Source organism: Krasilnikovia sp. MM14-A1259, from assembly GCF_047159535.1.
In the GTDB taxonomy this organism is placed as follows: domain Bacteria; phylum Actinomycetota; class Actinomycetes; order Mycobacteriales; family Micromonosporaceae; genus Actinoplanes.
In genome coordinates this window covers 5,703,652-5,760,507 of sequence record NZ_BAAGAJ010000002.1, presented here as the reverse complement: position 1 = coordinate 5,760,507, position 56,856 = coordinate 5,703,652, and the positions used below count along the sequence as shown (strand labels likewise).

General features: G+C 72.6%; 52 protein-coding genes and 1 riboswitch (2 of these 53 cut by a window edge). Of the genes, 30 read left to right on the top strand and 22 right to left on the bottom strand.

Translation table 11 applies throughout. The annotated features are described in order from the left end of the window. Positions 1 to 877: the 3' portion of an ABC transporter permease gene (locus ACMCNK_RS26070; RefSeq protein WP_412738993.1), read on the top strand. Its footprint begins 65 nt before the window's first position; 877 of the gene's 942 nt are visible here — the last part of the coding sequence; its start codon lies off the left edge, out of view; the stop codon is at positions 875 to 877. On the opposite strand, the gene ACMCNK_RS26065 is transcribed toward ACMCNK_RS26070, so the two are convergent. Together ACMCNK_RS26065 and ACMCNK_RS26060 are read right to left on the bottom strand one after the other, a co-directional pair. Beyond that, positions 864 to 1,313, bottom strand: a complete 450-nt coding sequence (locus ACMCNK_RS26065) for a rhodanese-like domain-containing protein (protein ID WP_412738992.1) — start codon at positions 1,311 to 1,313, stop codon at positions 864 to 866. The genes ACMCNK_RS26070 and ACMCNK_RS26065 overlap by 14 nt on opposite strands. Further along, positions 1,310 to 1,783 (bottom strand): cysteine dioxygenase, encoded by a 474-nt coding sequence (locus tag ACMCNK_RS26060; RefSeq protein ID WP_412738991.1) that lies wholly within the window; start codon positions 1,781 to 1,783, stop codon positions 1,310 to 1,312. The genes ACMCNK_RS26065 and ACMCNK_RS26060 overlap by 4 nt, the downstream gene beginning before the upstream one ends. A gap of 229 nt (positions 1,784 to 2,012) precedes the next feature. On the opposite strand from ACMCNK_RS26060, the gene ACMCNK_RS26055 reads away from it, so the two are divergent. Beyond that, positions 2,013 to 2,543, top strand: coding sequence for a hypothetical protein (locus ACMCNK_RS26055; protein ID WP_412738990.1), 531 nt, complete (start codon positions 2,013 to 2,015; stop codon positions 2,541 to 2,543). 32 nt (positions 2,544 to 2,575) lie between these two features. Continuing rightward, positions 2,576 to 2,905 carry an STAS domain-containing protein gene (locus ACMCNK_RS26050; RefSeq protein WP_412738989.1) on the top strand — a complete coding sequence of 110 codons (330 nt, stop codon included), beginning with the start codon at positions 2,576 to 2,578 and terminating at the stop codon, positions 2,903 to 2,905. A gap of 9 nt (positions 2,906 to 2,914) precedes the next feature. Here ACMCNK_RS26050 and ACMCNK_RS26045 read toward each other — a convergent pair whose 3' ends face one another. Continuing rightward, a complete protein-coding gene (locus ACMCNK_RS26045; protein ID WP_412738988.1) occupies positions 2,915 to 3,874 on the bottom strand; it encodes a GlxA family transcriptional regulator in 960 nt (319 codons plus the stop codon). 139 nt (positions 3,875 to 4,013) lie between these two features. On the opposite strand from ACMCNK_RS26045, the gene ACMCNK_RS26040 reads away from it, so the two are divergent. Further along, positions 4,014 to 4,145, top strand: coding sequence for a hypothetical protein (locus ACMCNK_RS26040; protein WP_412738987.1), 132 nt, complete (start codon positions 4,014 to 4,016; stop codon positions 4,143 to 4,145). 39 nt (positions 4,146 to 4,184) lie between these two features. Here the strand turns inward: ACMCNK_RS26040 and ACMCNK_RS26035 are convergent, their stop codons facing one another. Further along, positions 4,185 to 5,477 carry a BTAD domain-containing putative transcriptional regulator gene (locus ACMCNK_RS26035; RefSeq protein WP_412738986.1) on the bottom strand — a complete coding sequence of 431 codons (1,293 nt, stop codon included), beginning with the start codon at positions 5,475 to 5,477 and terminating at the stop codon, positions 4,185 to 4,187. A gap of 177 nt (positions 5,478 to 5,654) precedes the next feature. Here ACMCNK_RS26035 and ACMCNK_RS26030 point away from each other — a divergent pair, with 177 nt between their 5' ends. Beyond that, on the top strand, positions 5,655 to 6,389 hold the full coding sequence (locus ACMCNK_RS26030) for an alanyl-tRNA editing protein (protein WP_412738985.1): 735 nt from the start codon (positions 5,655 to 5,657) through the stop codon (positions 6,387 to 6,389). Positions 6,390 to 6,452: 63 nt separating this feature from the next. Beyond that, entirely contained in the window at positions 6,453 to 7,730 is a 1,278-nt protein-coding gene (nhaA, locus tag ACMCNK_RS26025; protein WP_412738984.1) for a Na+/H+ antiporter NhaA, read from the top strand. A 4-nt stretch (positions 7,731 to 7,734) separates the two neighbouring features. Here nhaA and def read toward each other — a convergent pair whose 3' ends face one another. Next, positions 7,735 to 8,280 (bottom strand): peptide deformylase, encoded by a 546-nt coding sequence (def, locus tag ACMCNK_RS26020; protein WP_412738983.1) that lies wholly within the window; start codon positions 8,278 to 8,280, stop codon positions 7,735 to 7,737. A gap of 10 nt (positions 8,281 to 8,290) precedes the next feature. Beyond that, on the bottom strand, positions 8,291 to 9,457 hold the full coding sequence (locus ACMCNK_RS26015; protein WP_412738982.1) for a M48 family metallopeptidase: 1,167 nt from the start codon (positions 9,455 to 9,457) through the stop codon (positions 8,291 to 8,293). Between the two features lie 268 nt (positions 9,458 to 9,725). Between ACMCNK_RS26015 and ACMCNK_RS26010 the strand changes: the two genes are divergently transcribed. The 5 genes from ACMCNK_RS26010 (at position 9,726) to ACMCNK_RS25990 (ending at position 15,674) form a co-directional block, all read left to right on the top strand. Continuing rightward, entirely contained in the window at positions 9,726 to 10,970 is a 1,245-nt protein-coding gene (locus ACMCNK_RS26010; RefSeq protein WP_412738981.1) for an EAL and HDOD domain-containing protein, read from the top strand. A 147-nt stretch (positions 10,971 to 11,117) separates the two neighbouring features. Further along, complete coding sequence (locus tag ACMCNK_RS26005) at positions 11,118 to 12,128, top strand: efflux RND transporter periplasmic adaptor subunit (protein WP_412738980.1); 1,011 nt, start codon at positions 11,118 to 11,120, stop codon at positions 12,126 to 12,128. Continuing rightward, positions 12,125 to 12,817, top strand: a complete 693-nt coding sequence (locus ACMCNK_RS26000) for an ABC transporter ATP-binding protein (protein ID WP_412738979.1) — start codon at positions 12,125 to 12,127, stop codon at positions 12,815 to 12,817. Before ACMCNK_RS26005 ends, ACMCNK_RS26000 begins: the two co-directional genes overlap by 4 nt. After that, positions 12,814 to 14,094 (top strand): ABC transporter permease, encoded by a 1,281-nt coding sequence (locus ACMCNK_RS25995; protein ID WP_412738978.1) that lies wholly within the window; start codon positions 12,814 to 12,816, stop codon positions 14,092 to 14,094. Before ACMCNK_RS26000 ends, ACMCNK_RS25995 begins: the two co-directional genes overlap by 4 nt. A 434-nt stretch (positions 14,095 to 14,528) precedes the next feature. Beyond that, entirely contained in the window at positions 14,529 to 15,674 is a 1,146-nt protein-coding gene (locus tag ACMCNK_RS25990; RefSeq protein WP_412738977.1) for an acyltransferase family protein, read from the top strand. A 235-nt stretch (positions 15,675 to 15,909) separates the two neighbouring features. On the opposite strand, the gene ACMCNK_RS25985 is transcribed toward ACMCNK_RS25990, so the two are convergent. Further along, on the bottom strand, positions 15,910 to 17,331 hold the full coding sequence (locus ACMCNK_RS25985; protein WP_412738976.1) for a glycine hydroxymethyltransferase: 1,422 nt from the start codon (positions 17,329 to 17,331) through the stop codon (positions 15,910 to 15,912). Positions 17,332 to 17,350: 19 nt separating this feature from the next. Next, positions 17,351 to 17,440: riboswitch (ZMP/ZTP riboswitch) on the bottom strand. Positions 17,441 to 17,933: 493 nt separating this feature from the next. Here ACMCNK_RS25985 and ACMCNK_RS25980 point away from each other — a divergent pair. From ACMCNK_RS25980 to ACMCNK_RS25960, 5 genes are all read left to right on the top strand, one after another. Continuing rightward, positions 17,934 to 18,647 carry an RNA polymerase sigma factor SigF gene (locus ACMCNK_RS25980; RefSeq protein WP_412740997.1) on the top strand — a complete coding sequence of 238 codons (714 nt, stop codon included), beginning with the start codon at positions 17,934 to 17,936 and terminating at the stop codon, positions 18,645 to 18,647. A 109-nt stretch (positions 18,648 to 18,756) separates the two neighbouring features. Beyond that, positions 18,757 to 21,615: a GH92 family glycosyl hydrolase gene (locus ACMCNK_RS25975; RefSeq protein ID WP_412738975.1), complete on the top strand. Its 2,859-nt coding sequence runs from the start codon at positions 18,757 to 18,759 to the stop codon at positions 21,613 to 21,615. Positions 21,616 to 21,689: 74 nt separating this feature from the next. Then, positions 21,690 to 22,358: a DedA family protein gene (locus tag ACMCNK_RS25970; protein ID WP_412738974.1), complete on the top strand. Its 669-nt coding sequence runs from the start codon at positions 21,690 to 21,692 to the stop codon at positions 22,356 to 22,358. 62 nt (positions 22,359 to 22,420) lie between these two features. Then, positions 22,421 to 23,083 carry a hypothetical protein gene (locus ACMCNK_RS25965; protein ID WP_412738973.1) on the top strand — a complete coding sequence of 221 codons (663 nt, stop codon included), beginning with the start codon at positions 22,421 to 22,423 and terminating at the stop codon, positions 23,081 to 23,083. A 90-nt stretch (positions 23,084 to 23,173) separates the two neighbouring features. Continuing rightward, positions 23,174 to 24,037 (top strand): SDR family NAD(P)-dependent oxidoreductase, encoded by an 864-nt coding sequence (locus ACMCNK_RS25960; protein WP_412738972.1) that lies wholly within the window; start codon positions 23,174 to 23,176, stop codon positions 24,035 to 24,037. A 30-nt stretch (positions 24,038 to 24,067) separates the two neighbouring features. Here ACMCNK_RS25960 and ACMCNK_RS25955 read toward each other — a convergent pair whose 3' ends face one another. From ACMCNK_RS25955 to ACMCNK_RS25915, 9 genes are all read right to left on the bottom strand, one after another. Beyond that, on the bottom strand, positions 24,068 to 25,366 hold the full coding sequence (locus ACMCNK_RS25955) for a hypothetical protein (protein ID WP_412738971.1): 1,299 nt from the start codon (positions 25,364 to 25,366) through the stop codon (positions 24,068 to 24,070). A gap of 6 nt (positions 25,367 to 25,372) precedes the next feature. Beyond that, positions 25,373 to 27,556, bottom strand: a complete 2,184-nt coding sequence (locus tag ACMCNK_RS25950) for an alkaline phosphatase family protein (protein ID WP_412738970.1) — start codon at positions 27,554 to 27,556, stop codon at positions 25,373 to 25,375. A 97-nt stretch (positions 27,557 to 27,653) separates the two neighbouring features. Further along, positions 27,654 to 28,409 carry a LamG-like jellyroll fold domain-containing protein gene (locus ACMCNK_RS25945; protein WP_412738969.1) on the bottom strand — a complete coding sequence of 252 codons (756 nt, stop codon included), beginning with the start codon at positions 28,407 to 28,409 and terminating at the stop codon, positions 27,654 to 27,656. A 123-nt stretch (positions 28,410 to 28,532) separates the two neighbouring features. Further along, on the bottom strand, positions 28,533 to 29,861 hold the full coding sequence (locus ACMCNK_RS25940; protein ID WP_412738968.1) for an NAD(P)/FAD-dependent oxidoreductase: 1,329 nt from the start codon (positions 29,859 to 29,861) through the stop codon (positions 28,533 to 28,535). Between the two features lie 112 nt (positions 29,862 to 29,973). Continuing rightward, positions 29,974 to 30,678, bottom strand: a complete 705-nt coding sequence (locus tag ACMCNK_RS25935) for a hypothetical protein (protein WP_412738967.1) — start codon at positions 30,676 to 30,678, stop codon at positions 29,974 to 29,976. A gap of 98 nt (positions 30,679 to 30,776) precedes the next feature. After that, positions 30,777 to 31,751 carry a cyclase family protein gene (locus ACMCNK_RS25930; protein WP_412738966.1) on the bottom strand — a complete coding sequence of 325 codons (975 nt, stop codon included), beginning with the start codon at positions 31,749 to 31,751 and terminating at the stop codon, positions 30,777 to 30,779. Positions 31,752 to 31,765: 14 nt separating this feature from the next. After that, entirely contained in the window at positions 31,766 to 32,353 is a 588-nt protein-coding gene (locus ACMCNK_RS25925; protein ID WP_412738965.1) for a TMEM165/GDT1 family protein, read from the bottom strand. A gap of 275 nt (positions 32,354 to 32,628) precedes the next feature. Then, the gene (locus tag ACMCNK_RS25920; protein ID WP_412738964.1) at positions 32,629 to 34,224 is read right to left on the bottom strand and encodes an alpha/beta hydrolase; all 1,596 of its coding nucleotides are present in this window, start codon (positions 34,222 to 34,224) and stop codon (positions 32,629 to 32,631) included. 118 nt (positions 34,225 to 34,342) lie between these two features. Beyond that, entirely contained in the window at positions 34,343 to 36,688 is a 2,346-nt protein-coding gene (locus tag ACMCNK_RS25915) for a putative bifunctional diguanylate cyclase/phosphodiesterase (protein WP_412738963.1), read from the bottom strand. Positions 36,689 to 36,876: 188 nt separating this feature from the next. Here ACMCNK_RS25915 and ACMCNK_RS25910 point away from each other — a divergent pair, with 188 nt between their 5' ends. The 10 genes from ACMCNK_RS25910 (at position 36,877) to ACMCNK_RS25865 (ending at position 46,676) form a co-directional block, all read left to right on the top strand. Then, positions 36,877 to 37,959 (top strand): glycosyltransferase family 2 protein, encoded by a 1,083-nt coding sequence (locus ACMCNK_RS25910; RefSeq protein WP_412738962.1) that lies wholly within the window; start codon positions 36,877 to 36,879, stop codon positions 37,957 to 37,959. A gap of 37 nt (positions 37,960 to 37,996) precedes the next feature. Continuing rightward, the gene (locus ACMCNK_RS25905) at positions 37,997 to 38,470 is read left to right on the top strand and encodes a GNAT family N-acetyltransferase (RefSeq protein WP_412738961.1); all 474 of its coding nucleotides are present in this window, start codon (positions 37,997 to 37,999) and stop codon (positions 38,468 to 38,470) included. Beyond that, a complete protein-coding gene (gene pseI, locus ACMCNK_RS25900; RefSeq protein ID WP_412738960.1) occupies positions 38,470 to 39,510 on the top strand; it encodes a pseudaminic acid synthase in 1,041 nt (346 codons plus the stop codon). Before ACMCNK_RS25905 ends, pseI begins: the two co-directional genes overlap by 1 nt. A gap of 25 nt (positions 39,511 to 39,535) precedes the next feature. Then, positions 39,536 to 41,119, top strand: coding sequence for a hypothetical protein (locus tag ACMCNK_RS25895; RefSeq protein ID WP_412738959.1), 1,584 nt, complete (start codon positions 39,536 to 39,538; stop codon positions 41,117 to 41,119). Beyond that, on the top strand, positions 41,116 to 42,249 hold the full coding sequence (locus ACMCNK_RS25890; protein WP_412738958.1) for a hypothetical protein: 1,134 nt from the start codon (positions 41,116 to 41,118) through the stop codon (positions 42,247 to 42,249). The genes ACMCNK_RS25895 and ACMCNK_RS25890 overlap by 4 nt, the downstream gene beginning before the upstream one ends. After that, complete coding sequence (locus ACMCNK_RS25885; protein ID WP_412738957.1) at positions 42,246 to 43,256, top strand: hypothetical protein; 1,011 nt, start codon at positions 42,246 to 42,248, stop codon at positions 43,254 to 43,256. Before ACMCNK_RS25890 ends, ACMCNK_RS25885 begins: the two co-directional genes overlap by 4 nt. A 303-nt stretch (positions 43,257 to 43,559) precedes the next feature. After that, positions 43,560 to 44,042 carry a fluoride efflux transporter FluC gene (locus tag ACMCNK_RS25880; RefSeq protein ID WP_412740996.1) on the top strand — a complete coding sequence of 161 codons (483 nt, stop codon included), beginning with the start codon at positions 43,560 to 43,562 and terminating at the stop codon, positions 44,040 to 44,042. Beyond that, complete coding sequence (crcB, locus tag ACMCNK_RS25875) at positions 44,039 to 44,398, top strand: fluoride efflux transporter CrcB (protein ID WP_412738956.1); 360 nt, start codon at positions 44,039 to 44,041, stop codon at positions 44,396 to 44,398. Before ACMCNK_RS25880 ends, crcB begins: the two co-directional genes overlap by 4 nt. 52 nt (positions 44,399 to 44,450) lie before the next feature. Next, the gene (locus ACMCNK_RS25870) at positions 44,451 to 45,569 is read left to right on the top strand and encodes a serine hydrolase domain-containing protein (RefSeq protein ID WP_412738955.1); all 1,119 of its coding nucleotides are present in this window, start codon (positions 44,451 to 44,453) and stop codon (positions 45,567 to 45,569) included. A 54-nt stretch (positions 45,570 to 45,623) separates the two neighbouring features. After that, complete coding sequence (locus tag ACMCNK_RS25865; RefSeq protein WP_412738954.1) at positions 45,624 to 46,676, top strand: MBL fold metallo-hydrolase; 1,053 nt, start codon at positions 45,624 to 45,626, stop codon at positions 46,674 to 46,676. Between the two features lie 67 nt (positions 46,677 to 46,743). Here the strand turns inward: ACMCNK_RS25865 and ACMCNK_RS25860 are convergent, their stop codons facing one another. The 6 genes from ACMCNK_RS25860 to ACMCNK_RS25835 are packed head-to-tail and all read right to left on the bottom strand — an operon-like array spanning position 46,744 to position 53,714. Then, complete coding sequence (locus ACMCNK_RS25860; protein WP_412738953.1) at positions 46,744 to 49,131, bottom strand: hypothetical protein; 2,388 nt, start codon at positions 49,129 to 49,131, stop codon at positions 46,744 to 46,746. Between the two features lie 5 nt (positions 49,132 to 49,136). Further along, complete coding sequence (locus ACMCNK_RS25855) at positions 49,137 to 50,321, bottom strand: acyl-CoA reductase (RefSeq protein ID WP_412738952.1); 1,185 nt, start codon at positions 50,319 to 50,321, stop codon at positions 49,137 to 49,139. 55 nt (positions 50,322 to 50,376) lie between these two features. Further along, a complete protein-coding gene (locus ACMCNK_RS25850; protein WP_412738951.1) occupies positions 50,377 to 51,417 on the bottom strand; it encodes an acyl-protein synthetase in 1,041 nt (346 codons plus the stop codon). Then, positions 51,414 to 52,745: an AMP-binding protein gene (locus ACMCNK_RS25845; RefSeq protein WP_412738950.1), complete on the bottom strand. Its 1,332-nt coding sequence runs from the start codon at positions 52,743 to 52,745 to the stop codon at positions 51,414 to 51,416. The genes ACMCNK_RS25850 and ACMCNK_RS25845 overlap by 4 nt, the downstream gene beginning before the upstream one ends. Continuing rightward, entirely contained in the window at positions 52,742 to 53,479 is a 738-nt protein-coding gene (locus tag ACMCNK_RS25840; RefSeq protein ID WP_412738949.1) for an SDR family NAD(P)-dependent oxidoreductase, read from the bottom strand. Before ACMCNK_RS25840 ends, ACMCNK_RS25845 begins: the two co-directional genes overlap by 4 nt. Beyond that, positions 53,472 to 53,714, bottom strand: a complete 243-nt coding sequence (locus tag ACMCNK_RS25835; protein ID WP_412740995.1) for an acyl carrier protein — start codon at positions 53,712 to 53,714, stop codon at positions 53,472 to 53,474. Before ACMCNK_RS25835 ends, ACMCNK_RS25840 begins: the two co-directional genes overlap by 8 nt. A 198-nt stretch (positions 53,715 to 53,912) precedes the next feature. Here ACMCNK_RS25835 and pseB point away from each other — a divergent pair, with 198 nt between their 5' ends. The 4 genes in view from pseB to ACMCNK_RS25815 are tightly spaced (at most 5 nt apart) and all read left to right on the top strand, a layout consistent with a single transcriptional unit that may run on beyond the window. Continuing rightward, the gene (gene pseB, locus ACMCNK_RS25830; protein ID WP_412740994.1) at positions 53,913 to 54,887 is read left to right on the top strand and encodes a UDP-N-acetylglucosamine 4,6-dehydratase (inverting); all 975 of its coding nucleotides are present in this window, start codon (positions 53,913 to 53,915) and stop codon (positions 54,885 to 54,887) included. Beyond that, positions 54,887 to 56,011, top strand: coding sequence for a DegT/DnrJ/EryC1/StrS family aminotransferase (locus ACMCNK_RS25825; RefSeq protein ID WP_412738948.1), 1,125 nt, complete (start codon positions 54,887 to 54,889; stop codon positions 56,009 to 56,011). Before pseB ends, ACMCNK_RS25825 begins: the two co-directional genes overlap by 1 nt. 5 nt (positions 56,012 to 56,016) lie before the next feature. Then, positions 56,017 to 56,847: a hypothetical protein gene (locus ACMCNK_RS25820; protein ID WP_412740993.1), complete on the top strand. Its 831-nt coding sequence runs from the start codon at positions 56,017 to 56,019 to the stop codon at positions 56,845 to 56,847. 2 nt (positions 56,848 to 56,849) lie between these two features. Then, positions 56,850 to 56,856, top strand: partial view of a hypothetical protein gene (locus ACMCNK_RS25815; protein WP_412738947.1) — the start only. The gene runs 1,661 nt beyond the window's last position; only the first 7 of its 1,668 coding nucleotides appear in the window; it begins with the start codon at positions 56,850 to 56,852; its stop codon lies beyond the right edge, outside the window.

The following is a 56,856-nucleotide window of genomic DNA, read 5'->3' as shown; positions in this document are numbered from 1 at the left end:
CGGTAAACGGGCCGACCGCGACGCCGCCGACCGGGTCACCGGGCTCGACGCGCTCGAACTGGGCGGGCGCCCGGTCGAGGAACGCACCCTGGGCCGCCTCGGGGGGAACGTGTGGCGCGCCGCCTGGCCCAAGCTGCTCGCGGTCGGGATCGTCATCGCGCTGTGGCAGGCCGCGTACTGGGCCGAGCTGAAGCCGCCGTACGCGCTGCCCGCGCCCGGCGAGGTTTTCAGCGAGCTGGGTTCGCTGGTCGGCACGGCCGACTTCTGGGAGTCCGTCCGGCTCACCATGGTCCGGGCGATCACCGGGTTCTCGCTGGCCGTACTGATCGGCACGCTGGTGGGTGCCGCGGTGGCCCGCTTCACGCCGCTGCGCGCGGCGATCGGGTCGTTGATCACCGGACTGCAGACCATGCCGTCGATCATGTGGTTCCCGCTGGCCATCCTGCTGTTCCAGATCAGCGAGAGCGCGATCATGTTCGTCGTGGTGATCGGCGCAGCGCCTTCGGTGGCCAACGGCCTGATCAGCGGCATCGACTACGTGCCCCGGACGTGGCTGCGGGTGGGCCAGGTCCTCGGCATGCGCGGCTTCGCCAAGTACCGGCATCTGATCCTGCCCGCCTCGCTGCCGTCGTTCATCTCCGGGCTCAAGCAGGGCTGGGCGTTCTCCTGGCGCAGTCTGATGGCGGGCGAGCTGCTGGTCATCGTGCCCGGCGCGCTCTCCATCGGCGTTCGGATGCAGGGCGCCCGCGACCTGGTGGACGCGCCGCTGGTGATCGCCTACATCATCGTCGTGCTGGTCCTCGGCATTCTCATCGACATCCTGTTCAACGCCGCCGACAACGCGCTGCGCCGCCGCTGGGGGCTCACCGCGTCCTGACGTCCTTCCCGCGCCGCCCGTCTCCACTCTCGGGGGCGGGCGGAGTCGTGGGCAGCGCGGCCGCCCGCCAGGCGGCGAACCCGCCCGCCAGATCCGTGGCCCGGTGCAGGCCGAGTGTCTGCAACGCCGCCGCGGCCAGGGAGGACGTGTAGCCCTCCTGGCAGACCACGATCACCTGCAGGTCGTAGCGGTCGGCGACGGGCAGCCGGGCGTCGCTGCGCGGGTCGAACCGCCACTCCAGCACGTTGCGCTCGACCACCAGCGCGCCCGGGATCTCGCCGTGCTCGGCCCGCTGCGCGGCGGGCCGGATGTCCACCAGGACGGCGCCGTCCTGCTGCGCCGCGTGCGCGGCGGGCGGGGACAGCCGGTCCAGGCGGGCGCGGGCCTGGGCCAACAGTTCATCGATCCCGTACGAGCCGGGTGGCGCGCCGCTCACCACTCGACCCCGGCGTGCTCGACCTCGGCGATCTCCAGCCCCATGGCACTGAGACGGTACCGGGTCATGGTGGTCAGCGCGGGGCCGTACACGTGCACGCTGACAGCGGGACGGCGGGACCGGTTGACGATCCGGTGCACGTACCGGGGTCCGAAGCTGTGCCCGAGGCCCGCGTCGAGGTGTCGTACGTTCATCCGGTATCCCCCGTCCGCGACCGGCGTGACCACGTCCTCCACCAGCGAGCCGCTGACCACGTGCAGGGCGCCCGCGGAGCCGCCGTGGTCGTGCAGGTCCGTGCCCTGGCCGGGCAGCCAGGTGAGCAGCCACACCTCATGGTCGGGGTACTCACCGAGGCGCGCGTACCACCGGTCGGTCGCGCTGAACCGGGGTGCGACCGGCCAGGCGAGCGGGTCGGCGGCGTAGCGGCGGGCGATGGCCAGGTGATCGGTGACGACCGCGGCCTGTGTCATGACGACCTCCAATGCTCCCAATGCCTATCTGTTTAATAGGCATTGTGCAGCACCATACCGGGCAACTCGCCGCCATGCATCTATATCCCATAGGTTCAATGTGATTTAATGTCAGCCCTCCCCGGTTCGTGCCAAGGCCGCTGCGCGCCCGGCGCTCCGGCTGCCGCCGCGGGCACAGTGTGCTGCGACCAAACGGCTGCACGACCAGGACACCGAGGAGAGGCACAACATGCGGGGACAGAAGCTGTGGGGACTTGCCGGCGTGGCGGCGGTCCTGGCGGTGGGCACAGGCTGCACGGCCCAGAAGACCACCACCACCCCGCCGGCACCGGCCGCCACCGGCAGCACCGCCACCGGCAGCACTCCCGCCGCCACTCCCTCCGCCTCGAAGTCGGCCACCGGGCAGCCGTCGAAATCAGGCGCGCCGAAGGGTTCCACCACGCCGAGCCCCGCACACACCGGCACGTCCGCGGCGGGCTTCGGCTGCCCGGTGACCGGCGCGACGCTGGTGAAGGCGCTCTACGCCGACCCCAGCGACATCAAGGACCGCCTCGCGAAGACCGCGACACTGAGCGGCGTCGAGTGCTACGAGGGCTACGCGCTCGGCCGCACCAACCCGAAGGACGCCGACCACGCGATGGTCGTCTTCCGATACGACGCCGCACGGCACACCTGGCACCCCGTCTCCGGCGGCACCGCCGGATACTGCGACAACGTCGTGCCCTCCGCCGTACGCAAGCACCTGACCCACTGCAACTGAGCGAAACCATCCACGGGAGAGGCGGCGACCCCATGCCGTTCGACTGCACGCTGCAACTGGCCGGTGACACCGTGATCGTGACCCCGGAAGGGGACATCGACCTGGCGACCTCCCGGGCCGTACGCGAGATCCTGCGCGAGGTCGTGGCGTCGCGGATGGACGGCCGGGTCGTGGTCGACCTGGAGAAGGTGACGTTCGTGGACTCCGGCGGCATCGGCGTGTTCGTCGCCGCCAAGCGGGCCGCGGCCGCCCGGGGCGTGGGCTTCGGCCTGCGTAACCCGGGCCCCGTGGTCCGCATGCTCCTGGAGGTCACGAAACTCGCCGACCACCTGGTCGAGGAGCCGCACCCCACGGCCGGCTGAGCCCGCCGCTCAGGCGGCGCGATGCTGGAACGTGGCGCGATACGCCTGCGGGGTGGTGTCCAGCCGCCGCGTGAAGTGGTGCCGCAGCGTGGCCGCGCTGCCGAAGCCCGCCCTCACGGCGATCGCGTCGACGCCCAGGTCGGAGTCCTCCAGCAGGCGGCGGGCGAGCAGGACCCGCTGGCCGGTCAGCCAGTCGTGCGGCGTCACGCCGGTCTCGGCCCGGAACCGCCGGGCGAACGTCCGCGGCGCCATGTGCGCCTGCGCGGCCATCGTGTCGACCGTGTGCTCCTGGTCGAGCTCCGCCAGCACGCGGGTCAGCACGGGCTGCAGCGTGTCGCAATGCCCCAGCTCCGGCACGGGGGTCTCGATGAACTGCGCCTGCCCACCGTCGCGGTGCGGCGGGACCACCATGCGGCGGGCCAGCATCGTGGCCACCGCCGAGCCGTGCTCCTCCCGCACCAGATGCAGGCCGAGGTCGATGCTCGCCGCGGTGCCGGCGGCGGTCAGCACCCGGCCGTCGGCGACGTAGAGGACATCCGGGTCGACCCGCGCGTGCGGGAACGTGGCAGCCAGCGCGTCGGAGTGCCGCCAGTGCGTGGTGCAGCGGCGGCCGTCCAGCAGACCCGCCGCGCCCAGCGCGAACGCCCCGGTGCACAGGCTCATCAGCCAGGCGCCGCGGTCGTGTGCACGCCGCAACGCGTCGAGCACCTCGGTGGGCGGCGGAGCCTGGTCGTATCCGTACGGCACGACCGCGACGAGATCGGCGGACTCCACCGGGGTCAGATCGTGGCCGGGGGTGATCGAGAAGCCCGCGTGCGTACGCACCGGCCGACCGCCGGGGCTGCACACCGAGAACTCGTAGCCGGGCAGCCCCTCGGCGGTGCGGTCGTATCCGAACAGCTCACACACCACGCCCAGCTCGAAGACGGCGACCTCGTGCATGGCGATGACAGCGATCCGTTCGAGCATGCCGCCAGCCTACGCCGAGTGGCAGGATTTTGTGGAACAGTGGCATCTCTGCCACTGTCGGCGGCCCCGGCGGGGCGGCAAGCTAGGTATCAACACCCGGTGCGCACCGGCCACTACGCCGGACAGGGGTTACGTCATCATGGCACTCGCAGTTCTCGTGTTCTTCCTGTTTCTCACCATCGCAGCGGCGCTGGGCCTGACCGCCGACAGCCGCGACGGCGCCGACTGGCAGCCGACCGTCGACGGTTTCCGCGCCCCGCGCCGCCCATGACCGCCGACGCGGCCACCGGCCGGGGCGGGTGACGGGTGCTCAGCAGGCCCCGCAGGTCCCGACGCTGCACCAGCGGCGAGCGCCCTGCTCGTCGAGGAACAGCCACCCGCACCCGGCTCCGGGACACGCCCGTACGCCGAACCGCCGGGCGTCCGCGAGCAGGTGCGCCGCACTCAGCGCGGCCGCCCACACCGGCAGGCGCAACCCGGCGCTCGGGGAGATACGCCAGTAGCCCAGGCCGTCCGCCCCGAGCGCGAACGTGGCGGATCGGGCCGCCGACTCGGCCGCGTCCGCCACCGCCTTGAACGCCGCCGCGTCGCCGTCGTCGGTGAGGCACGCGTACAGGCGGGCCCGCAGGTCCCGCGCCTCCGCCAGGACGTCCGCCGCGGTCGCCGGATCCTGCTGGGCGGCGCGCAGCAGGCGCGTCACCACCCAGTCGTCGGCCAGCCCGGCATGGCCCGCCCAGACGGCCAGGGCCCGATACGAGCGCAGCCACTCGGACCTCTCCCGGGGCCGTGGGCGCCACTCGTCGGCCCATCCCGCGTACGTGTTGCAGAACTCCAGCGCGGGATGGCCGCCGGTCAGCCACGGCAGCCACTCCTGCCGCACCCGTACGAGGTGCATCGGGCCGGGCGGCCGGTCCAATCCCGGGTCGGCCCGGGCGACCCGGTCGCGGACCTGCACGAGATCGGGGCCGGGCTCGCCGCCCTGCTCCGCCAGCGCCGCCGCAGCCCGGCTGAACAACGCCAGCGCGTCCGCCCGGCGCCCCTGCCGGAACAGGGCGGTCATCGCCAGCCCGGCCAGGCGTTCCCGGGCCGGATATGCGTACGCCAGCGGCAGCGCACCATCGGCGGGGGCGCCGGAATCGAGCCGGAGCCGTGCATACTCCTCCGCCGTGGCCAGCCGCAGATCGGTCAGCTCGGCGTCGGCGGGCAGGTCGCCGCGCCACAGCTCCAGCGCCCCCGCGGCGAGCCGGGCCCGCTGCGCCGGATCCGAGGTAGCCCGGGCCGCGGTCGCCAGCTCCCGGAACCGGTATGCGTCCACGACCGCCGGGCCCGGGTCGATCCGGTACCCGTCCCCCACGTGCGCGATCCGCACGCCGTACGGCTCCAGCGCCTGACGCAGCCGCGCCACGTACGTGTGCAGCGTGCCGCGGGCGGTGCGGGGCGGGTCGTCCGGCCACACCGCGTCGATCAGCCGGTCCGTGCTGACGGCCCGTCCCGGCGCGGCGATCAGCAGTGCGGCCAGCGCGAGCCGCTCCTGCCGGCGCCCCACTCCGACACCCCGCGACTCGTGGGTGGCCTCGAACTCACCAAGCACACGCAGCTCCATGACCGTCCGAGGTTAGGTCCGCTGTGTACGGACGGAGAATGGCCGGATCCGGCAGGAACGGTGACCGATTGCTGACTTGGCTTTCCGCCGCCCCGGTGCTGACCGGGCGCGCACCCGCATCGACCGGTCGGCGGCGAGCGCGGCCCCGGAACGGGCATCCGGTTCTAGACTTCGCGAATGGCGTTCGAGCAGCACGGCCACACCCACCGGCTGGACTGGGCCGATCCGACGGTCCGCGAGTGGGACTGCACCGTCGTCTTCGCCGACCCCGAGGCCGGCATCGTGCTGGACCGCTCGGCGTTCTACCCGGGCGGCGGGGGCCAGCCGCCGGACCACGGCGTACTCATCTGGCAGGGGGTGCAGACCCGGATCGTGGACACCCGCAAGGGTGACGACCTGTACCTGATCCCCGCACCGGGTGACCCGGTCCCGCCCGCCGGTACGGCGGTGCGCGGCGCCCTCGACGACGAGCGGCGCAGCAGCCTGATGCGTACCCATTCCGGGCTGCACATCCTGTGCGGCACGGTGTTCCGCGACTTCGGCGCGCTGGTCACCGGCGGCAACATGCAACCCGGCGAGGCACGCATGGACTTCAACCTGCCCGAGGTGCCGCCCGGCTTCAAGCAGGCGCTGGAGGACGCCGTGAACGCGGAGATCGGCGCCGACCGCAAGATCGTGGCGCGGGTGCTGCCACGCGAAGAGGCGCTGGCCATCCCGGACCTGGTGCGTACGCAGGACGCGCTGCCGCCGCTGGACATGCCGGAGATCCGGGTCGTGGACATCGTCGGACTGGACGTGCAGGCTGACGGCGGTACGCACGTGGCGTCGACCGCGCAGGTCGGGCGAGTGCAGATCGTCAAGGTGGAGAGCAAGGGCCGGCAGAACCGCCGCGTCCGGCTACGCCTGGTCTGACCAGCCGCCGCGTGCCGCACGCTGGTCGGCGGCGGCGTTCGTCACCCCAACCGGAGGTACGTCATGGCCGCACCAGGACTGTTCGGGCGCGGGAGCTGGGCCGAGGCGCGCCGTGTCGGGGACATCCTGCGCCGGGAGACGGTCGGCGGCGTCCTGCTCATGTGCGCCGCGCTGACTGCCCTGATCTGGGCCAACTCGCGCTGGTCCGACGCGTACCACGAGCTCTCGGACGTCCGGGTCGGACCGGCGGCGCTGCACCTCGATCTCACGCTCAGCGCGTGGGCCTCGGACGGCCTGCTCGCGATCTTCTTCTTCGTGGCGGGGCTGGAGGTCAAGCGGGAGTTCCTCGCCGGTGACCTGCGCGACCGACGGCGTGCGGTGCTGCCGGTGGCCGCCGCGGTCGGCGGCATGATCGTCCCCGCGCTGCTGTACACGGCGGTCAACCTGGCCGGCCCGGCGGGAGCACTGCGAGGCTGGGCCATCCCGACCGCGACGGACATCGCGTTCGCGCTGGCCGTGCTCGGTCTGATCAGTACGCACCTGCCGACGGCCCTGCGCACGTTCCTGCTGACCCTGGCAGTCGTGGACGACCTGCTGGCGATCGTGGTCATCGCGGTCTTCTACACCGCGACACTGCACCCGGTGCCGTTGCTGCTGGCGGTGCTGCCGCTGGCCGCGTTCGGGGTGCTCGCGCAACGCCACGTCCGCTCATGGTGGCTGCTGCTGCCCCTGGCCGGTACGACGTGGGCGCTGGTGCACGCGTCCGGGGTGCACGCCACGGTCGCCGCGGTGCTGCTCGCGTTCACGGTGCCGGTGGCCCGCCCCGACGACGAGGCGGAACCCTGCCTGGCCGAACACTTCGAGCACCGGTGGCGGCCGCTGTCGGCCGGGTTCGCCGTACCGGTGTTCGCGTTCTTCGCCGCGGGGGTCACGGTGACCGGCGGGCTCGACGCGATCGTGCACGACACGATCACGATCGGCATCGTGGTGGGCCTGGTGGCCGGCAAGACCATCGGCATCACCGGGGCGACCTGGCTGGTGCAGCGCTTCACCCGGGCCCAGCTCGCGGCCGGGCTGAGCTGGTGGGACGTCCTCGGGCTGGCGGTGCTAGGCGGGGTCGGGTTCACGGTGTCGCTGCTCATCGGGGAGCTGGCGTTCGGCGTGGGCACCGTACGCGAGCAGCACGTGAAGCTCGGCGTGCTGGTCGGCTCGCTGCTGGCCGCCGGGCTGGCGACGATCGTGCTGCGCGCCCGCAACCGGCACTACCGCCGGCTGTGCGCCGAGGAGGAGATCGACACGGACGCCGACGGCGTACCGGACGTGTACCAGCGCCAGGAGTAAGGCGTCAGTTTGTGGGCACGCCGACTCCGACGCCGGGGTGGCGTTCACTCTCGGCCAGCAGGCGCTTGCGCTGCTTCGCCGGGAGCCGGTCGACGTAGAGCAGCCCGTCGAGGTGGTCGGTCTCGTGCTGCAGGCAGCGGGCGAGACGCCCCGTGCCGTCGATGCGTACCGGCTTGCCGTGCATGTCGACACCGGTCACGTACGCGGTCGGCGGGCGCCCGACCTCGGTCTGCGGCCCCGGCACGGACAGGCAGCCCTCCCCGTCGACGTCCAGGTCCCGGTGCTCCGGCAGGTGCAGCACCGGGTTGACCACGTGGGCCACGACATTGCGGCCGGTCTCGTCGGGGCAGTCGACGACGAAGACGCGGGCGTCCACGCCGATCTGGTTGGCCGCGAGGCCCACCCCGTTGGCGGCCGCCATGCTCGCGAACATGTCCGCCACGAGCTGCTGGAGGTCGTCGTCGAAGACGGTGACGTCGGCGCACCTGCGGTGCAGGACGGGGTTGCCGTACCGGGTGATGGGCCGTGGGGTGCCGGATCGGGTCTGCACCCGGCCCATCCTAGGTGGCGGAGCCGCCCGAGCCGTCCGTACCGTCCGCGCCGTTGCCGCCGTCCGCGCCGTTGCCGGAGTCGGAGCCGTTGCCGCCGTTGGGTTGGGCGGCGCGGCGGGCCGCCCGGGCGGCCGCGTCGGCGGCGGTACCGGCCCAGGCCCGTGCCTTGCCCGCCTGGGTGCCCGCCCAGTCCCCGAGGTCGACCGCGCCGCCGCCCATCCGCCGGACCAGGGTGACCAGGGGGTCCGGGGAGCCCTGGAAGGCCTCCGAGTAGTGGGCCGCTGCGGCCTTGACGTCCGCGGTGACCGAGGCCTCGCGGTCGTCGTCGCGGCGCGGGTACTCCCCGGCCAGGATCCGGGTGTACTCCCCGGAGTCGATCCACTTGTTGAGCTCCGCTGCCCGGGCCACCGGCACCGGGTGGGTGCTCCACGCGGTCAGACCGATCTTGTGGATGCTGTCGCGCAGGTCGCCGCCACCGGAGTACTCGGCGGCCTGCTCCAGGAACGCGGCCGTGTCGATCTGCGACAGGTCACCGCCGCCGGCCAGCTTCATCAGCAGCCGCAACGACGCCGCCGGGTCCTGCCCGGCCAGCAACCCGGCCCGGTCCGCGGACAGCTCCGCCTTGCGCCACCACTCGTACATCCCGGCGATGATGGCGCGCAGGGCGATCGCGCCGACCGGCAGCCAGCTGACGTTGGTCACCCATCGGGTCAGAATCGTCATGATCGTCTTGTAGACCGCGTGGCCGCTGCGTACGTGTCCCAGTTCGTGCCCGAGCATCGCGCGCAGCTCGTCGTCGTCCAGCCGCTCCACCGCGCCCGTGGTGACGACCACGAACGCGCGGTCCATGCCGATCGCCTCACCGTTGATGACCGGCTCCTGCCGGACGTACAGCTCGGGCAGCTCCGCCAGGTCCAGCGTGGCGGCCGCCTCGACGAACAGGCGGTGCACCCGCGGATACTGACGGTGGTCGACACGGATGGCACCGGCCAGGTACGACAGCCGGAAACCGCGCTCGTTCCACATGCCGAAGAAGCCGCGAACCAGGTCGTCGAAGCCGCGCAGCTCACGCAGCGCGGTCAGCGCGCCGCGGTCGGCGGGGTGCTCCCACGCCCGCGAGCTGATCCCGGTCAGGGTCACCCGCTGCCGTGCGGGCCGGTTGTCGTCGACCGTCATGCCCTGTCGCCCCTCTGTCCGTCGCTATCTGACGCCCACCAAGGTCCTGGCGGCCCGATGCCGCTTGCAGCCTCCCGGGCGCGGGCTGCGCGGCGCATCGGCTCGGAGCGGGACTTCCCCGGCCGCCCGGCTGCGACTTTCGGCCGATCCACCGACGCGCGACAGCCGCTCGACCTGCCCGAACGCGCCACGGCCGGGGCCGCAAAGTGGGAGGAAAGTTTCCTCTGCAAAAGGTCAACCGGGCCTCAAGGCTGCCGATAGTGGGCCCGTGAATCCCTCGGTGGCCCGTGCGCTTTCCGGCACCCAGCCCGTCCATGTCGGCCGACAGCCGATCTTCGACCGGCTCGGTGGCGTGGTCGCCTACGAGCTGCTGTTCCGCGGCAGTGCCGACGCGGTCGACGCGGGCCGCCGGGACACGTTCGCGACGAGCCAGGTCATCGTGAACGCGTTCACCGAGTTCGGGATCCCCGAGGTCGTCGGCGACCGGCTGTGCTTCATCAACCTGACCAGGGAGTTCCTCACCGGCGAGCTGACCCTGCCGTTCGGCCCCGGGCAGGTGGTCCTGGAGGTGCTGGAGACGGTCGAGGTCGACGACGAGGTCATCGCGGGCATCACGGAACTGGCCGCGGCGGGCTACCGGATCGCGCTGGACGACTTCGTCTGGGGTTCGGGGCACGAGCGGCTGCTCGACCTGGCCTCGTACGTGAAACTCGACCTGCTCGACGGCGACCTGTCCCGGCTCGGCGACATCGTGGCCGAGTGCCGCCGCAGGCCCGGCCTGCAGATCGTGGCGGAACGGCTGGAGACCGCCGAGCAGGTCGCGCTCGCCGACAGCTACGGCCTCGAACTGCGCCAGGGCTACGCGCTGAGCCGCCCGCAGGTACTCACTGCGCGCAGCCTGTCCCCGTCGCGGATCCGTCGCCTCGAACTGCTCAGCGCACTGTCCGCTGCGGACGCCGACCTGGAGCGGGTGCACGCCATCATCGCCACCGACCCGGCGCTGTCGCTGCGGGTGCTGCGGGCCAGCAACTCCGCGGCGGCGGCCAGCGCCACCCGGATCTCGTCGGTACGCCAGGCGATCGTGATGATCGGCCTGGCGCACATCCGGCAGTGGGCGATGCTCATGGTGATCGACGACGTGGCCGAGGCGACCGAGGATCAGCTCATCACCGCGCTGACCCGGGCCCGGCTGTGCGAGAACGTCGCCGGGGACGTCGCGGTGGCGCCCGAGGCCGCGTTCATGGTCGGGCTGATCGTGGGCGTGGCCGAACTGCTGAACGTGACCCCGGCCGTGATGGCCCGGCAGCTCCCGCTCGCGGCGGAGGTGACCGAGGCGCTGGTGCAGGGATCCGGGCGGCTCGGCACGGTGTTGCGCACGGTCCAGGCGTACGAGCACGGGGATCTGCCGGGCACGAGTGGGACGCCGGTCGGGCGGAATCTGACCACCCAGTGCATGGACGCGATGGCGTGGTCGACCCGGGCCGTGCTGGCCGCCGCTCCCGCGGCCTGCTGACGCCCCGCCGACTCCGGCGCACCGGTGTATAGCCCGCTGCACGTTCGTGTGGCGATTTGCGTGATCGAGGTAGTCTCCCCGGCGAACTTCATCCACGTTCGGCTATAACCGTCCCGTGCCACGCCCGGGCCGGGCGAAGGAGTTTCGGTGGACAGACGCAGGGTTGCCTGCGCCGGTGCGGCGGTCCTGGCGGTCGCCCTCACCGCCGGCTGCACGGCGTCCAAGGACCAGGCCGAGACACCGGGTCTCGAACCACGCGGAACGGTCCTCACCACCGTGAAGCCCCAACGGCAGGACCTCTCCAACCAGATCAGCCTGAACGGGAAGGTCGCCATCAACCCGGTCTTCGGGATCGTCGCGCCCACCGACGGCGAACTGCGGTACGTCGACCGGCAACCGGCGAAGACGGCCGCCACCCGGCCAGTGTGGGTCGCCACGGTGTGGCACCGCGGGGTGCCGCGCCGCGTCGAGATCCCCAAGGACTCCATGCTGGCCGGGCGCCTGCTGGACGACCACGCCGACGTGACCGCCGGGATGCCGGTCATCTCCGCCACGTACGCCGGGTACGGCATCGTCGCGGACATCGACAGCGCCCAGGCGTACCGGATCTCGGCCGCGGCGAAGACCGTGCGGGGACAGATCAAGAACGGGCCGGGCCCGTTCGCGTGCGAGCCGTTGGGCACGATCGCGGCGCTGCCAGCCGGGACGATCCCCGCGCCACCCCCGGCGGCCCCGGCAACCCCGGCGCCGCAGCAGTCCGGTCCTCCCGCCGCCCCGCAGGCGCCCGACGCACCCGCCGACAGCGCGGGCAGCGGCTCGGAGGCGACCGGCATGCGGCTGGTCTGCACCGCACCGGACGACGTCCGGCTGATCAACGGCGCCGCGGTCACGCTGGAGGTGGTCACCGCGAAGGCCAACGGCGTGCTGGTGCTGCCGGTCGAGGCGGTCGCGGGCGTACAGGGCCACGGCAAGGTCGACGTGGTCGGCCCGGACCGGACCCGCAAGACCGTGGACGTGGTGCTCGGGCTTACCGACGGCAAGGTCGTACAGATCAAGTCGGGTCTGCGCGGCGACGAGACCATCGCCGTGCCCGGACCGGACCTGCCGACCGCCCCGCCCGGCGGCGAGAACCCCGGGGCATCCGGAGCGCCGAAGTGACCGCACCACTGATCGAACTGACCGGGATCACGAAAGTCCTCAAGGGACAGGCGGAACCCCGCACGATCCTGGCCGGGGCCGACCTGACCGTACGGGCGGGCGAGAGCGTGGCGATCGTCGGCCGGTCCGGCTCCGGCAAGAGCACGCTGCTGAGCCTGATCGGCCTGTTCGACCGGCCCGACGAGGGCCGGTACGTGCTCGCCGGGCGCGACATCAGCCGCATCTCGGAACGCCAGGCCGCGAAGCTGCGCAGCTCGCACTTCGGCTTCGTGTTCCAGCGGTTCTTCCTGCTCAAGCACCTGACCGCGGCCCAGAACGTGGCCATGGCCCTGGTCAACGGGCAGGGCTGGCTGCCCCGCCGGGAACGCCGCTCCCGGGTGCTCGAGGCGCTCGACCAGGTCGGCATCGCCCACCTCGCCAAGAACCGGCCGGCCCGGATGTCCGGCGGTGAACAGCAGCGGGTGGCGATCGCCCGGGCACTGGTCCGCCGCCCGCAGGTGCTGCTCGCCGACGAACCGACCGGCGCGCTGGACACCGAGACCGGCACCCTGGTCATCGACGCGCTGATGGAGGCGACCACCCGCGGCTGCGGCCTCATCCTGGTCACCCACGACCGCGACCACGCGGCCCGGATGGGCCGCATCCACGACCTGACCGACGGCGTCCTCACCGAGCGGGTTCTCACGTGAAACGGTTGTCCGGCCGCTACCGGTCGTCACTGATCATCGGGTTGCAGGGCATCCGGGCGCGCAAGCTGCGCACGCTGCTGTCCATGGTGAGCCTGTTCCTCGGGGTGCTCGCGGTCGTGGTCGTGCAGGCCGGTGCCAGCATCGCGGAACACGCCATGCTGGCCGACCTCGAACTCAGCTCCGGCGTCGACGGCACCCGCACGATCGGCATGCAGGCGCAGGCGCAGGCCACGGACATCGTCGTCAAGACGGTGCAGGGCCGCTCCGACGCGGTCGCGGCGCTCGGGGTGTCCGCCATCATCGGCGAGCCCGGCGTCAGACCGGTCAACGAGGGTGCTTCACCGATCGACGAGTCCTGGGGCGGCGGCGAGGTGTGCACATCGGACGGCCACTGCGAGCCGATGGCCAACGGCCCGGCCGGGGAAGCCGTCGAGGTACGGCTCACCGCGCTGACCGGCGACATCCGCGCGTTCAAGCCGTTCCGGCCGCGGTCGGGGCAGTGGCTCGACTTCACCACGGTGCCGGCGATGGCGCCCAGGCTGGTGCTCAACAAGGAGGCGGCGAAGGGTTTCGCACGTCACCACGTTCCCGCCGAGATGCGCGTCGGCGGTGCCGCCGCGAATCTCACCCCCCGCTTCATCGGCGTCGTCGACGACGGAGACGCGCAGCCGCACGCGTACGTGCGCCTGGACGAGCTGACCAACTGGCTGCCCGCCACCAACCTGTCCGACCCGAACTCCGGTGGTGAACTGCAGGTACTGCTGGCTCCGCCCACCCCGGTCGAGCACGTGCTGACGTCCCGGTTGAAGGGCGCCGGGGTCGAGACGTACGTCGAGACGGTCGACTCCCACAAGCAGCGGGAGAACGAGCTGAAGCTGATCCGCCTGGTCTTCTTCTCGATGGCCGGGCTCGTCCTGCTGATCGGCGTCGCGGGCATCCTCAACGTCGGGCTCGCCACGGTCGGCGAACGCGTCGAGGAGTTCGCGCTGCGCCGCGCGGTCGGCACGCCGCGCATCCTGCTGGCCGGCATCGTGCTCGCCGAGACGCTGCTGACCGGGCTGCTCACCGCGGCCGCCGCGATCGGTACGAGCATGGCGGCCCTGGCCGTGGTCAGCCAGGTGGTCGGGGATTCCCAGCCGCTGCTGCACGACGTGCAGTTCCCCTGGCAGGCCGGTGTGGCCGGGATCATCGCGGGCATCGTCGCCGGTGTCCTCGGCGGTTTCATCCCGGCCATCCGCGCGGCGCGCATCCCGATCGCCACGGTCATGCGCGCCTGACCGCCGCGGCGTCGCAGTAGCCCCGGGCGGCTTCCCCAGCCCCAACGTCACCCGCATGCACGCGAGAATCACGACGATCCCCCCGCCCCGAGGCCGCACACCGCGTCGCGGCCTGTCCTCCCCCGCCGCGTGACCCTTCGTTACCGGATCCGTCGCGATCGGCCCGGCGCCCGCCTCCGAAACGCCCCATTAAATGGCTAATTAGCGTTCGGGTGGCACCGCTTTGGTGGAACAGCCGCGCTTCGGTCACCCGTACGGTGACCCATGCACTGGCGCCGCATCGATACGATCCCGGCCGTCGGTGGCTCGCCATCGACGGTGGTCAAGGATTCGCGTCAGTACTCGCTTCACGGCGACCGTGTACGGCCTGTTGTCCAGAATCCTCGCCGCGCCGATCAGCTGCGCCGCATGTAGCGGCAGAGGAGACAACGCCGATGCCGTCCGCCCCCACCCGCCTCGCCGCTCTCGACGGGCTGAGGTTGATCGCCGCCCTTTCCGTGGCCCTGTACCACTACGGCACGTCCTGGCGTCTTGACGGTGTGCATCCGCCCAGCTACCACCTGCCCGCCGCCAGCCACGTGACGATCTACGGTTTCCTCGGCGTGGAGCTGTTCTTCCTGATCAGCGGATTCGTCATCTGCATGAGCAGCTGGGGGCGAGGGCTCGGCAGGTTCGCCATCTCCCGCGTCAGCCGGTTGTATCCCGCGTACTGGGTGGCCATCGCGATCACCGCCACCGTGGTCACCGTGCTGCCGATCACCGGGGGTGTGCCCATCCCGCCGACGCCGCTGACCACGGGCGGAGTCCTGACCAACCTCACCATGCTGCAGCAGCCGTTCGGTGTCGCGGCGGTGGACACCGTGTATTGGACACTGTGGACCGAGCTGCGCTTCTACCTGCTGTTCGCGCTGGTGGTGGGCGTCGGGCTGACGTACCGTCGCGCGGTCGGGTTCTGCATCGTGTGGATGTTGGCGGCGGTGCTCACCCCGAAACTGGGCAGCCCGCTGCTCGACATGGTGGTGATGGCGGACTTCGCACCGTATTTCATCGCGGGCATCGCCATGTACCTGATGCACCGGTTCGGCCCCACCCTGATGCTCTGGGCGATTGTCGGGGTGAGCTGGCTGCTCTGTCTGCCCCGCGTGGCGGTGCGGATGGCGGACGTGCACCCCGGCTTCGACGTCCCCGCGTGGCCCGGAGTGGTCATCATGACCGGCTGCTTTGCGGTCCTGCTGCTCATCGCGCTGCGCCGCGCCGACCGGATCGACTGGCGTTGGCTCACCGTCGCCGGCGCGCTGACCTATCCGTTCTACCTCCTGCACCAGCGCATCGGGTACGCCCTGATGCGTACCGCGTACCCGCACGTGAGCCTGCCGGCGTGGGTGCTGATCGCCACCACCACCGCGACCATGTTGGCGCTGGCCTGGCTGGTGCACCGGTACGTGGAACGGCCGCTGAGCCCGATCATGCGCCGCTCGCTGACCACCGCCCTGAACCACCTGCCCCGGCGTACCCCACGCCCGGAGCCCGTGCCGGCAGCGCAGGAACCCGAGCTGACCGGCGCCGAGCGCCGGAGCTGAAGCCACCCGGAGTCAATGGCAACGCGCCCGCGTGGCAACACACGGACCGCAAGTGCAATGCACGGACCCCCAAGGGGTGTACGGACCCGCAAGGGGTGTACGGACCCTGCAGGGGGCGACGCACGGACCTGGCAGGGTGCGGGGATCCGCTCATGAGCCGCAAGGCGAATGGATCCCCGCACCCGGTGTCGGCGGGAGCGACGGTCGGTAGCACGACGAGCATGCGACCAAATAATCAGCCGAGATCGACCTGAGGGTAGAGGGGGAACGCGGCGAGCAGCTCGGTGGCCTGCTTGGAGATCCGGTCGGCGAGCGCCGGGTCCAGGTCGAACTTGGCCTTCGAAGCGCCCGCCTTGGTCTGGCCGAGCACGGTGTGCATCAGCTCGGCGATCTGGTCCATCTCGTCCGCGCCGAGGCCCCGGCTGGTCAGCGCGGGGGTGCCGACCCGGATGCCGGAGGTGTACCAGGCGCCGTTCGGGTCCTGCGGGATCGCGTTGCGGTTGGTGACGATGCCGGAGTCCAGCAGGGCTTGCTCGGCCTGGCGGCCGGTGAGGCCGTACTTGTCGACGTCGACCAGGACGAGGTGGTTGTCCGTGCCGCCGCTGACCACGGTGGCGCCGCGCTTGAGCAGGCCGTCGGCCAGCGCCTGGGAGTTGTCCACGATGCGCTGGGCGTAGTCGGCGAACTCCGGCCGCCGGGCTTCGGCGAACGCGATCGCCTTGGCGGCCATGACGTGGCCGAGCGGGCCGCCCAGCACCATCGGGCAGCCCCGGTCGACCTGGTCGGCGAGCTCCGGCTGGCACAGCACCGCACCGCCGCGCGGGCCGCGCAGCGACTTGTGCGTGGTGGTGGTGACGATGTGCGCGTGCGGCACGGGGTCGAAGTCGCCGGTGAACACCTTGCCCGCGACCAGGCCGGCGAAGTGCGCCATGTCGACCATGAACGTCGCGCCGACCTCGTCGGCGATCTCGCGCATGATGCGGAAGTTCACCTTGCGGGGGTACGCCGAGTAGCCGCCCACGATGATCAGCGGCCGGAACTCGCGGGCGGTCTCCCGCAGCGCCGCGTAGTCGATCTGGCCGGTGGCCGCGTCGACGCCGTAGCTGCGCTGGTCGAACATCTTGCCGCTGATGTTCGGGCGGAAGCCGTGGGTGAGGTGGCCGCCCGCGTCCAGCGACATGCCGAGCATCCGCTGGTTGCCGAACGCGGCGCGCAGCTCGGCCCACTCGGCGTCGGTCATGTCGTTGACGTTGCGCTTGCCGACCTTGGCCAGGGCGGGGGCTTCGATCCGGTCGGCCAGCACGGCCCAGTAAGCGACCAGGTTGGCGTCGATGCCGGAGTGCGGCTGGACGTACGCGTACGGCGCGCCGAACAACGCCTTGGCGTGCTCGACCGCGACCGACTCGACCGTGTCGACGTTCTGGCAGCCGGCGTAGAAGCGGCGGCCGATGGTGCCCTCGGCGTATTTGTCGGACAGCCAGTTGCCCATGGCCAGCAGGACGGCCGGGGAGGCGTAGTTCTCGCTCGCGATGAGCTTGAGGGATTCGCGCTGGTCGTGCAGTTCCTTGGCGATCGCGTCGGCGATGCGCGGCTCGACGGCGCGGACGGCGTCCAGGGCGGAGCGGAAAGCGGCGGATTCGGCGTTCAGTGCAGGCATCGGACCTCCCTATCACAGGTGTAGAGGCCCAGGCGCACGGCATTCGTCTCGAGACGGGGCCGCTCCACGATGGTTGGCCCATCCGAACGCGCCAGTCACGGCCCGCCCGACAGCATACAAGTCGGCCCCCGGAGCGTACGAAGTTCCGGAACGCAGATTGCTTGCCTGTTAATACAAGCGTCGATGAAACTCCACTCAAGCGCTCTCCGCCGCCCATCCCCACGCCGGCCGTTCCCCGGGACCGCGGTACGCCCCGGCGGGCGGCGGAGAGGCCACCCCCAGTCAGCTACTCAGCGTGACTCATACTTTCGGTCAGTTTTGCCTCGCCCTAACGGCTAGCCATGGCTAAACCTATCGGTTAGGTTGTACCTAACCGAACGGCCCAGCTCGTGCCAGCCAGCCCGGTTACCTGCTCAACCGCTGGCTCGCACCACCGATACGCCTGGCCCCGCCGTCCCCGATTCCCCCAGGGGCGGCTCGACGGCCAGGCGCCAGGGAGGACGACAGCAATGACCGGCACCGCGTTGCAGACGCCCACCACCGAGGCCGGCACCGACCGGTCCGAATCCCCCGCCGACAACGCCTCCGCCCTGCTCGAAGCAATGGCCACCGCGCCCGCGGCAGACCGCGAGCGGCTGCGGGACCGCGCCATCGAGGCATGGCTGCCGCTCGCCCGCCACCTCGCACACCGCTACAGCGGGCGCGGCGAGCCCACCGACGACCTGATCCAGACCGCCACCATCGGGCTCATCAAGGCCGTCGACCGGTTCGACCCGAGTCGCGGCGTCGACTTCACCGGCTACGCGATCCCCACCATCATCGGCGAACTCAAGCGTCACTTCCGTGACCGTACGTGGTCGGTGCGGGTCCCGCGGCGGCTGCAGGAGCTGCGCCTGGCCATCACCGAGGCCAACGCCCACCTCACCCACAGCCTGGGCCGCTGCCCCACCGTGGCCGACATCGCCGCCCACCTGGAGCTGACCGAGGAGGACGTGCTGGAGGGGCTGGAGGGCGCCCGCGCGTACACCGCGACCAGCCTGTCGACCCCGATCAGCGCCGACGGAAACACCGCGCTGGGCGACACCCTCGGCGCCGAGGACCACGAGTACGAGCTGGCCGAGACCCGCGTCGCCCTGGGCCCCGCGCTGGCCATGCTCGACGCGCGCGAGCAGAAGATCCTGACCTTGCGCTTCTACGGCAACCTCACCCAGTCCCAGATCGCCGCCCAGGTCGGCATCTCTCAGATGCACGTGTCCCGCCTGCTCACCAAGGCACTCGGCAAGCTGCGCAACGAGCTCTCCGCCGACGCCCTCTGACGGGGGACACCAGCACGAGCCCCCTGCTGACACCTGTTGACACATTGGTGACAGTCGATGGAAGCTGACCACTGCACTCGATATGACATCGATGTCAGTGGGGGGACACGTGCTCGGATCCCGTACCGTCGCCGTGCTTGCCGGGGTGGCCCTGACCGTGCCGATCGGCGCCGTGGCCGCGGGCGCCGCCCCGGCCCGCCTCATCACCGACCCGGCCGCGTACGTCAACCCGTTCATCGGCACCACCAACTCGGGCAACACGTACCCGGGGGCGGTGACGCCGTTCGGGATGCTGGCGTGGAGCCCGCAGACCTCGCGCGGCAACCAGGTCGCCACCCCCGCCCCGGGCGGGTACCAGTACGCCGCCACCCGGATCCGTGGCTTCAGCCTCACCCACCTCAGCGGCGTCGGGTGCTCGGGCGGCAGCGGCGACGTCCCGATCATGCCGCAGGTCGGCGCGATCACCGGCTCGCCCACCGCGGACACCACCGACTCCGTGTACGCGAGCACGTTCGCCCACGCCAACGAGGCCGCGAGCCCCGGGTACTACCGGGTCGGGCTGGACAGCGGGGCGGGTGCGGAACTCACCGTTACCCCCCGGACCGGGTACGGCCGGTTCACGTTCCCCGCGGACCAGCCCGCCAGCCTGCTGTTCCGCACGTCGATGTCGGAGACCGGCAGCACGGACGCCACCGTCCACATCGACCCGTCAACCCGGACGGTCAGCGGCTCGGTCACCGCGGGCAACTTCTGCGGGCCGCAGAGCGCGCACAACCGCACGGCGTACTACACGCTGCACTTCGTCGCCACGCTCGACCAGCCGTTCACGGAGACCGGCACGTGGACCGACGGCACCCTGGCCCCGGGCGGCACGGACGCCCACGGCGGCAGCGGTTTCAGCGGATCGGGCCGTCCGGTGGCGGGCAAGGGTTCCGGTGGGTACGTGACGTTCGCGCCGGGCACCACCGCGGTCGGGGTCCGGGTCGCGATCTCGTACGTGAGCCCCGGCGGAGCGCAGGCCAACCTGGCCACGGAGAGCCCGGCCGCGCTGTCGTTCGAGACGATGGCGGCCGACGCGCGGGCGGCGTGGACCCGGCGGCTGCGCCGGATCGAGATCGGGGGCGGGACGGTGGGGCAGCAGACCACGTTCTACACCGCGCTGTACCACGCCCAGCTCGAACCCACCCTCACCAGCGACATCGACGGCCGCTACCCGGGCGCCGACGGCGCGGTGCACGCCGTCCGCGCACCTCAGCAGGCGCAGTACGGCACGTTCTCCGGCTGGGACGTCTACCGCGCCCAGGTGCAGCTGCTCGCCCTGCTGGACGCCCGGATGGCCAGTGACTTCGCCCAGTCGCTGACCAACTACGCGTCCCAACGCGGCGGCGAATGGGACCGCTGGCTGCTGCAACACGGCAAGACCAGCGTGATGTCGGGCGACCCGTCCGCCGCCGCGATCGCGGGCATGTACGCGTTCGGCGCCCACGACTTCGACGTGCGCGGCGCGTACGACTCGCTGGTGCGCGCCGCGACCGTGCCGACCGCGAACGACGGCCGCGACGACGGCTGCCCGGTCGAGTGCGTGGGCCAGCGCCCGGCCCTCGACAAGTACCTCACGCTCGGGTACGTGCCCGCCGACGACTGCCACTGCTGGGGCGGGGCGGCCGAGACCCTGGAGGACGCCGCCGCGGACTACGGCCTGTCCCAGCTCGCCGGGGCGCTCGGCGACACCGCCGGACAGCAGCGGTTCCTGGCCCGGTCCCAGAACTGGCGGCACGTGTTCGACCCGGCCGCGCAGGCCGACCCGGGGCTGGCACACAACGTCCGGGAGCAGATCGACGCGATCAGCGCGAGCGGCGAGAACAGCCCGTACGAGGGAAAGGCGCAGGGTTTCGACGGGGACAAGGGCACCAAGTGGCTGACGTTCGCCCCGACGGGCTGGCTGCAGGCCCGGTTCAAGACCCCGCTGACGGTCACGAACTACGCGCTCACCTCCGCCAACGACGAGCCCGGCCGGGACCCGAAGGACTGGCTGCTGCTCGGCTCCGCCGACGGGATCACCTGGACGCCGGTCGACGCGCGCACCGGGCAGCGGTTCACCGAGCGGGGGCAGACTCGCGAGTTCACGGTCGCCGAGCCGAAGCCGTACCCGTACTACCGCCTCGACGTGACCGCCAACTCGGGTGCCGACATCGTGCAGCTCGCCGAGCTGGAACTGGCCGACCCGGCCGTGCCCACCCCGGTGCCCGCGGACGGGCCGTTCGTCGGCTGGATGCGCGACCGGTACGCCGACGGGCACTGGGCCGACGGCTTCAGCCCCTCCACCGGCACGGGTTTCGTGGAGGGCAGCAGCGCCCAGTACACCTGGATGGTCTACTCCGACGTGGTGGGCCTGGCCGCCGCGATGGGCGGCCCGGACGTGGCCGTGCGACGCCTCGACGCGTTCTTCCGCAACCCCGACGGCAGTTTCGACCTGAGCGCGACGAAGGCCACCCGCTTCGACGCGACCAACGAACCCGACATCCAGACCCCGTATCTGTACGGGTACCTCGGCGCGGCGTACAAGACGCAGGAGACCGTGCAGGCGATCACCACGCAGCTCTGGACCGACAGCACCGGAGGCATCCCGGGCAACGACGACGCGGGCACGATGAGCGCCTGGTACGTCTTCTCGGCGCTCGGCCTGTACCCGGTCGTCCCGACCCGCGCCGAGCTGGCCCTGACCACGCCGATCTTCACGCGGGCGGTGGTGCGGCTCGACGGCGGCCGCACGCTTCGGATCGAGGCGCCGCGCGACTCCGGGGATGCCCGGTACATCCAGCAGCTCGCGAGGGACGGGCGGCGTACCACTCGATCGTGGCTGCCCGCGTCGGCGCTCACCACGGGTGGCCGGCTCGTCTACACCCTCGCCGCGACACCCAGCCTGACCTGGGGCAGCGGGCCCGGGGACGCCCCGCCGCAGAACTGAGGGCCGGGGTCGCACCCGGTTCGCGACCGTTCTGGTCCGACAACGCGAGCTTGGGGCCAGTACCGTTGCGGGTCATGTCACCGCCAATCGACGACCTACCCGGCTTCCTGCACGGGGTGGCCCCGATCCTCGACCGATGGGGCTACCTCGCGGTCGCCGGTGTCATCGGCGTGGAGAGCTTCGGCGTCCCCGCGCCCGGCCAGACGATCATGATGGCGGCGGCGGTGTACGCGGGCGCGGGCCGGCTCAACCCGTTCGCGGTGGCGGCCATCGCGTTCGTGGCCGCGGTGCTCGGCGACAACATCGGCTACTGGATCGGGATGCGGGGCGGCCGCAAGGCGGTGCACCGCTTCGGCAAGTACATCCTCATCACGCCGAAGCGGCTGGAGAAGGCGGAGCAGTTCTTCGCCCGCCGGGGCAGCCGGATCGTGGTGGTCGCCCGGTTCGTCGAAGGGCTGCGCCAGCTCAACGGCGTCATCGCCGGTCTCACCAACATGCCGTGGCGCCAGTTCATGGTGTACAACGCGATCGGTGCGGCGCTGTGGGTCGGCTGGTGGACCACGGTGTCCTACCTGCTCGGTACGCACATCGTGGAGATCGTCGAGCACATGCACCGGTACAAATGGTTGGCGATCATCGCTGTCGTGGGCGTCGTCGCCGCGTACGCTGGGTTGCACTTGCGCCACATCCGTAGCCGCCGGGCCCGAGCCGCGGCTGACCGCGAGGAGTCGCGGATCCGGTAGCAGGGTTGCCGCGCCGATGCTCGGGTACGGCTTCTGGTGAAAACCCGGAAGGAGTGATTTACGTGACCGCACCCGCATCCGCTCCCCCGACCTCGGAGGAGTCCGCCGGTCGCCGCTCACCACTGGACACCCGCCGCGCCAAGGCGGCGGCCAGCGCGGCCGCCGCCGAGGAGGCACAGGCGGGCGTCACTGACCTGGACCGCCGCCTCGACACGATCGCACAGCTCACCCGACAGCACGCTCAGGCGCTGCGCAACGCCGAGGCCGAGACCGACCGGCTCAAGCGCGCCCTGAAGAGCGCCACCAAGGAGCGCGAGCGCCTGACCACCGCCCGCAAGAAGGCGGTCGCGAAGGTGGCCAAGGCGCAGGCCAAGGTCAAGACCGCGGAGGCGAGGTACGAGAAGGTCGTCCTCGCCGACCTCGTGCGCCGGGAGATGGAGCTCGACCGGGCCCGCGCCACGTCGACCAACGGCCACACCCCCGGTCACGCCCCCGCCCCCGGTACGGCCGCCGCGCCGACGCCGGTCCGCCCGTCCGCGGACGCCGGCACCTCCGCCGCGGGCCGGGCCTCGACGGCGGGCCGGGCCTCCGCATCCGCCCGCCGGTCACCGTCGACCCGGGCCTCCGGATCGGCCCGTGCGACCGCCTCGACCCGCGGCAACGGCCGCGCCGCTGCACGGTCCGAGCCGGACGCGGCGGCAGCCGGCGGGGACACCCTGGGCTGAGCCGCCCCGGGCACCGGTCCGCCCGGCCCGCTGTCCGGCGTGGTCCTGGCAGCGCTCGCGGGCGGACCGGCCCGACCCGATAATCGACGGATGAGTTTCGGGGCGGGAGCGTCGACGGTGCAGCGATTCGCGTTTGCGGGGCGTACCTGCCTCATCACCGGCGCGGCCAGCGGGATCGGCGCGGCCCTCGCCCTCAACCTGGCGAAACGACGGGCCGTGCTGGCCCTGCTCGACCGCGACGCCGACGGGCTCGCCCGGGTGGCGGAGCTGGCCCGCGAGCTGGGCGCGGCCGACGTCAGCACGTACGTGGTGGATCTCGCCGACGGCGGTGACCGGCTGGACCTGGCCGCCGAGGTCGCGGCCCGGCACGGCGGGGTCGACCTGCTGGTCAACAACGCCGGGGTGGCGTTGAGCGGCACCTTCGAGCAGGTCAGCATGGCGGATTTCGACTGGTTGCTGGAGATCAACCTGCACGCGGTGATCCGCACGACCAAGGCGTTCCTGCCGCAGTTGCTCAGCCGCCCGGGATCGCACGTGGTCACCATCTCCAGCCTGTTCGGCCTGATCGCCCCGCCGTCCCAGGTCGCGTACGTGACGAGCAAGTACGGCGTCCGCGGCTTCACCGAGGCGCTGCGGCACGAGCTGGCCGGCCGCAACGTCGGGGTGACCGTGGTGCACCCCGGCGGCATCCGGACCAACATCGCCGCGAACGCCCGGATCAGCGGCCCGGACCCCGGCGGGGAGCAGGTGGCCCGGGCCAGGGCGTTCGCGGAGGCGGCGTTGCGGATGCCGCCGGAGGAGGCGGCCCGGCTGATCGTCGCGGCGGTCCAGGCCCGCAAGCCGCGTCTGGTGGTGACCCGCGCGGCGAAGGCGGCCGACCTGCTGGCCCGCCTGATGCCCGCCCGATACTGGCAGGTCGCCGCCCGGGCCGCGGGCGTCCGCGGCGTGCACTGAACCACCCTGCCGGGCAGACTCCGCGGCCCATCAGCGGAAGCCCGCGACGCGCAAGCGGCTCTGGCCGTTCATCAGCGTGAAGTCGCCGCCCGCGGCGATCGTGCCGCTGCCCGCGTCCGCCGCCAGCGCGCGCACGCCGACGATCCCGTTCGCCTGCGGGGCCCATGCCGTGAGGTCTCCCGCGCTGGTCACCGCGGCGAGCTTCACCCGGGGCACCGAGCCGTCGAGACAGAGGCCGTGCGGTCCGTTGCGCGCGGTGAGGCAGGCGGTGTCGAAATGGCCGCCGATGTACACGACACCGTCCAGCGTGGTGATCGCCGCCGCGTCGCCGTCGAAGATCCGCTGCCAGATGATCTCGCCCGTGTCGGTGTACGCGACGGCGCGCCCGCCCTGGCCCGCGGTGGCCGCGTACACCCCGGAGGTGTCGACCGCGATGGCGTTGACGTCGGCCGGGGCCACCGCGGGCCGGAACGTGGTGACGAGCGCGCCGGTGGTCGACAGCGCCGCGATCCGCAGGGCGCCGACGCCGTTGATCTGGTGGAACGCGCCGCCCACGTACACCCGGTCCGTGGCGGCCACGATGGTGCGCACCGCGTTGTCGGCGACGGGGCGCCAGCCCGCGTCCAGCACGCCGGTGGTCAGCGAGAACGCGGCCAGGTCGGCCCGCGGCAGGCCGTCCACGGCACGGACGCTGCCGGCGAGGTAGAGACGGCCGTGGCCGACCGCGAGCGCGTACGGTGCGCCGGAGATCCGGTGCGCGAACGTGCCCGGCGCACCGCTCACCACGTCGAGGGCCGCCAGGTTGTCGCGGTGAAGCCCCGAGATGGTCCCGAAGTCGCCCGCGGCGTAGACGGTGGTGCCGTCGACGGCCAGCGCCCGTACGGTCGCGTCGGCGGTCGGCGCCCAGCTCAGCAGCGCGCCGGTACCGGCGTCGAACGCGGCGAGCCGCTGCCGGGCGTACGTGCGGCCGCCGGAGGTCGCCCGCGTGAACGATCCGCCGACGTAGACGGTGGTGCCGCGGAACGCGAGCGCGTACACCGATCCGTTGAACTGGGGTGTGACCAGCGGGCGGACGCCCACCAGGAGCCCTTGTCCCCGCAGTGTCCCGGTGCTGGGCACGGGCAGCCGCCTCGCGGCGGGCCGGGCCCTGGTGTCGGTCCGGTGTGCGGACGCGGGCCGGGCGGCGGACGCCGCCCGCGGTGTTGCGGGCCCGGAGGCCCCGAGGGCAGGCGTACCTGCTGCGACCGCAGCGACCGCGGCCCCGGCGACGACGACGCGGCGCAGCCGGGGCACATGCGCGACGCGACGGGCAAAGCAGAAGAATCGCACATTTCATTAATACTGGTGAGTTCGCGAAAATCTTGTCGGCGCGCCGTCGCGACTCGCCGAAGCCTGCGGCAGCTCATTCCCGCCCGGCGGCCGGGACGGGAGCCCTGGTTCGGGCGGATTGCCCCGCTCCACCGCCTGGCTCTCACCGGCGGCGTCCACCTCGGGTCCGACCGGTTCCGCGCGCAGCCCCAGCATCACCAGCCAGTCGACGAGCTGATGGTGCAGCGCGTCCGGCCCCGCGAGCGCGTCGGAGCGCAGCGGCCAGTCGGACGGGTGCACCAGCACCGCGTCGGTCTGCCAGCCGCCCATGCCGCCGTGCGACCCGACGAGTTCCTCGAACGCCGCCACCTCCCGGGTGACCGGGTCCACCGCGCTGATCAGCACGAGATCCCCCAGGTGCGCCGAATCCTGGTGGCGCAACAGGTCCGCGCGGGCGTGCGGCCCGTACGGCAGCAGCGGGTCCGCCCCCTCGACGCGCCCGTCGCGCAGGTGATGGCTGCCGCCCCCGCCGATCGCCACCGGCCCGTCGGTGTCCGCGACGACGACCAGTCCGATGCCCGGATGCCCGGCGAGCCCGGCGATCAGCCGCGGGTACGCCCGCTCGATCGCGTCCCGTCCCAGCCGCTGCGGGTCGCCGGTCACATAGAGCAGGGCCAAGTTGCCTGACGACACCACCAGCAGCGGGGCCACGGGCCCCTTGGGGAACTCGGGCTCCTCCGTGGCCTCCTGCTCGGCGGGCGACACCGGCTCGTCCACCGGCGTGGCGGCGAGCCGGTCGACGACCCGGGACAGGGTCTCGCCGTACCGCTGGCGGAACGTGGCGCCCTGGCTCTGGCCGTGGTCGGACAGCACCACGAGGTGGTAGCGGCGGGCGGCCTCGGGGGCGAGGCGTTCCAGGGCGCCGAGCATCCGGTCCAGGTTCTCCAGCTGGCGCATCGACTCCGGCCGGGCCGGGCCGGCGTGGTGCGCCACCTCGTCGTAGTCGACCAGGTCGCAGTAGATCATCGGGGCGCCGCGGGCCATCTGCTCGGCGACCAGCGACACGTTCACGTCGCGCAGCAGCATCGAGGCGGGGCGCAGGGCGAGGAACGCGCCGGAGCGGCTGACCCGGGGCAGCAGGTTGCGGCGGCGCTGGAGCCGGGCCTGGTGCAGTTCGGTGAAGACCTCGGCCACCCCGAGCACGAGAGCACGGGTGAAGCCGTACGGGCTGGCCATGAACGCCGCCCAGCCACGCGCCGACCGGCCCGGCAGCGCGGCGTGGCTGACCGTGAGCAGGTTGGTCGTCGCGTCGCCGGAGAACGCGTTGCCGATGCTGACCCCGCCGTCGGCGAGCAGGCCACGGCCGTCGCTGAGGCGCCGCTCGATGGCGGCCGCGTCGCGGGGCCGGTTGGCGACCATGAGCCGGCCGATGTCCTTCTCGTACCAGCGGAACGCCGGGATGTGCGCCGACGCGCCGTGCAGGATGCCCGCCTGGGCGGCCGGGGTGGTGGACGGCAGCCCGGTGTGCCAGCCGCGCATCGTGTGGCTGCCCGAGCGCAGCCACGTGCCGATGGTCGGCAGGTTGCCCGCCCGTACGGCCCAGCGCAGCACCGGCTCGGCCACGCCGTCGAGCTGCACCACGAGCATGCCGGGTTCGGTGCCGGGGTACGTGCGGCGCAGCGTGAACAGCCGCCGCCCGGAGCGTCGGCGCCGGACCCCGCGCATCAGCCGCTGGGCTTCCTGGACGAACGTGTCGTCGCTGCCGCTGTCGGCCATCCAGTCCAGGATCGCCGCGAAGATCACCGCGAGGATGGCGGCCAGGACCACGCCGGGGAAGCCGCTGACGCGTTTGGACGGGTCCAGTTCGAGCGCGACCGCGATGATCGTCACCTGGGCGACCACTCCGAGCAGCATGGCTCCCCACCCGCCGAGGGCGATGACGCCGGCGAGCAGCAGCGGCCGCAGCACCGCGCCGACCACGGCGACGAGGACAACCAGCCCGAGGGTGTCGAACACGTCGGTGCTGCGGACCCCCGGCATGAGCCAGAGCGTCAGGGAGAGCACCACGAACGTCACGAGCGCGCTGCGCAGCGCCCGGCGCAGCCGGTTGCTGACCCGCCGCCACGCGATCAGCGCGCGCAGCTCCGCAGCCCAGCCCCGGGTGGCCGGGACGGGCACGGGGTCGCGCGGGCTGGGCGGACCTACGGCCACTCGGACACGATCGCACAGCGCAGCGAGCCGTGGACCCGCCGTGGCCAACGCCACCGCGCGGAGCGGGTCGCCCGTACAGGTGGAACCGGCACGGCGGTCAGCCGATCCGGACCCAGACGTCGTCGATGCCGCCGTGGAACTGGTCGTTGTCGGCGTAGGCGCCCTTGCCGCCGATGCTGAGCGGGCACCAGTTGACGACCGTCAGCAGCGGCGGCACACGCCGCTGCCCCTGCACCACACCGTCCACGATGATCCGCAGCCAGCCGCCGCGGCGTTCGCACTGCAGCGTGTGCCACCGCCCGTCGGCGATGCTGATCCGGCTGCGCGCCATCCGGATCCGCGGCTCGAGGACGCCCACGAGCACGCAGCTCGGCCGCCCTGCGGCACCGTCGACCTGCAGCTTGTACTGGCTGCTGGTCCGCGAGTAGCCCTTCTGCACGATGTTCTGGCCGGAGCTGGTCTGGGCGGGTGGCAGCAGCACCGTGGCGCCGAACGCCAGTGGCAGGAAGCCCGGGTTGAGCGCGGCCGAGCTGCGCGCCTGCAGGACGGCGTGCGGGCACCGGCCACCGCTGCACCTGGCGGGGAACTCGATACCCCGGCCGGTGTTGTGCGCGATGGCGCGGACCGTGCCGCGGTGGCGGGCGACCAGACGCAGCGTGTGGCCGTTGCCGGAGTCGTCGTTCCCGGTCGCGGTGTCGAAGCCGTACCGGGCGACGAACCCGGTGGCGTCCTGCCCGGTCGGCGCGGGCGCGCCGGCGGGCTCCCCGATCGGCCGTTGCGCCTGCGCGGGGGCTGACGTCAGCAGGAGGCAGGCAGCCGCGGCAGCCGCCAATGTGTACGAATGGTGACGCATCTCGGAATTATGGCTTTTTAGAATGTTTCCGCACGATCAAACAGATTGGCGGAACGGCCTAGAGTAACGGACCGATCGGTCCAATCCACGCAAATTGTCACTAAAACCCCAAAACGACACAGGTCAGTGCACGCTGTCCTGCTTCCCCGGGTACGCGCTGTCCAGCGGAACCGCGCGCGCGGGCACCAGGCCCAGCTGCACCCCCTGCCGCGGCAGCAGCGTGTCGAGCAGCCAGTCGGCTGCCACCCGGACCCGGTTCCCGGGCATGGACAGCAGGTGGTAGCCGCGCGTCACCACCTTGGCGGGCAGCCCCGACAGCGGCACCCCCAACGGGTTCGCCGCCGCGTCCAGCCCGCCGAGATCCACCACGAAGCCGAGATCGTGATGCCGGTACGCGCGCCGCCGCCCCTGGCCGTACGAGGCGGCGATGTTGCCCGCCACGGTGGCGCCCTGGCGGGTCGCGTGCTGCGCGGTCATCCCTGTGATCTCCCCCGGACGCGTCAGGTCGGGCACCGCGGCCGCGTCGCCGCACGCGTACACGTCCGGGTGGCCGGGCACGGTGAGGAACTCGTCCACCACCAGCCGCCCGTGGGCCATCGGCAGGCCCAGCGTCGCCACCAGCGGGTCGGGGCGCACCCCGACACACCAGATCAGCGATCGGGTCGGCACGAACTCACCGCTGCCGGGCGCGGCGCCCCCGGGCGCCCGGGTCAGCCGCACCCCGGCGTCCGTGGCCTCGGCGACACCCGTGCCGAGGCGCACGTCGACACCACGGGTCTGCAGCACCCGGTCCGCGGCGGCGGACAACCGCGAATCGAGCTGCGGCAGCACCCGGTCGGCCGTATCGAGCAGCAGCCAGCGCGGCAGCCCACGCAGCGCCGGGCGGTGCCGGGTCAGCTCCTGCGTGAACACCACCCCCTGCGCGGCCACCTCGGTGCCGGTGTAGCCCGCACCGACCACCACGAACGTCAGCCGCGCGGCGCGTTCGGCCTCGTCGTCGGCGGTGTCGGCCATCTCGACCTGCCGGGTGACGTGGTCGCGCAGATACAGCGCCTCCGGAATGTCGCGGAAGCCGTGCGCGTACTCGGTGACCCCGGGCACGGGCAGCAGCTTGTTCACACTGCCCACGGCGATGACCAGGCGGTGGTAGCCGAGCGTGCGCGCGCCGCCGTCCGGGTCGGTGTAGCCGACCGTACGCGCGTCCAGGTCGAAGCCGGTCGCCTCGCCCAGGACCAGCCGAACCCCGGGCAGGGCGCCCCCCAGCGAGACCGACACCCGGCGGGGTTCGAGGATCCCGGCGGCCACCTCGGGCAGCAGCGGCAGATAGAGGAAGTAGTCGGTCGGGTTGAGCACCACGATGTCGGCGCTGCCGCGGGAGAGCTTCGCCAGCGTACGGGCGGTCTGGAAGCCGGCGAACCCGGCGCCGACGATCACGATCCGGGGGCGAGCCATGGGCGTCCTTCCGTGGACGGGCGCCCGGGGCGCCGGGAACCACCGATGCCTGCCTCGCCCACGCTAGCGAAGACCGTCGATCACCGCACGGCGGGCGGCGTCGCGTCCGGCGCTAGAGAACTTCCTCGGGGCGTACCGGCTGGCCGTCGCCGCCGCCCTTCTTGCCGAACAACCGGAAGCCGCGGCGCTTCTTCTCCGGCGCCCGGGTGGTCTCGCCGTTGAGCACCGCCAGGCGGTGCTGGGCGACCGGGTTCTCCGGCTCCAGCCGCAGCGAGGTGAGGAACGCCTGCCGCGCCTGGTCGGTGTGGCCCAGCGCGTCGAGCGTCACACCGTGGGTGAAGTAGTAGTGCGCCTCGTGCGGGTCGAGCCCGATCGCCGTACGGGCGGCCTGCTCGGCGTCCGCGATCTGCCGGTCACCGGCCAGCAGCGCCCAGGCGACCCGGTCGTGCCAGAGCGGGTTCTTCGGCTCCGCGATCACCGCCCGGTACGCCATCGTCACGGCCTCCTCGTGCCGCCCGAGCAGGGTCAGCGCACGGCTGGCCGAGGCGAGCGGACGGGGGTCCTCCGGGACCAGGTCGATCGCCCGGGTCGCCGCCACGAGCGCATGTTCCGCCTGGCCGAGCGTGAGCCGGATCCGGGCCATGAGAATCCACCCGGGGGCCGAGCGGGCGTCCTGGGTGAGCACCAGTTCGAGGTGGCTCGCGGCCTGGACAGGGTCGACCCGCTCGTACAGCGCCGCGGCGCGGGCGACACCCAGCTCGGTGGGTGAGAGCTGTCCGGCGTGAGTCTGGCTCGGGGCCTGCGCGAGATCGGTCATCGGGTCGCTCCGGCCTGCGGAAACATACGGCTCACACGGTCATCATCGGCACCGGTGCACAATTTCTGAGCCGATTCGCCGGAAAGTCCCCAGCCGGGTCACCCCGTGGGTAGCCACCCGGCCGACCGCGCATGATCGTGCGGCTCCCTCGCCGGCACCGCGGCGAACGCCCGCACCGGGAACGTGCCGAAGCCCGCCACCCGGGGCGGGGCGGCGGTGAACCGGGCCCCGGTGGGCGGCAGCTCGGCCAGCCCGGTGAGATGCTCCACGATCGGGATGCCCGCGGCCAGCAGCAGCGTGTGTGCGGGCCGCTCCCCCGGCCCGTCACCCGAGATGTCGTCGATGTTGACCGCGTCGATGCCGACCAGCGCCGCACCGTGCTCGACCAGCCACGCCGCTCCGTCCGCGGTGAGGTACGGCGCGTCCAGCGCGTACTCGGGGGTGCCCCAGCGGGCGTCGCCGCCGGTGTGCAGCAGCACGGCCCGCCCGGCGACGTCGTGGGCGGCCAGCGCGCCCACGTCGATCCCGCGCCGTCCGCCGCCCAGCGTGCGCACCACCACCGCGGGCAGGTCGGCGAGCCGGTCCAGGGGCAGCCCGGCCAGGTCGGTGCCGTCCGCGTACCGGTGGATGGGGCTGTCCAGATAGGTGCCGGTGTTGCCGACCATCGTGATCCGGCCGATGGCGAACTCGGTGCCCGGCGCGTACCGGTCGCGGGACTGCTCGTGGGTCAGGTGTGCGCTGATCTCGGGCGCGGGCAGCCCCGGGTACGTGGTCATCCCGTCGGCGATGACGTGGCTCAGCTCGACCAGCCGCACCTGCTCGCCCGGGCGGGGCAGCGCGGAGGTGTCGGCGGGGCCGCCGCGGGTGCCCTTGTGCGGCTCGGCGAAGACCCGGACCCGGTCCAGTTCGACCCGGTCGACCATGAGCAGGCTCAACGACGCGACGAACAGCGCTCCGATGTCCGCATGGGTGACGTCGGGGTGCGGGACGTCCACCCGGAAGCCCTGGGTCTGCAGGGCGCCGCCGTTGCGGAACGTCACCGTGGCGTCGAACTCGGCCCGGTACTGCAGCACGGCCTCTCCTCGGGTCACGTCAGCTCGCCCACCGCTTCCACGATGAGCCAGATGCCGAAGATAGCGAAGAGGGCGGCGGCGCCGTACTTGATCGCCTTTTCCGGCAGGTGGCGGCCGAGCAGGCGGCCCACCATGATCGCGAGCGCGTCCGCGGCGACCATGCCCACGGTGGAGCCGAGCCACGTGCCGAACCAGCCGTGCTGGGTGGCCAGCGTGATCGTGGCGAGCATGGTCTTGTCACCCAGCTCGGCCAGGAAGAACGCGCCACCGACGGCGAGGATTGCCGATCCGGAGGCCCGTTCGGCCTTGCCCTGCTCCTCCGGGGTGAGCACGTCACCGCGCAGCGTCCACGCTCCGAACGCGAGGAATGCGAGCCCGGCGATCAGCGAGATCCACCCGGTGGGCAGCGCCGCGCCGAGGCCGTACCCGATGCCGACCGAGACGGCGTGCACCAGCGCCGTGGCCGCGGTGATGCCGATCAGCACCGTCCACGGCCGGAATCGGGTGGCGAACGTGAGCGCCATGAGCTGCGACTTGTCGCCCAGCTCGGCGACGAAGATGACGGCGAAGCTGATCGCCAGTGCGGAGAGGAAACCGTCCATGGGGGCCTTCCCGGTCTCAAGGCCGGGCCTGGGCGCTGGGCGACCTCGACCCGGCCGCGTGTGTGCAGCCAGAGCCGAAGGTCTTGCTCGCCTCTCGCGAGGCCACGTGGCCGGGCGCGGAACGCACCAGTATGTCGACCACGACGTTGGGAGCTACTCCCCTTCGCTGCCCCGACGATACCGGTCCGACAAGGGCGGCCTGCCAGCGCCGCGGGCTGTGAGCCTGCCGACAGCGGCGGCACCGGGTGGCACTCACCCGGCACCGCCGCTGGCGTTCAGCTCGCCAGGACGAACCGTTGCAGGTCCGCGCGCAGCACCCCGGCGGCGCCGGGGCTCTTGCCGGCCCGCGCGGACGGCGTGGGCTGCGGCAGCGGCGGGCACTGCCGGTCGGAACGGTTCCCGGCGACCCGCGCGGGCAGGGCACCGGTGGCCAGGTACGCGGCGACGGTGTCGTCGACGCACGCGATTCCGGACAGCGAGCCGGCGTGCGTGGTGCCGCCCACCCCTTCGACCAGGACGGCCCGCGGGTACCGGCGGCGGACCTCCAGGCTGCCCGGGTACGGCGTGGCCGCGTCGTTGGTCTCGCTGATCAGCAGGATCGGCGGCACCTTGGTGCCGTTCACGTGCACCGGCGTACCGGCCGGGGCCGGCCAGGTCAGGCACGGCGCGTTGAACCAGGCGTTGGCCCACGTCTCGAACGGCGCCCGCTTGTACACCCGGTCGTTGTCCTTGCGCCAGGTCGAGAACTTCTTCGGCCACTGCACGTCGGTGCACTGCACGGCAAGGTAGATGGCGTACCCGTTGTCGGCGCCCGGGCCCTGCGGCTGGCCCTGGTCGTACAGGGTCTTCAGGCCGCTGAAGTCGTGGTCGTTCACCCACGCGGAGAACGCCTGGGCGACCGCCTCCCAGCCGAAGACGTAATACCCGGCCGACAGGAAGACGTCGGTCAGCTCGTCGCCGCCGATGATGCCCCCGGCGGGGTTACGCAGCAGTTTGGCCCGCTCGGCGTAGAACAGCTTCTGCACGGCCCTGGCGGTCTTGCCGAGGTGGTAGATGTCGTCGTACTTGGCGACCCACGTGAAGTAGATGCCCATGTTGCGGTCGAACGCGATGTCCTGGTCGAGGTTCGCGGCGTACCAGACGCGGCGCGGGTCGACGTTGCCGTCGAGGACCATCCGGCGGACCCGGCTCGGATACAGCGTGGAGTACACCTGACCGAGGTACGTGCCGTACGAGAAGCCGTAGAAGTTGATCTTGTCGGCGCCCAGTGCCTTCCGCAGGCTGTCCATGTCCTGCACGGTGTCCGTGGTGCGCAGGTGCTGGAGCAGCGGGCCGCCGGCGGCGGCGCAGTCGCGGGCGTACTTGGCGGCCTTGGCGAGCCAGAACTTCTCCAGCTTGCGGGAGGTCGGCACGTAGTCGGGCCGGTCGTACGAGAAGTAGTTGCCGTCGCAGCTCAGCGCCGGGCGGCTGGAGCCGACGCCGCGCGGGTCGAAGCCGATCCAGTCGTACGCGTCGCCCGCGTGGCCGGGCACGAACTCACCGAGTACGGACAGGACCAGCCCGGAGCCGCCGGGCCCACCCGGGTTGACCAGCATGACGCCCTGGTACTGGGCGGCCGGCACCTTGTGCTGGATCCGGGAGACCGCGAGCTTGATCGTGGGCCCGGACGGGTCGTCGTAGTCCAGCGGCACGGTGAGCAGGCCGCATTGAGCGCCGCGCGAGTTGAGCGCAGGGTTGTCGCAGGTGCCCCAGCTGATCGGGCCGGGCGCGTAGCCGTCCTCGCCGCGAACCGGGTCCGCCTGGGCGCCGGTTGCCACCGCGGCGCCGAGCACCATCCCTAGGACGGCCCCGGCCGCCAGATGTCTTCTCATTCCCACCCTTTCGTATGTGTTTCACCACATATCGTCCGGTTTGGGAATCTACATCCGGGCCGTCCACGCCGAGACGACCACGAGATTCTCGGCGTGCCAGAGGGGCTGAAGCCCCTGGTCAGGCAGACATCTGCCAGGCCTGCGGGACCGCTTTGATCGTCCGCGGTGCCAGCAGCTTCGCGAACTGCTCCGGCGACATCGGGCGGGAGAAGTGGTAACCCTGCGCCGCGATGTAGCCCAGCGACAGCAGCAGCTCCGCCTGCTCCGACGTCTCGACGCCCTCGGCGACCGCGTGCAGACCCAGCACCTGGGCCAGGTGGATCACCGCGGCGGCCATCGGCACCCGGCCGTCGATGTTCGCCTGGGTGAACGACCGGTCCAGCTTGATCTCGTCGATCGGGCAGTCGTGCAGCATCGTCAGCGTCGAGTGGCCCGTGCCGAAGTCGTCCAGCGACACCCGCAGGCCCAGCTCGCGCAGGTCGTGCAGGTTGGTGATCGACTGCCCCGGCTCCAGGGCCATCGTCTCGGTGATCTCCAACGTGATCCGGTGCGCCGGCAGCTTGTGCATCTTCAGCAGGCCGCCGACGAAGTCCGCGAAGCCGGGCTCCCGCAGGTCCCGGGCCGACACGTTGATGTTCATCATGTGCGGGGCCGCGTCGCCGTGCTCGCCGATCCAGTCGGCGAACTGCTGGAACGCCGTCTTCATCACCCAGCGGCCCAGCGGAACCACCAGGCCGGTGCGCTCCGCCACCGGGATGAACGCGTCCGGACCCAGCGTGCCGCGCGTCGGGTGGGCCCACCGCACCAGCGCCTCGGCGCCCATCAGCCGGCCGTCGTCGAGCGAGACGATCGGCTGGTACAGCAGGAACAGCTCCTCGCGGTCGATCGCCTCGCGCAGCTCGGCGCCGACGTTCGCGTGGTCCGACCCGGTCGCCATGTTCGGGTGGTAATGCAGGTACGCGGTGCCCGACACGTTCTTCGCCGCGTACATCGCGATGTCCGCGTGCCGCAGCAGCAGGCTCGCCTCGTCACCGGAGCTGCCGTCCGCGATGCCGATGCTGGCCCGGATGGGCAGCTCGTGCCCGTCCGCCACCACCGGTGCGCGCAGCGCGGCGACCATGCGGTCCGCGGCGAGGTCCGCCGCGGCCGGGTCGGCGCCGTCCAGCACGACCACGAACTCGTCGCCGCCCAGGCGCGCCACGGTGTCCTCGGCGCGGATGCAGCCCGCCAGCCGCTGCGCCACCGCGATCAGCAGCAGGTCGCCGACCTCGTGGCCGAGCGAGTCGTTGACCACCTTGAAGTCGTCCAGGTCGATCAACGCCACGCTGACGTTGCGCTCGCCGGGGGCGGTCAGCGCCTTGTTCAGTCGCTTGTGGAACAGGATGCGGTTGGGCAGCCCGGTCAGCGCGTCGTGGTTCGCGCCGTGGTCGAGCTGGCGCAGCAGCCGGGCATTGTCCCGGAACGCGGTGACCTGGCGCAGCACGACCAGCGTCGTGAGGGCCACGGCCGCACCGACCACGACCGCCGCGTCGGCCCGGTCGTCCGACCGGAACACGTACAGCAGGAGGCCGTCGACCGCGGCGACCGCGGCGTACGGCAGCACGCTGTACACGCGACGGCGCTGCATGGTCGCGACACCGCGGCGCGGGCCGAAGTCGGCGTGCCGCTGCCGCTCGGCCGCCCAGGCGGCCAGGAAGAACACCACCGGGATGCTCAGCTCGGTGGGCAGCAGCCGGGGGTCGTGCGCCAGCAGGACGGGCTGCAGGACGGGGGCGACCGCACCGATGAACAGCGCGATCGCGACCAGCCGCAGGCCTTGGACGTCGACGAACGCGCAGCCCGTGAGCAGGACCTTGACGACCGTGAACACGGCCACCAGCGCCAGCACGATCAGGGCGAGCGAGGCCATCAGCATGCTGTCGTGATCCGAGCCGAGCTGCTCGCGGGTCACGAAGTGCCAGAGGAAAACCGCGGCGGCCAGGATGACCGTGGCCGCGTCGAGCACGATCCGCAGCAGCGCGCCGACCGAGTGCTTGCCCAGCGGCAGCCGGTACAGGGCGTGCCCGACGACGAGCACGGCACCCGCGCCCGCGGCCAGCATCACGGGGCCGGTGTGCGAGCCGCCGTCGCCGGTACGGGTCAGCACGTAGATCGCCTGCGCCGACTGGGCCACCCCGGTCAGCAGCGCGGCGACGGTCACGGACCGCCAGAAACGGCGGGTCGGCTCGGGCAGCGTGGCGGTCGTGGCGGTACGCCAGCAGACCGCGGTGGCCAGCAGCGCCGCCACCGGTGTGCTGAGCCACAGCAGCACCGCCGGGCCCACCGGGTGCACCACGTTGATCACGAACCACACGGACGACAGCAGCATCAGCAGCCCAGACAGCCGCAGCAGGCGGCTCATCGCGCCTATGCGCATGACCTGCCCTCCGGCCCCGGGCGCATGCAGCACCTCCGACGCGCCCATACGCTGCCCCTTCCGACGGTTCTCGCCGGGTCAAATCGACCGGGCGGACCCCGGGTGAAGGATTTCCCCCGACTTCAGGGCGGCCTCCGCGCCGGTGGCGTGGGCGATCGATGGGCGGCACGGAAGGGACATGCTCCGGCCAACCGGGGTTTCACGGATCGTCACCCGGACCCGCGAACGTGAGGCCGGTGGAGAACGTACTGCTCTCGATCGTCGTCCCCGTGTACGCGGTCGAGGGCTACCTGTACCAGTGCCTGGAGTCGATCCGGGCCGGACTGAATCCCGCCGAGTCGGCCCGCGTCGAGGTCATCGCGGTGGACGACGCGTCCCCGGACACCTGCGGCGCCATGCTCGACGCGTACGCGCAGCGCCACGGCGACCTGCGGGTCGTGCACCTCGACCATAACGTGGGCCTGGGCGGCGCCCGCAACGCCGGCCTGGAGCGGGCCCGGGGCGCGTACGTGTGGTTCGTCGACAGCGACGACTGGCTGCCCGCGGGCGCCGTGCGCGAGGTGCTGGAGAAGCTTCAGCAGAGTACGCCGGACGTACTGCTCGTCGACCACCTGCGCGTGCACGAGAACGGTCGGCTGGAGATCGACGCCAGCAGCCACCTGCTGCGCGGGGTGCCCGGCGCGGTCACGCTGGCCGACCGGCGGGCACTGCTCGGGGTGCAGCACACCGCGTGGAACCGGATCGTCCGGGTGGACCTGCTGCGCCGCCTGGACCTGCGATTCCTGCCCGGCTGGTACGAGGACATCCCGTTCACCAACCCGGTGCTCATCGCCGCCGAACGGGTCGCCGTACTCGACCGGGTGTGCTACCACTACCGGGTCGGCCGGATCGGCGCGATCACCGCGACCCGCAGCGACCGCCACTTCGAGGCGTTCAGCCAGTACGACCGGCTGCACGAGTGGCTGGACCAGCACGCCGACGAGGCGTGGCTGCGCCTGGCCGTGTTCACCCTGATGATCAACCACCTGCTCGTGGTGGCCGGCAACGACAGCCGGCTGCACGCGAGCCGGCGCCGCGCGTTCTTCCGCCGCATGGCCGCGCACCACCGGCGCTACCGTCCCGCCGGCTACCTGCCGCCCGCCGGGACGGCCGGACTCAAACACCGGCTGGTCAGCCTGAACAGCTACGTGCTGTACGCGGCACTGCGGCGGGCGTACCGGGCGACCGGGCGGGCCCCGGCCGACGCCGACTCGACATCTCCGGTTTCCCCGGCCCTCGCCCCGGCGCCACAGGAGGTCAAGCCGGCGCCCATACGGTGACGCGCTCCGGCTCCCCCGATCGAAAGGTGCTGCCTGCGTGCTCCGCACTGCCGTCGACGCCGACCGCGACACCGTGCTCGCCTGGCGCAACCATCCCGAGGTCCGGCGGGTCAGCCTGACCACCCACGTGATCGCGGCACCCGAGCACGCGGCGTGGTGGCGGGCCGCGACCGCCGACCCGGGCCGCCGGGTGCTGGTCTACGAACAGGACGGCACGCCCGCCGGAGTGGTGGCCTTCGACCTGCGGCCCGACCCGCCGACCTGGTCCTTCTTCCTGGACGTCGCGGGGCTCGGCGGCGCTCTGCTGCCCGCCTGGCTGCGCCTGGAGGACGAGGCGGTGCGCTACGCGTTCGGGGAGCTGGGACTGGACCGGCTGGGCGGCGAGACCCTGGCGTGGAACACCGCAGTCCTGGCGCTGCACCGGCGCTTCGGGTTCCGCGAGACCCGCAGATACGAACGACTGGTCGACGGCACCGCCCAGACCGTGGTGTGGACCGAGAGAGGCAAGTGATGATCGTCAACGGCGTCGAGATCGGGGCGGGGCAGCGGCCATACATCGTGGCCGAGATGTCGGGCAACCACAACGGCTCGCTGGACACCGCGCTGCGGCTGGTCGACGCGGTCGCGGACGCGGGCGCGCACGCGATCAAGCTGCAGACGTACACCGCGGACACGATGACCGTGGACGTGCCGCACGAGCGGTTCCGCATCTCGGCCGGGCACGACCTGTGGTCCGGCGAGTACCTGTACCAGCTGTTCCAGCGGGCGCACACGCCGTGGGAGTGGCACGAGGAGATCTTCGAGCGGGCCCGCGGGCACGGGCTCACACCGTTCTCCAGCCCGTTCGACGCGACCGCGGTCGAGCTGCTGGAGAAGCTGGACGCCCCGCTGTACAAGATCGCGTCCTCGGAGATCACCGACCTGCCGCTGGTCCGGCTGGTGGCGAGCACCGGCAAGCCGGTGATCCTGTCCACCGGGATGGCGAGCGTGGCGGAGATCGGTGCCGCGGTCGACGCCGCCCGCGGCGCGGGCTGCACCGACCTGGTCGTGCTGTCGTGCACCGCGTCGTACCCCGCACCGCCTCAGGAGAGCAACCTGCGCCGCATCCCCGTACTGGCCGAGACGTTCGGGGTGCCGGTGGGGCTCAGCGACCACACGCTCGGCATCGGCGTACCGGTGGCCGCGGTGGCGCTGGGCGCCTGCCTGATCGAGAAACACGTGACGCTGGACCGCGGCGACGGCGGCGTCGACTCGGCGTTCTCCCTGGAACCGCACGAGGTCGCCGCGCTGGTCACCGAGTCCGAACGGGCCTGGCAGGCGCTCGGCACCACCCGGATCGGGCCCACCGCGGCGGAACGGGAGAGCCTGCGTTTCCGCCGCTCCCTGTACGTCGTCGCCGACGTCCGCGCCGGTGACGTGGTGACCGGGGCGAACGTCCGTTCGATCCGCCCCACCGGCGGGCTGGCCCCGGACGCGATCGGCACCGTGCTCGGACGCACGTTCCGGCACGACGCGGCGAAGGGCACGCCGCTCACCTGGGAACTGATCTGACCGGCCGGAAGGGCGAGGCAAGCACGTGTGGCTCAACGCGAACAACCGGGAACTCCAGTGGTTCCTGGAAGCCGCAGCGGTCTACTGGGAGAAGAACCTCCCCCGCGCGGATGACGACGCGGCCGTCGTGGTCGAGATGTTCCACCAGGACATCCGGGTCAACCTGCGGAACCTCGCGTTCGCCAACGCGATCCGGCGGCTGCGTCCGGCCCGGCTCGTCGTGCTCACCGGCGTCGAGGACCAGTGGCGGCGCACGCTGTGGAACGGCTTCGACGTCGACACGGTCCGCCAGATCGCCCAGGCGTACGGGGCGGACGAGGTCATCGACGTGTGGGCGGCGGTCCGGCGCGAGGCCGAGACCCCGGAGCTGGACGACGTCACGGTGACGGCGTACACCGACGCGACGTACTGCCGGCTGGCGAAGGTGCCCCGGCTGCCCGCCGACCACGCCACCCGGCCGGACTACCGCCTGCGCCGCCGGTACGCCGGCGGCCTCGCGGCCCGCTACGAGCGCGTCTTCGCAGGCCCGGTGGTCGCGCTGGTCACCAGCCACGTCGACTACGACCAGTGGGGGCTGGCCGTCGAGGTGGCCCGCCGCAGGTCCGTGCCGATCATCCACACCCAGCAGACCGGCTGCCTCAAGGCGTACGGGCTGTTCCCCGAACACGACACCCGCACCGGCACGTTCCGGGAGGAGTTGACCCGGCTGATCGGCGACGCGTTCGAGAACCAGGTCTGGCCGCAGCGCGACGGGTTGCGCCGCAGCGCCGAGCTGGTGGCCTGGCGGGCCAAGGTCAATCTGGGTCGGCCGAGCTGGTGGCGCGGCGGGGTGACCGCCTCGGTGGACCTCGGCAACCCGGCCGAGCGGGCCCGGATGCGCGCCAGCGTGGTGTCCCGGCTGGGCTTCACCGCGGACCGTCCCCTGGTGACCGTGTTCAACCACGCCGTCTCGGACGCGCTGGGCACGAACCGGGAGCTGTTCGGAAGCCTGGCCGACTGGTTCGCCGACACGGCCGACTACGCCGCAGGCAACACCGACGCCCAGTGGCTGTTCCTGGACCACCCCAGCCAGAAGCTGTACGACTCGACCGGCTTCTTCGACTCGGTCGCCAAGCGCCACCGCAAGGCCCGGCACGTCGTGTTCCGGCCGAGCGCCACGCTCAGCAAGAACGCCCTGTGGAGCCTCACCGACCTGGGCGTCACGGTCCGCGGCAGCGTCAGCAACGAGCTGCCCGCGTACGGCATCCCGGTGCTGCAGGCCGGGTGGTCGGAGTGGAGCTCGTGCGGACTGTCCACGGTCGTCGACGACACCGACGCGTACTGGAAGACCCTGGAGAGCAGCATCGCCGCGATCCGCGACGGCGCCGACCTGGTCACCGAGGAGCAGGTCCGCCGGGCCCGGCTCTGGCTGTGGCTGTACCGCAGCGGCACCGACGTGGTCACCCCACTCGTCCCACAGTGGGAGGTGTGGCCCGCGGACACCCTGCTCAAGACGATGCGGGCGGCGTACCGGCACATCGAGGCGGACGCGGACCCGCTGTTCACCGCGGTGCAGCGGATGTGGACCCGCCAGGAGCCGATGCTGACCCGGACGGACTGGTTGGCGTGATCGGCACCTGGTTCCGCACCGACTTCGACGGCCCCCGCGACGTCGTCGACCTGCCCGTCGAGGCGGCCGCCGGGCGCGACCCGGCCCTGTGCATCGTCGACCAGGTGATGCGCGGCACCGGCATCCTGGGCCGGGTGACCGGCGAATTCGGCGCGGTCGCGCTGCGTCTGCGCGGCACGGCCGCGCCCGTGCGGGTGACCGTCGAGCTGCACCTGGACGAGCTGGGCACCCGCTGGTGGTCCGACCGGGTGCGGCCGCCGCGCACCGACCCGGAACGTCCCCGGCTGGTGCTCGTCCGCGCGCAGGGGCAGATCCGCGGGGCGGCGCTGCTCGCCCGCCGCCAGGGCTGGCGCGCGGCCGCGGGCGCCCGGGCCACGGTCGCGTTCGATCTGCCCGCCGGCGAGCTCGACGGCGACGGCGTACTCGTGGTGGAACTGGCCGAACCCCCACGTCCGTCGTGGGCCCGCACCCGGTTCTCGTCCGGGTCCGCGGTGGGCCTGCGCATCGACCGCATCACGGTACGGCCGGCCCCCGCCCCGACCGCAGTGGTCCCCGCCCCGTCCGACGGCGCCTCCGGGTGCGATCTGGCGTTGCTGCCGCCTGGCGCGGCCGGGGTGTTCCGGCTCGACGTGGCAGCAGTGCCGCCCGCCCCGCCGGTCCCGCGTTCCCCGTCGAACCGGTGGACCCGCCAGATGCCGTCCCGCGCGGGTTTCAAGGTCCTGCGCATCGCCCGCCGCGCCGCGCTGCGGGCGCTGGCCCTGGCGCTGCCCGTGCCACCACCGGGCCGCCCGGACGTGTTCGCCGCCGATCTGTGCACCGGCGCCGACGTCGGGGTGGAGGTCGTGGCCCGCCGCCCGCGCGGGCTCGACCTGCGGCTGACCGAGGCGGCCGCCGGACCGGTCCTGCTCGGCCTGACCCGGGCGAACCGGCGCCTGTCCCTGCACGTGTGGCCCGCCCCGGCCCCGCAACCTGATGCCGCGGCCCACCCGGACAACGCCCAGACCGGCGCGGCTCAGACGGACGCGGCCCAGGCCGGCGCGGCGCAGGCCGGCGCGGCGCAGACGGACGCGGCCCAGGCCGGCGCGGCGCAGGCCGGCGCGCAGCCCGCGGCCGGCAACCGGGCGCGATGATCCACCGACCGGTCCTGACCGCCGACGCGGACCGCAACCGCCGCGTCCTGCAGGAGACGCTGGACACCGGCGCGGCGGGGAAACTGGAACTGCCGCCGGGCCGCCACCCGATCGCCGGCGGCCTGCGGGTGCCCACCGGCTGGACGATCCGGGGCAGCGAGGTCACCGGCGCGAACGGCGGGGTGCCCGGAACCTGGCTGGTCTCCTCGGGCAGCACGGGCCAGCCCGTCCTGCACGTGCTCGGCTCGGACGTGTCGGTCAGCGACCTCGGACTGTGCCCGTCCCCGGCCGATCCCGGCGAGCACGGCGGCGACCGCGGCACCGCGATCACGGTCGGCGAATACCTGTACGCCGAGTCACCGCAGTGGCAGGCCCGCATCGACGTACGCCGGGTCCACGTGTCCCGGCCCGCGGATCGCGGCGCCAACTGCGTCGCGGTGATGGGCGCGGTCCGGGACGTCACGCTGCACGACCTCACCGTGCGCGGCGGTTGCACCGGCGTCGCGGTCCACTGGGGTGCGGTCGGCGCGGACGTGTCCTCGATCGTGGGTCCGACCTACCATCCCCACGGGCTGTCGGTCACCGACCTGCGGGTCCGGGACGCGATCGAGGGCTTCTACCTCAGTTCCGTGCACGACGTACGGGTGTCCGGGGCGTGCCTGCGCGACGTCGAGATGGGGTTCCGGCTGCTGCCCGGCGACAACACGGACCGGTTCGTCGCCGTACCCGACATCGGCGCCCGGATCGACATCGCCGACGTGTGCGTCCGCTGGACCGGCCCCCGGTACGCGGTCCGGGTCGCCGGTTGGGGCCGCAGTGAGGTGGACGGCGAGGTCACCGTGCTGCGCTACGCCGACACCGTGATCCGCGACTGCCGCCTGGCCGGGACCGGCCGGGCCGACGCGTGGTCGCCGATCGTGGTGGAACGGGCGGCCGGGGTACAGCTGCGCGGCATCCGGGTCGACACGGCCACGGACGACTGCTGCGCGCTGGGCGCCCGCGCGTGAACTCCGGGAAGGGCAACATTCAACCCCATCGCCTACAGTGGACCACCGCCGCACCGGCCGGCCCGCGACGTCCCTCTCCGAGCGCGCCCCGCGCCGACCGCCCGCGGCCCTGGAACGGCCGGGGTGGGCGCCGCCACGCCCGCCCCGGCCCCGTCCCGCCGGCGGTCGGCTAGCCTGAGGTTCGGAGCATGCGCTCCACGGCGGTGGGGCCCGCCGATCCCGCCGCGCGGGGTGCACCGCGACGAGCCGTCGCCAACGGTCCCTGCCAGGCAGACGCTGGTAGGAGGCGGTGTGCACGCGTCCATGTTCCCGATCGACCCGGATGTCGACCTGCATGTGCCCGAGGAGCGGACCGAGCTGCGCCCGCACCCGGCGCGGCTGCTGGGCACGATCGCGGCCGGGGGCGTGCTCGGCGCGCTGGCCCGGTACGGCGTGACGCTGGCGTGGCCGCATGCGCCCGGGTCGTTCGCCTGGTCCATCTGGGTGATCAACGTGAGCGGATCACTGCTGATCGGCGTACTCATGGTGTTGATCGCGGAGGTGTTCGGAGACCGCAAGCTGGTGCGGCCGTTCTTCGGCGTCGGCGTCCTGGGTGGTTACACGACGTTCTCCACGTCGATCGTCGACGTCCAGCAGGCCGCCGCGCACGGGGCCGCGGGCACCGCACTGCTGTACCTGGCCGCGACGCTGCTCGGTGCGCTGCTGGCGGTGTGGGCCGGGACGGCCGCCACCGAGGTGCTGGTCGGACGCCGGACCGCCCCGGGCACCCCGGGGGAGTCGCGGTGACCTTGCTGCTCGTGGCGTTGGGGGCGGCCGTCGGGGCCCCGATGCGCTACCTCGCGGACCGGGCGGTGCAGGCCCGCCACGCCTCGCTGTTCCCGTGGGGGACGTTCATGGTGAACGTGTTCGGCTCGCTGGTGCTCGGCCTGCTCACCGCGCTGCCGCTGGGACACGCCTGGGCGGCGCTGCTGGGCACGGGGTTCTGCGGGGCGCTCACCACGTACTCGACGTTCAGCTTCGAGACGATGAAGCTGGCCCGCGACGGGGCCCGGACACTGGCGGTGGCGAACGCGGTGGGCAGCCTGCTCGCCGGGCTCGGCGCCGCGTACGTGGGGCTGCTCGTCGCGGGCACACTCCGCTGACCTCCCGGTATGCCCGTCTCCCAAGTGGGAAAGTAGTCCCGGAAGGGGGCTGATGACGCACAAGCAGAACTTGGGCGCCCTGCAGACCCGGGTGCAGAAGGCGGTCGACGGGCTCGTCGCGTCCGGCCGTGAGCGCGGCGTGCAGGTGGCCGCGTACCTCGACGGGCGGCTCGTCGTGAGCGCTGTCTCCGGCATGGCCAATCCGGCGACCGGCCAGCAGGTCACGCCGGACACCCTGTTCTTCGGCTACACCACGGGCAAAGGGCTGGCCGCCACGGCGGTCCACGTGCTCGCCGAGCGCGGGGACATCGACTACGACATGCGGCTGGTCGACGTGTGGCCCGAGTACGGCCGGCACGGCAAGGAAGCCACCACGCTGCGGCACGTACTCACGCACTCGGCCGGCGTGCCGGCCCTGCCGTCGTACACGATGCCCGAGGACCTGCTCGACTGGAACCGGATGTGCCGGACGATCGCCTCCAGCTCACCGCTGTGGGAGCCCGGCACCCGGCACGGCTACCACGCCTGGACGTGGGCCTGGCTGGTCGGCGAGACGGTGCACCGGGCGACCGGCCGCACCGTGGCGAAGGTGCTCGCCGAGGACGTGGCGCGGCCCCTGGACGCCGATCGGGAGCTGTACTTCGGCGTGCCCGTCTCGCAGTTGCCGCGCCTGGCCCGGCTGGAGGACCGCAACTGGTCCGCCGCCATTGCCCTGGCCAGCGCCCATCTGGAGAACTTCGACAAGATCGCCCCGCCGGGGGTACGGCCGGAAGCGGCCCTGGGCAACCGGCGCGACCTGCTGGTCACCGACCTTCCCGCGGTGGGCTCGGTCACCGCGCGCGGCCTGGCCCGCATGTACGCGGCCCTGATGGACGAGGTGAACGGCGTCCGGCTGATCTCCCCGGTACGGCTCAAGGAGATCACGACGGTGGCCACGCACGGCCTCGACTGGGCGTACGGTGGCGAGGGGCCCAAGACACTCGGGTACGCCTCCGAGGTGGGCGGCACCCGCATCGGCTACAGCGGGATGGGCGGCAGCGTGGGCGGCTTCTATCCGAGGCACCGGCTGTCGGTCGCCTGCCTGAAGAGCTACCTGGGCGTGGACGACGGCGACCCGATGGAGGGCATCGCCGCGATGATCCACGCCGCGGTGGCGGGCGTCGGACACTGAGGAGATCGTCACAGCAGGGGTTCACGGGCGGCCCCGCGCGGTTAACGTCCGTTAATGGACACGGCAACGGGCCTCACGGTCACCGGCGTGGCGCAGCAGGACGCATGGCGGCGCCGGATACTCCCCCCGGTCGAACGGGTACGGCCCGGCCTGTGGTCCATCCCCGTGCCGATCCCGCACAACCCGTTGCGGTACACCCTGTCGTACGCGTTCGTCGGCGACGCGGACGTGGTCGTCGTCGACCCCGGATGGGACACCGCGCAGGGGCGGGCCGCCCTCACCGACGGTCTCGCCGCCGCGGGCGCCGCCCCCACGGACGTCACCGGGATCGTGGCCACCCACATCCACCCCGACCATCACGGCCTCAGCGGCTGGCTACGGGAGACCGCGGGCGCCTGGGTCGCGATGCACCCCGCCGAGGCGCGGAGCCTGCCCGCCCGGGCGTGGAACGACGAGCGCAGCCCCAACGACCCGGCCTGGCTGCTGGGCCACGGCGTCCCGGCCGACGCGTTGGAGGGGCTGTTCTTCGCGGAAACCGGCATCGCGCACCTGATGGCGCTGGCCGAGCCGGACCGGCTCATCGAGGACGGCGACCTGGTGCCGATCGCCGGGCGGGCGGTCCGGGCCGTGTGGACCCCGGGGCACACACCGGGCCACCTGTGCCTGCGGGACGCGTCCGCCGGGGTGCTGCTCACCGGCGACCACCTGCTGCCCCGGATCAGCCCGACGATCGGGGTCCACGAGGGGCGCAGCTCCGACCCGCTGAGCGCGTACCTGGAGTCGCTGGCGAAGGTTGCCGCGTACCCGGACGACGAGGCCCTGCCCGCGCACGAATACCGCTTCCGGCGGGTGCCCGCCCGTGCCGCAGACCTGATCGCCCACCACCGGGAACGGTCCGCCGAGATCCTGGCCGTGGTGGACCGGCTGGCCGCACCGACCGCGTGGGCCATCGCCGCCGAGCTGACCTGGTCGCGTGGATGGGCCGCCCTGGAGGGCCTGACCCGGCGTCTGGCACTTGCAGAAACGGTCGCCCACCTGCACCACCTCGCCGCGACCGGCGAGCTCGTCGCGGACGGCGACGCACCGCTGCACTGGCGCCGCCGCTGATCACCCGCCGAGATTCCGTATGGGCGCTGATCGGCGCGCCCCCGACGCTCACGCCGCAGCCAGGCGGTCAGGGCAGCTCGTATATCGTCACCGGTCCATCGGTTCGGCGGATCGTGGCCAGCTCCGACAACCGGGGTGCGACGGGACCTGCCCGGCGGTCCGCGAAAAGCCAGCGGACCCGATGCACCCGGCGCAGCTCCGCCAGGTCTGCGGCGGTGGGGTCGGTGAAGGCCCGCTCGTTGCGGGCGTACAACCCGGGATCCGGGGGCGGCTGGAACATGTACTTGCGGCCGCCGACGCCGTTCGCGGCCACCGCCGCGTCCGAGTAGCCCCAGCTCTCCACGAGGACCCGGCGCCCGCCCAGCGCCGCCACCCAGAACGCCCGCGCGTCACACACGTGGCGGTTGCGTACCGGCTGGCAGTGCACGTTCGTGGCGACCACGTCGTCGGGGCCGGCATGCGCGTCGAGCCACTGGGCGGCGCGCATCTCCGGCGTCGTGACGTACCGGTCCGACAGCTTGCTCGGCCCTTGCGCCTTGTCCAGGTTGTCCACGACGGCGGCGACGCCGGTACCGAGACTGCAGCCCAGCACCGCGGCCACCGCGGTCGCCGCAAGCGAGCCCGCGACAGCACGGCGATCCGGGACAACGGCGGGTGCTCGGCGACGCACCGCGAGGGTCGCCGCGGCGATGACGATCAGCAGGATCGCCAGTCCCGCCAGCGCGCGCACGGCGGGCACCGCCAAGGCATGCCTCCAGCCCTCCATGGTGGGCACGACGGGCGCGGAAACACGCGGCGCGAACGCGCCCCAGAGGGCACCGAAGGTCGCTGCGACCGCCGCCACCACCGGGCGCCACCAGCCGCCGCCCGCGGGAACGAGGACCGCGAGCAGCCACACCGTGAGCACCGCGCCGTACGGCACCGCGCCGGTGAAGAAGTACAGCTGGCTGGCTGAGGGGTGCCACAGCAGCCACATGGCGCCCGCCCCGGCGACCGTGGCCCCGCCGAGCAGCCACGCCGCCGGATCGCGGCGGGTCGGCCGGATCCCGAGCGCGGTCAGGCCGAGCAGGCGCGGCGTCTGGGTCAGCACCCACCACCCGAGGACCGTGATGATGAACCACCGCTGATCGGGCGTGGCCGCCCGTACGCTGGGCAGAATCAGCCCGTGGTGCCCGGGGCCGTCGTGCCGCCCCAGGGTCAGCTGGTAGGGCGCGGTCCAGTTGAGCGCGGAGAACGCCTCGACCGCCAGGGTGCCCGCTCCCCCGCCCGCGAAGACCCGGAACCCCAGGGCCATCGCACCGACCAGCGCCCCGGCGAGCCCCAGCACCGGCCACAGAGGACGCCGCGCCTCGGTCCCATCCCTGTGGCGGCGCGCCTGCCACCAGGCGACCGCCCCGCCCAGGACGGCGCCGACGACCAGCGGCGGAAGGGCGCTCGATTTCGCACCGGCGCACGCGAACGCCAGCGCGGGCACCAGCACCCACGCCCGGCCCAGCGGCCGGCCGCGCAGCGCATCCGCGGCGAGCACGACCAGCAGCGCGGACAGCGGCAGCGCGTAGATCTGCGAAGGGCTGGCGAACACGGCCGGGCTGCCGACGAGCAGCCCGCCGGGCGCACCCAGGGTGACCGGCAGCCCGACGAACGCCGCGGCGGCCGCCGCCGGGCCGGTCCACCAGCGGCCCGCCAGGTCCCGGGCCAGGACCGCGATCACGAACGCGGCGGTGACCAGGATCGGCAGGAACCACAACCGCAGCAGCACGGTCGCGGGCGGCACTCCGGTGATCATGCTGGCGGCGGCCATGTGGGCGTCCGACAGGTAGTGGTAGCGCAGGGACTCCCCGGCGAGCTGCGGCACCTCGAACGGCATCGTGCGGGTCATCTCGCGGACGAGCGCCAGGTGGTACATCAGGTCCTGGTAGTACACCGCATTCGCGGGCGGCAGCGGGTTGGTGAGCATCGGGTACCCGCCCCAGCCGACGATCAGCAGGGCGACCCCGGCCATCAGCCACGACCAGGCGACCGGCAGCGGGCGCCGTTCGCCGATCCGCCAATGTCGCCGCAGCCGGGGCACGACCACAAAAACGACCACCACGGGTACGGGCCACCAGCGCAGCGCCGCCTGCCACCCGGCGGCGGCGGACACCGCCCACGCGGCCAGCTCCAGCAGCAGGCCGGTGGCCGCGCCGAGGCCGAGATCCTCGGGCAGGTTGCCGCGGCTGCCCCGCAACGCCCGGTACGCGAGCGTGCCGGGCACGACGATGGCCAGCGCCCAGTACAGCGCGTACGCGGCGATGTCGGCGGCCCGGGTGCCCGTGACGTGCAGTGTCCAGCCCGCGGCGGCGGCGACCACCGGCCACGGAAGTACGGCCGCCAGCCGGCGCGGACGGTCCACGCGGAGCAGGCCGGTGCGGCGCCGGGGAGCATGCGGCGCGGCGCGCTCGGCGAGGGTGACCATCGGTGCTACGCCTGCACAGTCGTCAGGCGGGTGAATTCGCGGGGCAGGTCGTAGCCGTCCCAGATCGCGCTGAACGTCAGCGCGGACCCGAACGGCACGATCCGGTCCACGCCGCGCCCGCCCAGCGCCGCGGCGAATTCGTGCAGCTCGTCGGGGGTGAACCCGAAGTGGCTGACGGTCTGGTCCTGCCGGGTCATGGCCGGGACCAGGTCGGTGAGCGAGTCCACCGCGGCGAACGGGAACGCGCCCGCCCCGATCCAGCGTCGGGGCGCGGCCGACACCCCGGTCAGGGTCAGCCCGGTGACCGCGTTGCCCGCATGCCGCAGTCCGGTGGCCGCCCCCGTGGCCGCCAGCCCGTACGCGTGCACCCGCTTCTCCACCGCCATGGCGGCGTCCACGGTCCAGCCGCGTTCCGCGACGGCGTCGCCGAGCGCGCCCAGGAACTCCTCGGCGACCCCGTCGGGGTGCGCCCCGACCAGGAACACCGCGCGCGGCGACGAGCAGGCGGCCTGGTCGAACCAGTACGCGTCGTTGGCGAACCCGAGCGCGGCGGCGCGCCGGGCGGCCGGGTCCGCGGCCCGCCAACCCGGCACGGACAACACCGCCCAGGACGTACGGTCGGGAAACGTGACGTCCCGCGCGGACGGGCGCAGCGGGTGTGCCCGGATGGCGTCGACGGCGGCGTCCCCGCCCCAGATGACCCGCAGGTCGCACCACGCGCTGAGGGCGGCGGTGGTGGCGTCGTCCCGGCCGTACGTGACCATCCGCTGGGTGCGGGCGATGACCGGATCGGCGTCCGGGAGCGTGGCGTGCAGCGCTTCTAGCACCACGTCGGCGGCCGCGGCGGAGCGTTCCGAGATGCGTACGACGTTGTGGTTGCCGGCCAGCGCGGACAGCGCCCAGGAGTACACGAAGATGGTGTCCACGTTGGCCGGTGGCACGTGGAAGACGTTGCCGCGGGGGAAGACGAACGCGTCCGCGTGCCGCATCCGGGCGACCGCACGGGCCAGCTCGGCAGGGCGCAGGAAGTAGCCGAGCGAGCCGAGCTCGGGGTGCTGACGGGCGATCGTGGGGTGCAGCAGGCGGCGGGCGAAGCGGGACAGGAAGTCCACGATGCGTTCGTCGCCGACCTCCAGCCGCTCACCCGACGGCGCGGTCACATCCCCCGCCTCACCGAAACGGAACCTCATGCTCTGCCTGCCTTCCGCGTGCGCTCGCGGCCCTCGCTGCGCTCGGTGCACTCGCTCACGCGGCTGCCCTCCGGTAGGTGTCGGAGCAGCCGCGCGCCTCGGCCCGGGGCAACCGCCCGAGCACGGAGAACCGTTTGCCCGGCCAGTCCCCGTCGTCGACGCCGTGCACCACCCCGAGGTCCTCGGTGAGCAGCACGTGCCCGGGGTACGACGTGGGCAGCGTGCTGACCACCTCGATCAGCCCGGGCTCGCCGACCGGCTGCTCGTCCCAGGTGTGCGGGTCGCGGATCACCACGTCCGCGAAGTCGGGGCAGTAGAGGGAACCGCCGCCCGGCCCTTCGAGGAAGATCGTGCCGATCTGCTCGACCATGCCGTAGAAGTTGTGCACCCGGGTCAGGCCGACATCCGTGGCGAGGCGCCGCCGGAACTCGTCGGGGGGCACCGCCCGGTCGGTGAGCTTCTTCCAGCCGCCGGAGTGGATCAGGATGCCGTTGCTCAGGTCGAGGCCGGCATCGCGGGCCACCTCGTACAGGTGCAGCCACACCAGGTAGGTGAAGCCGAAGATGAGGAACGGGGCGTCGCCGTGCTCGGCGAGGAATCCGCGGACCGCGTCGAGGTCGGGCCGCCCGTCGAGGTCGAGGGCCCACGCGTGGTTGCGGCCGAACGTCGCCATGCCGAGCACTCCGGCCCCGCGGGCGCTGAACGAGCGCCGGTCGGTGAGGATGCCCCGCGAGTCGACCAGCAGCATGGGCAGCCGCTTGTCGCCGAGGACGGTCCGCAGGGTCGCGCCGAGCTGCCGGGTCTGCGTGGCCGCGGCCTGCTTGTCCAGGTGGATTCGGCTCACCTCGCCCGTGGTGCCGCTGGACGTGAGCACCTTGAACACCGCGTCGTCCGCGATGCTCTTGAGATCCATGTGCTTGAACAGCCGGACCGGCAGCCACGGCAGGTCCGCGACGGAACTCGCGGCCGTGAAACCCTCGGCCGCGAGGATCCGATCGTACGGGGCGCAGTGGGCGCGGTGGTGTGCCACGAGCGCGGTCAGCTCGGTGAGCAGCACCCGCTCACGGTCGGCCTGGGTACGGGTGAACACGCTCATAGGGTCGCTTCCAGCCTGCGGTAGTCGATCTTTCCGGTGGGCAGCAGCGGCAGGGCGTCGACGCCGCGCACGTCCAGTCCGGAGAAGTGGGTGTCGAGCCAGCCGGCCAGTTCGCCGCGGACGGCGCGGGCGAGCTGCGCGTCCGCCCCTTCGACGAAGACGTGGATCCGGTCGTCGCCGGCGACCGCGGCGACCGCGCCGTGCGCGGCGAGGCTGCGTTCCACGTCGTCGAGGTTGACCCGGACCCCGAACACCTTGCCGATCCGCTTGAGCCGCCCGGTGAGGAACAGGAACCCGTCGTCGTCGAGACGGCCCAGGTCACCGGTGTGCAGCACCCCGCCCAGGTCGTCGCCGCGGGCCAGGTCGGCGGCGGTTTCGGCGTACCCCAGCATGACGTTGGGCCCGCGGTAGACGACCTCGCCGTCGACGACGGACAGCGCGCCGCCCGGGATCGGCGGCCCGGCGGAGCCGAGCTTGTCGGCGAGCCGGTCCGGGGGCAGCACGGTCATCCGGGCGGTCGCCTCGGTCTGGCCGTACATGACGAACAGCCGGCCGCCGGCGGCGGCCATGCGCTGCCCGAAATCCGCGACCAGCTCGGGGCGCAGCCGCCCGCCCGCCTGGGTGAGCGTACGCAGGCTCGGGTACAGGGCCGCGTCGAAGCGCAGCCGCCGCAGCATCTCGTACTGGTACGGCACCGCGGCGATCGACGTGACGCGGTACGCGTCCACGGCTGCCCAGAAGTCGGGACGCAGCAGGCCGCTGCGTTCCAGCACCACGGTCGCGCCGCGCAGCAGATGACTGTGCAGCACGGACAGCCCGTACGTGTAGAAGAGCGGCAGGGTGGTCGGCGCGACGTCGTCGCCGGTGATGCCGAGGCTGGTCGCGATGGCCTCGGCGTTGGCGAGCACCGCGGCGCCGGAGAGCCGCACCAGTTTCGGGTTTCCGGTGGAGCCGCTGGTGGTCAGCAGCAGCGCGAGGTCGGGGTGGACCTCCGCCGCGGGGGACAGCCGGACCCAGGTGTCCGCCTCGGCCCGGTACCCGGCGGGCGGCTCACCGGTCACGCCGGTGACCAGCGCAGGCGCGAAACGCCCGACCAGCTCGTGCAACACGGGCGGGGCCAGTTCGGGATCGAGCAGGGCGACCGGCCGCCCGGTCTGCAGCGCCCCGAGATACCGGGCGACCGCGGGCAGCTCGGTGGGGGTGAGCGCGAACGCCACCCCGGGGGCATGCCGGGCGAAGCCGGCCGCGGCGGCGTCGACGTGCGCGTGGTCCAGGACGGCGCCGGTCGCCGCGTCGACCACGCGGGCGTCCGGGTGCAGCAGGTTCACAGCGTCAGTCCGCCATCGACGCCGAGCACCTGGCCGGTGACGAAACGGGCGCGCTCGGACAGCAGGAACGTGATGACGTCGGCGACCTCGTCGGCGGTGCCGATGCGCCCCAGCGAGGTGTCCGCGATCCGCCGGGCGCGGCCCGCGTCGTCCAGCGTGTCGAGCATGTCGGTGGCGATGAAGCCGGGCGCCACGGCGTTGACCCGGATGCCGCGCGGGCCCAGTTCCTTGGCCGCCGACCGGGCCAGACCGGTGACCGCGGCCTTGGACGCGGCGTACACGGCCTGACCGGCCGCGCCGACCGTTCCGGTGATCGACGCCACGAGCACGACGGCCGGGGCACGGCCGCGGCCGAGCAGCCGGACCGCTCCCTGCAGCGTGTGCGCGGCACCGGCCGCGTTGACCGCGAACAGCCGCTGCACCGTGGCGTCGTCGATCATGCCGAGCATCCCGGCCGCGTGGGTGCCCGCGTTGACCACGAGCGCGTCCAGACGGCGGAACGTCTCGAACGCGAGCCGCATCACCGCCCGGCTGGTCGCCGGGTCGGCGATGTCCCCGGCCGCGCTGACCGCGGTCACCCCGTACTTGTCCGCGAGCATGGTGGCCGCCTGGGCGACCGGCTCGGGGCGGTGGCCGTGCAGGACCAGGTCGTGCCCGGACTCGGCGAGGCGGTGCGCCGTGGCCAGCCCGATGCCGCGGGACGCCCCGGTGATCAGGGCCACCCGATCACCCATTGAAATCAACCCCGTATTTACCGAGAATTCGCGTCGCCTCACCGAAACTGGACATATTGATGACGTCCTCGGTGTCAATCATTACGTCGAATTCATCTTCGAGCGCGGCGATCAGCGACATGTGGGCGAGCGAGTCCCACTTCTCGTGGTCCTGGTAATGCAGATCATCCACGGGTGCGTCCGCGGGCAGGTCCAGCGCCGTACGGAACACGTCACGCAGTCTCTGCAGCTCAATCACGGTGTTACTCCAAGGGGCGGGAGGGCGAAGGAAACCACCTTCCCCCACGGCCCGCGTCGCGGCGACCAATCGAAGCTGAACAAGACGTGAATGGACGTTGGCGTTTTCCACAGCCCCTGGAATTGGTCTGACACGCGGTTATGCTTCCGGCCGAGTCGCCCTTCGGCCACCACCCCCATGGAGTTGTTCGTGAGCATTTCGAGCGGATCCTCGATCCTCGTGACCGGAGCCACCGGCTCGTTCGGCAAGGCGTTCCTGCGCCACGCACTGGCCAACCTGGACCCGCAGCGCATCGTCGTGTTCTCCCGCGACGAGCTGAAGCAGTACGAGCTGCGCCAGATGTTCGGCGACGACCCGCGACTGCGGTTCTTCATCGGCGACATCCGCGACCGGGACCGCCTCGTACGGGCCATGCACGGCATCGACCACGTCGTGCACGCCGCCGCACTCAAGCAGGTCGACACCGCGGAGTACAACCCGTCGGAGTATGTCGCCACCAACATCGACGGCTCGCAGAACGTCGTCGATGCCGCCATCACCGCCGGCGTGCAGCGGGTCGTGGCGCTGTCCACAGACAAGGCGTCCAGCCCGATCAACCTGTACGGCGCGACCAAACTGGTCGCGGACAAGCTGTTCATCGCGGGCAACCACTATGCGGCGCACCACCCCACCCGGTTCGCGGTGGTCCGCTACGGCAACGTGATGGGCAGCCGCGGCTCGGTGGTCCCGCTGTTCCGCCGGCTCAACGCCGAAGGCCGCAGCCTGCCCGTCACGGACAAGCGGATGACCCGGTTCTGGATCACGCTGGAGCAGGCCGTCAAGTTCGTCGTGGACTCGTTCGACCGGATGCAGGGCGGCGAGCTGTTCGTGCCACGCATCCCCAGCATGCGCATCCTCGACCTGGTCGAGGCGGTCGCGCCGGACGCGCCCACGCACGAGGTCGGCATGCGCCCCGGCGAGAAGCTGCACGAGGAGATGATCTCCGCCGACGACAGCCGCCGCACGCTGCGCTTCCCCGACCGGTACGTGGTGCAGCCGGTCGTGGCGAGCTGGGGCTATCAGACCCCCACGGGCGGCGAGCCGGTCGCGGACGGCTTCAACTACCGCTCCGACAACAACGACCTGTGGCTGGAGGTCGACGAGATGCGCGACCTGCTGCGGGTGCCGTGATGCTGCCGTACGGGCGGCAGTCGGTCGACGACACCGACGTGGCCGCGGTCGTGGAGGCGTTGCGCAGCGACTGGCTGACCACCGGCCCGCGGGTCGGCCGGTTCGAGCAGGACCTGGAGTCGGCCGCCGGGGCTCCGTGCGTGGCGGTCAGCAACGGCACCGCGGCGCTGCACACCGCGTATGCGGCCGCCGGGGTCGGGCCGGGCGACGAGGTGGTCACCACGCCGATGACGTTCGTGGCCACCGCGGCCACGGCCGCGCTGCTCGGCGCGAGGGTGGTCTTCGCGGACGTGGAGGACGACACCGCGAACCTGGACCCGGCCGCCGCCGAGGCCGCCGTGACGTCGCGGACCAGGGCGGTCACCGCGGTCGACTACGCGGGCCACCCCGCCGAATACGACCAGCTCCGCAAGGTCGCCGACAGTGCCGGGGCGGTGCTGATCGCGGACGCCGCGCACGCCATCGGGTCCGCGTACCGGGGGCGGCCGGTCGGGGCGCTGGCGGACCTGACCACGTTCTCGTTCTTCCCCACCAAGAACCTCACCACCGCCGAGGGCGGCGCGGTCGCCTCGACGGACCCGATCCTGCTGGAGCGTGCCCGCACGTTCCGGACCGTGGGGCTGGTGCGCGAGCCTGCCCGCCTGCGCCACCGCGACGAGGGCGGCTGGCATCAGGAGGTGCACGAGTTCGGGCTCAACTACCGGCTGCCCGACGTTCTGTGCGCGCTCGGCAGCGCCCAGCTCCGGCGGCTGACCGCGTTCAAGGCCCGCCGGGCCCGGCTGTGCGCCCGCTACGACGCGCTGCTCGCGGACGTGCCGGGGCTGCGGCTGCCGGTCCGCCGGGCCTGGGCTGACCCGATGCGCCACCTCTATCCCGTACGCATCCTCGGGGACCGGCGCCGTGAGGTGTACGACCGGATGCGCGCCGCGGGCATCGGCGTGCAGGTCAACTACCTGCCGGTGTACTGGCATCCGGTCTTCGAGGACCTGGGGTACCGGCGCGGGCAGTGCCCGGTCGCCGAGGCGTTCTACGCGCAGCAGTTGTCACTGCCGTTGTTCGCCGACCTCAGCGACGCCGACCAGGACCGCGTCGCGGACACCCTGCGCAGCGTGCTGGGGGGTTGACCGGAGTGCATCACGCCAACCACTTCTACGGCCACGCGCACGTGCTGGCGGCGTACTGCGGGCTGGACTCCGCCGACCCGCCCCGCATCGAGGGATACCTGCAGCACGGCTGGAACGTGGCGGACGGGCTGGGCGGCGGGACGCCGTACGTGTCCGGGCGGCCGATCTTCGTCTGGTCCGAGCAGACGCGGCGGCGGGCGTGGTCGATGGGGCGGCGGCAGGCGACCGTGACCGGGGCGCCGTTCCTGTATCTGATGGCGATGCGGCCCGACGTGCAGCCGCAACCGCGCGAGGGCACGCTGTGGTATCCGTTCCACGGCTGGGAGCACCAGCGGGTGCACGGCGACCACCGGCGGCTCATCGACGAGATCCGGGCCACCGAACCCGGCCCGGTCACGTTCTGCCTGTACTGGCACGAGTACCGCGACCAGCGGATCCGGGCGGCGTACGAGGCGGCCGGGCGGGTCATCTGCCACGGCTACCGGGGAATGCGGTGGCGCGACACCGACCCGGAGTTCCTGCCCCGCCAGCTCGCCGAGCTGCGCCGCCATCGCCGCGTCGCCTCCAACAGGCTGAGCAGCGCCGTCCTGTACGGCGCCGCCGCCGGTTGCGCCCCCGCGGTGTACGGCGACCCGATGCGGTTGTCCGGCGAGGACCACGCCACCGCCGCGCGCATCCGCCGCCAGTGGCCCGAACTGCACGGCGTCGCCCCTGACCCGGCCGCCGCGGCCGCCAGCGCCGCCGCCGAGCTGGGCGCCGACAGCCTCGCCGGTCCCGCCGAGCTGCGCGCGATTCTCGGCTGGCACGCCCACCACCTTGCCGGGGCCGCGTCGTGACCGTGAAGA

Bases quoted from the DNA above. Each gene is read 5' to 3' on its own strand.
- ACMCNK_RS26060 (WP_412738991.1), bottom strand. From the start codon at position 1,783: ATGACACAGGCCGCGGTCGTCACCGATCACCTGGCCATCGCCCGCCGC.
- ACMCNK_RS26055 (WP_412738990.1), top strand. From the start codon at position 2,013: ATGCGGGGACAGAAGCTGTGGGGACTTGCCGGCGTGGCGGCGGTCCTG.
- ACMCNK_RS26050 (WP_412738989.1), top strand. From the start codon at position 2,576: ATGCCGTTCGACTGCACGCTGCAACTGGCCGGTGACACCGTGATCGTG.
- ACMCNK_RS26045 (WP_412738988.1), bottom strand. From the start codon at position 3,874: ATGCTCGAACGGATCGCTGTCATCGCCATGCACGAGGTCGCCGTCTTC.
- ACMCNK_RS26040 (WP_412738987.1), top strand. From the start codon at position 4,014: ATGGCACTCGCAGTTCTCGTGTTCTTCCTGTTTCTCACCATCGCAGCG.
- ACMCNK_RS26035 (WP_412738986.1), bottom strand. From the start codon at position 5,477: ATGGAGCTGCGTGTGCTTGGTGAGTTCGAGGCCACCCACGAGTCGCGG.
- ACMCNK_RS26030 (WP_412738985.1), top strand. From the start codon at position 5,655: ATGGCGTTCGAGCAGCACGGCCACACCCACCGGCTGGACTGGGCCGAT.
- nhaA (WP_412738984.1), top strand. From the start codon at position 6,453: ATGGCCGCACCAGGACTGTTCGGGCGCGGGAGCTGGGCCGAGGCGCGC.
- ACMCNK_RS26015 (WP_412738982.1), bottom strand. From the start codon at position 9,457: ATGACGGTCGACGACAACCGGCCCGCACGGCAGCGGGTGACCCTGACC.
- ACMCNK_RS25990 (WP_412738977.1), top strand. From the start codon at position 14,529: ATGCCGTCCGCCCCCACCCGCCTCGCCGCTCTCGACGGGCTGAGGTTG.
- ACMCNK_RS25985 (WP_412738976.1), bottom strand. From the start codon at position 17,331: ATGCCTGCACTGAACGCCGAATCCGCCGCTTTCCGCTCCGCCCTGGAC.
- ACMCNK_RS25980 (WP_412740997.1), top strand. From the start codon at position 17,934: ATGGCCACCGCGCCCGCGGCAGACCGCGAGCGGCTGCGGGACCGCGCC.
- ACMCNK_RS25970 (WP_412738974.1), top strand. From the start codon at position 21,690: ATGTCACCGCCAATCGACGACCTACCCGGCTTCCTGCACGGGGTGGCC.
- ACMCNK_RS25960 (WP_412738972.1), top strand. From the start codon at position 23,174: ATGAGTTTCGGGGCGGGAGCGTCGACGGTGCAGCGATTCGCGTTTGCG.
- ACMCNK_RS25945 (WP_412738969.1), bottom strand. From the start codon at position 28,409: ATGCGTCACCATTCGTACACATTGGCGGCTGCCGCGGCTGCCTGCCTC.
- ACMCNK_RS25940 (WP_412738968.1), bottom strand. From the start codon at position 29,861: ATGGCTCGCCCCCGGATCGTGATCGTCGGCGCCGGGTTCGCCGGCTTC.
- ACMCNK_RS25935 (WP_412738967.1), bottom strand. From the start codon at position 30,678: ATGACCGATCTCGCGCAGGCCCCGAGCCAGACTCACGCCGGACAGCTC.
- ACMCNK_RS25925 (WP_412738965.1), bottom strand. From the start codon at position 32,353: ATGGACGGTTTCCTCTCCGCACTGGCGATCAGCTTCGCCGTCATCTTC.
- ACMCNK_RS25920 (WP_412738964.1), bottom strand. From the start codon at position 34,224: ATGAGAAGACATCTGGCGGCCGGGGCCGTCCTAGGGATGGTGCTCGGC.
- ACMCNK_RS25915 (WP_412738963.1), bottom strand. From the start codon at position 36,688: ATGGGCGCGTCGGAGGTGCTGCATGCGCCCGGGGCCGGAGGGCAGGTC.
- pseI (WP_412738960.1), top strand. From the start codon at position 38,470: ATGATCGTCAACGGCGTCGAGATCGGGGCGGGGCAGCGGCCATACATC.
- ACMCNK_RS25885 (WP_412738957.1), top strand. From the start codon at position 42,246: ATGATCCACCGACCGGTCCTGACCGCCGACGCGGACCGCAACCGCCGC.
- ACMCNK_RS25880 (WP_412740996.1), top strand. From the start codon at position 43,560: ATGTTCCCGATCGACCCGGATGTCGACCTGCATGTGCCCGAGGAGCGG.
- ACMCNK_RS25870 (WP_412738955.1), top strand. From the start codon at position 44,451: ATGACGCACAAGCAGAACTTGGGCGCCCTGCAGACCCGGGTGCAGAAG.
- ACMCNK_RS25865 (WP_412738954.1), top strand. From the start codon at position 45,624: ATGGACACGGCAACGGGCCTCACGGTCACCGGCGTGGCGCAGCAGGAC.
- ACMCNK_RS25860 (WP_412738953.1), bottom strand. From the start codon at position 49,131: ATGGTCACCCTCGCCGAGCGCGCCGCGCCGCATGCTCCCCGGCGCCGC.
- ACMCNK_RS25855 (WP_412738952.1), bottom strand. From the start codon at position 50,321: ATGAGGTTCCGTTTCGGTGAGGCGGGGGATGTGACCGCGCCGTCGGGT.
- ACMCNK_RS25850 (WP_412738951.1), bottom strand. From the start codon at position 51,417: ATGAGCGTGTTCACCCGTACCCAGGCCGACCGTGAGCGGGTGCTGCTC.
- ACMCNK_RS25840 (WP_412738949.1), bottom strand. From the start codon at position 53,479: ATGGGTGATCGGGTGGCCCTGATCACCGGGGCGTCCCGCGGCATCGGG.
- ACMCNK_RS25825 (WP_412738948.1), top strand. From the start codon at position 54,887: ATGCTGCCGTACGGGCGGCAGTCGGTCGACGACACCGACGTGGCCGCG.